The organism is Providencia sp. (assembly GCF_003533305.1).
Classification (GTDB): domain Bacteria; phylum Pseudomonadota; class Gammaproteobacteria; order Enterobacterales; family Enterobacteriaceae; genus Providencia.
In genome coordinates this window covers 57,672-115,342 of sequence record NZ_DOEH01000004.1, presented here as the reverse complement: position 1 = coordinate 115,342, position 57,671 = coordinate 57,672, and the positions used below count along the sequence as shown (strand labels likewise).

Annotated in this window: 54 protein-coding genes (2 of these 54 cut by a window edge); 26 read left to right on the top strand and 28 right to left on the bottom strand. The window is 40.1% G+C overall.

Annotated elements, in window-relative coordinates:
• A protein-coding gene (locus tag DD649_RS01250; protein ID WP_294102573.1) for a FadR/GntR family transcriptional regulator crosses the window boundary here: on the top strand, positions 1–612 show its 3' portion. The gene continues 81 nt to the left of window position 1, outside the view; only the last 612 of its 693 coding nucleotides appear in the window; the start codon falls outside the window, past its left edge; its stop codon occupies positions 610–612.
• Positions 613–666: 54 nt separating this feature from the next.
• Entirely contained in the window at positions 667–2,070 is a 1,404-nt protein-coding gene (gene mdtD, locus DD649_RS01245; RefSeq protein WP_294102571.1) for a multidrug transporter subunit MdtD, read from the top strand.
• Here the strand turns inward: mdtD and rbsR are convergent.
• The 6 genes from rbsR to rbsD form a co-directional block, all read right to left on the bottom strand.
• The gene (gene rbsR, locus DD649_RS01240; RefSeq protein ID WP_294102577.1) at positions 2,067–3,059 is read right to left on the bottom strand and encodes a ribose operon transcriptional repressor RbsR; all 993 of its coding nucleotides are present in this window, start codon (positions 3,057–3,059) and stop codon (positions 2,067–2,069) included. The two genes, mdtD and rbsR, sit on opposite strands and share 4 nt — an antisense overlap.
• A gap of 17 nt (positions 3,060–3,076) precedes the next feature.
• A complete protein-coding gene (rbsK, locus tag DD649_RS01235) occupies positions 3,077–4,000 on the bottom strand; it encodes a ribokinase (protein WP_294102570.1) in 924 nt (307 codons plus the stop codon).
• A gap of 102 nt (positions 4,001–4,102) precedes the next feature.
• Positions 4,103–4,993, bottom strand: coding sequence for a ribose ABC transporter substrate-binding protein RbsB (gene rbsB / locus DD649_RS01230; protein ID WP_294102569.1), 891 nt, complete (start codon positions 4,991–4,993; stop codon positions 4,103–4,105).
• 39 nt (positions 4,994–5,032) lie between these two features.
• Positions 5,033–5,995: a ribose ABC transporter permease gene (rbsC, locus tag DD649_RS01225; protein ID WP_294102568.1), complete on the bottom strand. Its 963-nt coding sequence runs from the start codon at positions 5,993–5,995 to the stop codon at positions 5,033–5,035.
• Positions 5,992–7,506 carry a ribose ABC transporter ATP-binding protein RbsA gene (rbsA, locus tag DD649_RS01220; RefSeq protein ID WP_336428682.1) on the bottom strand — a complete coding sequence of 505 codons (1,515 nt, stop codon included), beginning with the start codon at positions 7,504–7,506 and terminating at the stop codon, positions 5,992–5,994. The genes rbsC and rbsA overlap by 4 nt, the downstream gene beginning before the upstream one ends.
• Before the next feature lie 7 nt (positions 7,507–7,513).
• Positions 7,514–7,933, bottom strand: a complete 420-nt coding sequence (gene rbsD, locus DD649_RS01215; protein ID WP_336428680.1) for a D-ribose pyranase — start codon at positions 7,931–7,933, stop codon at positions 7,514–7,516.
• Positions 7,934–8,282: 349 nt separating this feature from the next.
• Between rbsD and ravA the strand changes: the two genes are divergently transcribed.
• Both ravA and viaA read left to right on the top strand, forming a co-directional pair.
• Positions 8,283–9,791, top strand: coding sequence for an ATPase RavA (gene ravA, locus DD649_RS01210; RefSeq protein WP_294102566.1), 1,509 nt, complete (start codon positions 8,283–8,285; stop codon positions 9,789–9,791).
• Between the two features lie 2 nt (positions 9,792–9,793).
• Positions 9,794–11,251 carry an ATPase RavA stimulator ViaA gene (gene viaA, locus DD649_RS01205; protein WP_294102565.1) on the top strand — a complete coding sequence of 486 codons (1,458 nt, stop codon included), beginning with the start codon at positions 9,794–9,796 and terminating at the stop codon, positions 11,249–11,251.
• A gap of 33 nt (positions 11,252–11,284) precedes the next feature.
• On the opposite strand, the gene asnA is transcribed toward viaA, so the two are convergent.
• Positions 11,285–12,277, bottom strand: coding sequence for an aspartate--ammonia ligase (asnA, locus tag DD649_RS01200; RefSeq protein ID WP_294102564.1), 993 nt, complete (start codon positions 12,275–12,277; stop codon positions 11,285–11,287).
• A 160-nt stretch (positions 12,278–12,437) separates the two neighbouring features.
• Between asnA and asnC the strand changes: the two genes are divergently transcribed.
• The 15 genes from asnC (at position 12,438) to glmS (ending at position 27,444) form a co-directional block, all read left to right on the top strand.
• Positions 12,438–12,899: a transcriptional regulator AsnC gene (asnC, locus tag DD649_RS01195; protein WP_294102563.1), complete on the top strand. Its 462-nt coding sequence runs from the start codon at positions 12,438–12,440 to the stop codon at positions 12,897–12,899.
• Positions 12,900–12,990: 91 nt separating this feature from the next.
• Complete coding sequence (mioC, locus tag DD649_RS01190) at positions 12,991–13,431, top strand: FMN-binding protein MioC (RefSeq protein WP_294102562.1); 441 nt, start codon at positions 12,991–12,993, stop codon at positions 13,429–13,431.
• A 376-nt stretch (positions 13,432–13,807) separates the two neighbouring features.
• On the top strand, positions 13,808–15,697 hold the full coding sequence (gene mnmG / locus DD649_RS01185) for a tRNA uridine-5-carboxymethylaminomethyl(34) synthesis enzyme MnmG (protein ID WP_294102561.1): 1,890 nt from the start codon (positions 13,808–13,810) through the stop codon (positions 15,695–15,697).
• 1 nt (position 15,698) lies between these two features.
• Positions 15,699–16,322: a 16S rRNA (guanine(527)-N(7))-methyltransferase RsmG gene (gene rsmG, locus DD649_RS01180; RefSeq protein ID WP_294102560.1), complete on the top strand. Its 624-nt coding sequence runs from the start codon at positions 15,699–15,701 to the stop codon at positions 16,320–16,322.
• Positions 16,323–16,921: 599 nt separating this feature from the next.
• Positions 16,922–17,299 carry a F0F1 ATP synthase subunit I gene (atpI, locus tag DD649_RS01175; RefSeq protein ID WP_294102559.1) on the top strand — a complete coding sequence of 126 codons (378 nt, stop codon included), beginning with the start codon at positions 16,922–16,924 and terminating at the stop codon, positions 17,297–17,299.
• Positions 17,300–17,332: 33 nt separating this feature from the next.
• Positions 17,333–18,151 carry a F0F1 ATP synthase subunit A gene (gene atpB, locus DD649_RS01170; RefSeq protein ID WP_294102558.1) on the top strand — a complete coding sequence of 273 codons (819 nt, stop codon included), beginning with the start codon at positions 17,333–17,335 and terminating at the stop codon, positions 18,149–18,151.
• A 46-nt stretch (positions 18,152–18,197) separates the two neighbouring features.
• Positions 18,198–18,437: a F0F1 ATP synthase subunit C gene (atpE, locus tag DD649_RS01165; RefSeq protein WP_004393045.1), complete on the top strand. Its 240-nt coding sequence runs from the start codon at positions 18,198–18,200 to the stop codon at positions 18,435–18,437.
• Positions 18,438–18,495: 58 nt separating this feature from the next.
• Complete coding sequence (atpF, locus tag DD649_RS01160; protein WP_294102575.1) at positions 18,496–18,966, top strand: F0F1 ATP synthase subunit B; 471 nt, start codon at positions 18,496–18,498, stop codon at positions 18,964–18,966.
• Between the two features lie 11 nt (positions 18,967–18,977).
• Positions 18,978–19,511: a F0F1 ATP synthase subunit delta gene (gene atpH, locus DD649_RS01155; protein ID WP_294101678.1), complete on the top strand. Its 534-nt coding sequence runs from the start codon at positions 18,978–18,980 to the stop codon at positions 19,509–19,511.
• 14 nt (positions 19,512–19,525) lie between these two features.
• Complete coding sequence (gene atpA / locus DD649_RS01150) at positions 19,526–21,067, top strand: F0F1 ATP synthase subunit alpha (protein ID WP_294101675.1); 1,542 nt, start codon at positions 19,526–19,528, stop codon at positions 21,065–21,067.
• A 55-nt stretch (positions 21,068–21,122) separates the two neighbouring features.
• Positions 21,123–21,986 (top strand): F0F1 ATP synthase subunit gamma, encoded by an 864-nt coding sequence (gene atpG / locus DD649_RS01145; protein WP_294101672.1) that lies wholly within the window; start codon positions 21,123–21,125, stop codon positions 21,984–21,986.
• Between the two features lie 34 nt (positions 21,987–22,020).
• Positions 22,021–23,403, top strand: a complete 1,383-nt coding sequence (gene atpD, locus DD649_RS01140; protein WP_294101669.1) for a F0F1 ATP synthase subunit beta — start codon at positions 22,021–22,023, stop codon at positions 23,401–23,403.
• Positions 23,404–23,424: 21 nt separating this feature from the next.
• Positions 23,425–23,850, top strand: coding sequence for a F0F1 ATP synthase subunit epsilon (locus DD649_RS01135; protein ID WP_294101666.1), 426 nt, complete (start codon positions 23,425–23,427; stop codon positions 23,848–23,850).
• 182 nt (positions 23,851–24,032) lie between these two features.
• Entirely contained in the window at positions 24,033–25,406 is a 1,374-nt protein-coding gene (glmU, locus tag DD649_RS01130) for a bifunctional UDP-N-acetylglucosamine diphosphorylase/glucosamine-1-phosphate N-acetyltransferase GlmU (protein ID WP_294101663.1), read from the top strand.
• Positions 25,407–25,611: 205 nt separating this feature from the next.
• On the top strand, positions 25,612–27,444 hold the full coding sequence (glmS, locus tag DD649_RS01125; RefSeq protein ID WP_294101660.1) for a glutamine--fructose-6-phosphate transaminase (isomerizing): 1,833 nt from the start codon (positions 25,612–25,614) through the stop codon (positions 27,442–27,444).
• Between the two features lie 94 nt (positions 27,445–27,538).
• Here glmS and ulaG read toward each other — a convergent pair whose 3' ends face one another.
• Positions 27,539–28,606 carry an L-ascorbate 6-phosphate lactonase gene (gene ulaG / locus DD649_RS01120; RefSeq protein WP_294101657.1) on the bottom strand — a complete coding sequence of 356 codons (1,068 nt, stop codon included), beginning with the start codon at positions 28,604–28,606 and terminating at the stop codon, positions 27,539–27,541.
• Positions 28,607–28,721: 115 nt separating this feature from the next.
• On the bottom strand, positions 28,722–29,477 hold the full coding sequence (gene ulaR, locus DD649_RS01115; RefSeq protein ID WP_294101654.1) for an HTH-type transcriptional regulator UlaR: 756 nt from the start codon (positions 29,475–29,477) through the stop codon (positions 28,722–28,724).
• 402 nt (positions 29,478–29,879) lie between these two features.
• Between ulaR and DD649_RS01110 the strand changes: the two genes are divergently transcribed.
• From DD649_RS01110 to DD649_RS01095, 4 genes are all read left to right on the top strand, one after another.
• Positions 29,880–31,640 carry a PTS ascorbate-specific subunit IIBC gene (locus DD649_RS01110; RefSeq protein WP_294101651.1) on the top strand — a complete coding sequence of 587 codons (1,761 nt, stop codon included), beginning with the start codon at positions 29,880–29,882 and terminating at the stop codon, positions 31,638–31,640.
• A 62-nt stretch (positions 31,641–31,702) separates the two neighbouring features.
• Positions 31,703–32,173, top strand: coding sequence for a PTS sugar transporter subunit IIA (locus DD649_RS01105; RefSeq protein WP_294101648.1), 471 nt, complete (start codon positions 31,703–31,705; stop codon positions 32,171–32,173).
• A gap of 247 nt (positions 32,174–32,420) precedes the next feature.
• Positions 32,421–33,242: a Cof-type HAD-IIB family hydrolase gene (locus tag DD649_RS01100; RefSeq protein WP_294101646.1), complete on the top strand. Its 822-nt coding sequence runs from the start codon at positions 32,421–32,423 to the stop codon at positions 33,240–33,242.
• A 5-nt stretch (positions 33,243–33,247) separates the two neighbouring features.
• Positions 33,248–33,895, top strand: coding sequence for a 3-keto-L-gulonate-6-phosphate decarboxylase UlaD (locus DD649_RS01095; protein ID WP_294101643.1), 648 nt, complete (start codon positions 33,248–33,250; stop codon positions 33,893–33,895).
• Between the two features lie 59 nt (positions 33,896–33,954).
• Here DD649_RS01095 and DD649_RS01090 read toward each other — a convergent pair whose 3' ends face one another.
• The 3 genes from DD649_RS01090 to DD649_RS01080 all read right to left on the bottom strand — a co-directional run bounded on the left by DD649_RS01090 (position 33,955) and on the right by DD649_RS01080 (position 37,472).
• The gene (locus DD649_RS01090) at positions 33,955–35,265 is read right to left on the bottom strand and encodes an MFS transporter (RefSeq protein ID WP_294101640.1); all 1,311 of its coding nucleotides are present in this window, start codon (positions 35,263–35,265) and stop codon (positions 33,955–33,957) included.
• Positions 35,266–35,469: 204 nt separating this feature from the next.
• Positions 35,470–36,264 (bottom strand): enoyl-CoA hydratase/isomerase family protein, encoded by a 795-nt coding sequence (locus tag DD649_RS01085; RefSeq protein ID WP_294101637.1) that lies wholly within the window; start codon positions 36,262–36,264, stop codon positions 35,470–35,472.
• A 2-nt stretch (positions 36,265–36,266) separates the two neighbouring features.
• Positions 36,267–37,472, bottom strand: a complete 1,206-nt coding sequence (locus tag DD649_RS01080) for a CoA transferase (protein ID WP_294101633.1) — start codon at positions 37,470–37,472, stop codon at positions 36,267–36,269.
• 190 nt (positions 37,473–37,662) lie between these two features.
• On the opposite strand from DD649_RS01080, the gene DD649_RS01075 reads away from it, so the two are divergent.
• Entirely contained in the window at positions 37,663–38,769 is a 1,107-nt protein-coding gene (locus tag DD649_RS01075) for a hypothetical protein (protein ID WP_294101630.1), read from the top strand.
• A 26-nt stretch (positions 38,770–38,795) separates the two neighbouring features.
• Here DD649_RS01075 and DD649_RS01070 read toward each other — a convergent pair whose 3' ends face one another.
• The 6 genes from DD649_RS01070 to DD649_RS01045 form a co-directional block, all read right to left on the bottom strand.
• On the bottom strand, positions 38,796–39,455 hold the full coding sequence (locus DD649_RS01070) for a GntR family transcriptional regulator (RefSeq protein WP_294101627.1): 660 nt from the start codon (positions 39,453–39,455) through the stop codon (positions 38,796–38,798).
• A 204-nt stretch (positions 39,456–39,659) separates the two neighbouring features.
• Positions 39,660–40,775 (bottom strand): ABC transporter substrate-binding protein, encoded by a 1,116-nt coding sequence (locus DD649_RS01065; RefSeq protein ID WP_294101624.1) that lies wholly within the window; start codon positions 40,773–40,775, stop codon positions 39,660–39,662.
• Entirely contained in the window at positions 40,775–41,662 is an 888-nt protein-coding gene (locus DD649_RS01060; RefSeq protein WP_294101619.1) for a PepSY-associated TM helix domain-containing protein, read from the bottom strand. The genes DD649_RS01065 and DD649_RS01060 overlap by 1 nt, the downstream gene beginning before the upstream one ends.
• Before the next feature lie 5 nt (positions 41,663–41,667).
• Entirely contained in the window at positions 41,668–43,812 is a 2,145-nt protein-coding gene (locus DD649_RS01055) for a TonB-dependent siderophore receptor (protein ID WP_294101617.1), read from the bottom strand.
• A gap of 150 nt (positions 43,813–43,962) precedes the next feature.
• Positions 43,963–44,805: an AraC family transcriptional regulator gene (locus DD649_RS01050; RefSeq protein WP_294101614.1), complete on the bottom strand. Its 843-nt coding sequence runs from the start codon at positions 44,803–44,805 to the stop codon at positions 43,963–43,965.
• 108 nt (positions 44,806–44,913) lie between these two features.
• Positions 44,914–45,453 (bottom strand): TetR/AcrR family transcriptional regulator, encoded by a 540-nt coding sequence (locus tag DD649_RS01045; RefSeq protein ID WP_294101609.1) that lies wholly within the window; start codon positions 45,451–45,453, stop codon positions 44,914–44,916.
• Positions 45,454–45,547: 94 nt separating this feature from the next.
• Here DD649_RS01045 and DD649_RS01040 point away from each other — a divergent pair, with 94 nt between their 5' ends.
• The gene (locus DD649_RS01040) at positions 45,548–47,047 is read left to right on the top strand and encodes an MFS transporter (RefSeq protein ID WP_294101604.1); all 1,500 of its coding nucleotides are present in this window, start codon (positions 45,548–45,550) and stop codon (positions 47,045–47,047) included.
• A 39-nt stretch (positions 47,048–47,086) separates the two neighbouring features.
• On the opposite strand, the gene DD649_RS01035 is transcribed toward DD649_RS01040, so the two are convergent.
• From DD649_RS01035 to DD649_RS01000, 8 genes are all read right to left on the bottom strand, one after another.
• The gene (locus tag DD649_RS01035) at positions 47,087–47,872 is read right to left on the bottom strand and encodes a heme ABC transporter ATP-binding protein (protein ID WP_294101601.1); all 786 of its coding nucleotides are present in this window, start codon (positions 47,870–47,872) and stop codon (positions 47,087–47,089) included.
• A complete protein-coding gene (locus tag DD649_RS01030; RefSeq protein ID WP_294101598.1) occupies positions 47,872–48,858 on the bottom strand; it encodes an iron ABC transporter permease in 987 nt (328 codons plus the stop codon). The genes DD649_RS01035 and DD649_RS01030 overlap by 1 nt, the downstream gene beginning before the upstream one ends.
• A gap of 56 nt (positions 48,859–48,914) precedes the next feature.
• On the bottom strand, positions 48,915–49,538 hold the full coding sequence (locus tag DD649_RS01025; RefSeq protein WP_294101595.1) for an SDR family oxidoreductase: 624 nt from the start codon (positions 49,536–49,538) through the stop codon (positions 48,915–48,917).
• Positions 49,535–50,050, bottom strand: coding sequence for a heme utilization cystosolic carrier protein HutX (gene hutX / locus DD649_RS01020; RefSeq protein WP_336428657.1), 516 nt, complete (start codon positions 50,048–50,050; stop codon positions 49,535–49,537). Before hutX ends, DD649_RS01025 begins: the two co-directional genes overlap by 4 nt.
• An 11-nt stretch (positions 50,051–50,061) precedes the next feature.
• Positions 50,062–51,396 carry a heme anaerobic degradation radical SAM methyltransferase ChuW/HutW gene (gene hutW / locus DD649_RS01015; RefSeq protein WP_294101592.1) on the bottom strand — a complete coding sequence of 445 codons (1,335 nt, stop codon included), beginning with the start codon at positions 51,394–51,396 and terminating at the stop codon, positions 50,062–50,064.
• Positions 51,397–51,408: 12 nt separating this feature from the next.
• Entirely contained in the window at positions 51,409–52,242 is an 834-nt protein-coding gene (locus tag DD649_RS01010) for an ABC transporter substrate-binding protein (protein ID WP_336428686.1), read from the bottom strand.
• 2 nt (positions 52,243–52,244) lie between these two features.
• Positions 52,245–54,395, bottom strand: coding sequence for a TonB-dependent receptor (locus DD649_RS01005; RefSeq protein ID WP_294101587.1), 2,151 nt, complete (start codon positions 54,393–54,395; stop codon positions 52,245–52,247).
• Positions 54,396–54,629: 234 nt separating this feature from the next.
• Positions 54,630–56,039 carry an MFS transporter gene (locus tag DD649_RS01000; protein WP_294101584.1) on the bottom strand — a complete coding sequence of 470 codons (1,410 nt, stop codon included), beginning with the start codon at positions 56,037–56,039 and terminating at the stop codon, positions 54,630–54,632.
• 73 nt (positions 56,040–56,112) lie between these two features.
• Here DD649_RS01000 and DD649_RS00995 point away from each other — a divergent pair, with 73 nt between their 5' ends.
• Entirely contained in the window at positions 56,113–56,775 is a 663-nt protein-coding gene (locus DD649_RS00995; protein WP_294101581.1) for a metalloregulator ArsR/SmtB family transcription factor, read from the top strand.
• Here the strand turns inward: DD649_RS00995 and DD649_RS00990 are convergent.
• Together DD649_RS00990 and DD649_RS00985 are read right to left on the bottom strand one after the other, a co-directional pair.
• A complete protein-coding gene (locus tag DD649_RS00990) occupies positions 56,759–57,325 on the bottom strand; it encodes a rhomboid family intramembrane serine protease (protein ID WP_294101578.1) in 567 nt (188 codons plus the stop codon). The genes DD649_RS00995 and DD649_RS00990 overlap by 17 nt on opposite strands.
• A gap of 14 nt (positions 57,326–57,339) precedes the next feature.
• Positions 57,340–57,671, bottom strand: the final stretch of a protein-coding gene (locus tag DD649_RS00985; protein WP_294101576.1) for a DNA repair ATPase. The gene runs 4,609 nt beyond the window's last position; only the last 332 of its 4,941 coding nucleotides appear in the window; the start codon falls outside the window, past its right edge; its stop codon occupies positions 57,340–57,342.

Sequence of the window (57,671 nt, the reverse complement as noted above, 5' to 3'; positions counted from 1 at the left end):
ACAGGTAGCTATTTACCGGATTCAATTCTTCCAAGTGAATTTGAGTTGTCCGAAAAATTTCAAGCCAGCCGAACAGCAATAAGAGAAGCAATTAAAATTTTAGCCGCAAAAGGTATGTTGTTAGCGCGCCCACGAATTGGAACTCGCGTGATGCCGTCGGCAAATTGGAATTTTCTCGATCAAGAGTTGTTAAATTGGTGGATTAATAGCGAAGAGCAGTCAGTCGTCATTACACATTTTCAAATTGTGCGTCTCGCAATCGAACCGCAAGCTTGTTATCTTGCAGCCATGCATGCCAGCGAAGAACAAAAACAATCTTTACAGCTTTTCGCTAATGAAATGCTCTTACTTGCAAAAAATTTTGATAGGCAGCGTTGGGTAAAAGTGGATTATCTTTTTCATTTAACTATCTATGAAGCCTGTGCGAATCCTTTTTTAATTTCTTTTGCCAATTTGTTCCGGTCTGTTTATCAACGTTACTTCGATGCTATTACCATAAATGAAGTCATTAAAGTTGATATCCACCAACAACTCGCGAATGCCATAATTAATGGTAATAGTACTAACGCACTTGATTTCTGTTATAAGTTATTAAACATTACCCAAAAATAAACCTAACAAGATAACTACCCTCTATTGGGCTTTAACTTTTTAGATAGGTAACAAATGCTCAAAACAGCTAAGAATATGTCTGGCCTCCCGTGGATTGCTGCAATGGCTTTTTTTATGCAAGCGCTTGATGCCACCATTTTAAATACGGCTTTACCTGATATAGCCAAAAGTCTTAATCACTCGCCACTCGCCATGCAATCTGCAATTGTAAGTTATACATTAACTGTTGCATTGTTAATTCCGCTGAGTGGTTGGTTTGCCGATAGATTTGGTACTCGCCGTGTTTTTATTTTAGCTGTCTCATTATTCTCGTTAGGATCTTTACTTTGTGCTCTGTCACCTACACTTGATTTTTTAGTCGCCTCTCGCGTTATTCAAGGTGTGGGTGGTGCAATGATGATGCCCGTTGCACGACTCGCGTTAATTAGGGCCTACCCTAGAAGTGAATTACTGCCTATTTTGAATTTCGTCACGATACCCGGTTTAATTGGCCCTATATTAGGCCCACTCTTAGGGGGCGTATTAGTGACCTATGCTACTTGGCATTGGATATTTATTATTAATATTCCTATTGGTGTTTTAGGTATTTTTTATGCTTTAAAACATATGCCTGATTTTAAAATGCCAAAACGCAAATTTGATACACTTGGATTTATTCTTTTCGGCTTTGGATTAGTCATGTTATCCATTAGCCTAGATTTGTTCAGTGACAAATCACTTTCCAACTATATTCCTATATCAATCGTCCTAGGTGGTTTTCTTTTCTTACTACTTTATATTGTTCATGCAAAACGAACTAAGCATGCCATTATTCCACTAAACCTATTTAAGACACGTACGTTTTCGATTGGTATCAGTGGTAACCTCGCAACACGTTTAGGAACAGGCAGTATTCCTTTCTTGATTCCCTTAATGTTACAAGTTGGTTTTGGGTACGAAGCTGTTGTTGCGGGTATGATGATGGCACCACTAGCAATTGGTTCGATCGTGGCTAAATCAGGTGTGACAAAAATTTTAACTAACTTTGGTTATAGAAAAACACTATTTCTTATCACCCTAATTATTGGCATTATGATTACACAGTTCGCTTTGCAATCACCTAATATGTCTATCTATTTACTTGTCATTCCTTTATTTATTTTAGGTATGGCAATGTCGATTCAATTTACTGCGATGAATACTATCTGCTTAGCTGACTTAACGGATAACAATGCAAGCTCCGGTAACAGTATGCTTGCCGTCACTCAACAATTATCGATAAGTTTTGCAATTGCAGTAAGTGCAGCAATATTAAGTTATTACGATGCGCAGCCTAGTGGCAATACAGTAGATAATTTCCATTACACCTTTATCACTATTGGTGTGATTACCTTAGTTTCTGCTTTTGTATTTTTGCTGTTAAGTAAAACGGATGGCGATAACCTTATTAAAAGCAAAGTTAAAGCCTCCACAGATTAACTTTTTTTAACAGACTGGCGCTCAATCAACTTGGGCGTTAAGACTAATACTGTTGCATCAGCTTCAGGATTATCCATCCTATAAATAAGTTGATTCACAGCCTGTTGGCCTAATTTATCTTTTGGCTGATGAATAGTCGTTAAGGGCGGGATCATATAAGGTGACAAATCTATATCGTCATATCCAATAATTGATATATCTTCAGGTACTTTCATTCCCTTACGGAAAATAGCTTGATAGGCACCTACCGCCATCGCATCATTACCTGCAAAAATAGCTTGTGGTGGGTTGGGTAGTTCAAGCAATTTATTCATGGATTCAAACCCGCCAGCAAATTCAAAATCACTGAAAATAATATACTCTTCATTTATAGTTAAAGAAGCCTGCTTCATAGCTTCAATAAAACCTAAGTGGCGAGCGCGTGCTGGCGATTTATCTTGAGGTCCTGCAATGCAAGCAATCTGAGTAAAACCCGCATCAATTAAATAACGAGTCGCAATTTCACCACCGAGAAAAGAATTATCCTGGATCACATCGCCACCAAACTCAAACGGCGACCAATCCATCATTACCGTAGGCACTGAGGGATAACGAGAGAATATGTTCTTTGATGGACCTTGAACTTCAGTACACATAATCAGTAGGCCATCGACACGCTTTTGCAGCAAGGTTTCTAAACTATGATTCATACGCTGAAGATCGCCTTCAGTATTACATAGAATTAAACTATATCCACGCTCATAACAACTACGTTCCACACCTCGTACAACTTCGGCATAAAAAGGGTTATTACTTGTTGTTAGCAGCATGCCAATAGTGTTGGTGCGATTCATTTTCAGGCTTCTGGCCAACGCAGAAGGGGCGTAGTTTAGCTCTTCAATCGCATTATTAACTCGCAATGTAATACTTTCGCTCACATAACGATTTTGGTTAATAACATGAGAAACAGTGGATGTTGACACGCCAGCAAGGCGAGCAACATCTTTCATTGTTGCCACAATTAGTCCTATTGAGTTAAAAATTCATCAATTTCATTGCGCCACGGTACAGAGGGCTGAGCACCAGAGCGAGTGACAGCAATAGCTGCCGCAGCATGAGCAAAAATAATCGCCTCTTCATCAGCCTTACCTTCAAGTAGCGCAGTCACATAGGCCCCATTAAATGTATCACCCGCGGCAATGGTGTCTACGGCTTTTACTTTAAATCCAGGGATTATTTTTCCTTTAGCCCCTTGCTCGCTATACCAAACACCCCGAGCACCTAATGTAATCATCACTTTACTAATACCTTTTTGATGTAAAACTTCAGCGGCAGCTTGGGCTCCCTGCTCATCATTAACTGCAATCCCCGTTAAATATTCAGCTTCAGTTTCATTTGGCGTAATAATATCAACCAATGCTAATAATGAATCAGGTAATGATTGGGCCGGAGCAGGATTAAGAATAACTTTTGTATTATTTTTTTGTGCAATTTCAGCGGCCATTTGTACAGCTTCTAGTGGTGATTCTAGTTGCATGAGTACCGCATCAGCATCAATAATTTTTTGTTGATAATTAACGAGTCGATTGATGGTGAGATGCCCATTTGCGCCAGAGTGGATGCCGATAACATTTTCACCCTGTTGATTGACATAAATGAGCGCAACACCGGTTGTTTCATCTTTAATTGCATCGATACATTCAATATTAATATTATCTGATTGAAGCTGTTTTTTAACGTTAGCACCGATATCATCATCACCGACACAAGCAATAAATGTTATGTCAGCACCACTTCGACCTGCGGCAACTGCTTGGTTAGCACCTTTACCGCCAAATGCGACTTGGTAATGGCTGCCCCTCACTGTTTCACCGGGTTGAGGAAAATGTTGAACATTCAAAATATGATCAGCATTAATGCTACCTAAAACCACCAGCTTAGCTGTACCCATAACATTTATTTCCTTTTGGCACTTTTGAACCACAAATCGATTATTAACAATTAAGTAAACCGCCGCTATTAATAACAGCGTAGTAACGGCGGTAAACTCATCTTATTTTTTGATGACCAGCTCTAACTCTACAGGCACTGTTGGTTCAACTTTTTCGCCTTTTAGGACTTTATCAGCAATTTGGATACCAACAATACCAATTTGATCAGGTCGTTGGGCAATCGTTGCGCCTAATTTTCCAAGCTCAACAGCTTTAATACCATCATTTGTTCCGTCAAATCCTACTACCAACACATCATCACGACCTGCTGTTTGTAATGCTCTTAATGCGCCTAATGCCATTTCATCATTTTGAGCAAATACCGCTTGAACAGCAGGATGAGCCGTTAATAAGTTTTGCATTACATTCAGCCCTTTTGTTCTATCAAAATCGGCAGGCTGACTAGCTAATACATTAAATTTATGCTCTTTAGCACCAGTATTAAAACCTTCACCACGTTCACGCGCAGCTGAAGTCCCCGAAATACCTTCTAGTTGAATAACTTTTGCATCATTACCATTTTTTTGGGCAATGTAATCAGCGGCCATTTTTCCGCCCATACGGTTGTCGGAAGCAACATGACTGATAACATCGCCTTTATTTGCAGCGCGGTCGAGGGTAATAACCGGGATTTTTGCTTTGTTTGCCATAAGAATGGCATTTCCTACAGCGTCAGAATCTGTTGGATTAATTAGCATCAATTTTGTACCGCGCACAGTTAAATCCTGAACGTTTGCTAATTCTTTCGCTGGGTTATCTTGAGAATCTAAAATAATTAATTCATAACCCAGTTTATCCGCTTCTTTTTGAGCACTGTCTTTCATCGTCACAAAGAATGGATTATTTAAAGTAGAAATAACCAATGCAATATTATCTTTCGCCATTGCATTCACACTCACTGTCGCACAAAGTGCCACAGCAGATAACAATGTTGCTAATTTATTTAGTTTCATAATAATTTTCCTGAAATATGTAGGGTATATCGGATTACATTACTTTTTATTATCAACAAGTACCGCAAGTAAAATCACAACTGCTTTAACAATCATCTGATAGTTTGATGAAATACCGAGTAAATTTAACCCATTGTTTAAGAAGCCAAGAATAAGCGCACCGATTAACGTTCCAACAATGCGCCCTTTACCACCAGCAAGACTGGTTCCACCGAGCACTACAGCTGCAATAGCATCAAGTTCATATCCATTACCTGCCATTGGTTGAGCAGAAGAAAGTCGAGCAACTTCAATCACACTGGCTAATGCCGCTAATAAACCACACAGTGCATAAACCATGATTTTAATACGATCAACATTAATTCCTGATAACCGTGTTGCTGATTCATTACCCCCTAACGCATAGATATAGCGTCCTAAACGGGTGTGATGCAGTAAATACCATGCCGCAGCAAAAACAATGATCATTAACCAAATGGGTGTCGGGATACCAAATGGACGACCAATACCAAACCAACCAAATAATTCAGCATTATCAGTAAATCCAGTATTAATTGGGCTACCATCGGTATACACACGAGTCACACCGCGTAATAACAACATCATGACCAATGTGGCAATAAAAGCTTGAACCTTTCCTTTTGCGACAATAACGCCAGTACAGGCACCAATTGCAGCACCAAGAACAAGTGCACCCGCGACAGCGACAAAAGCATTAACATCAGCGCCAACCATTGATGCAGCAACCGCACCAGTTAATGCCAAAAGTGAACCAACAGAAAGATCAATCCCTGATGTCAGAATGACTAGCGTCATTCCTACGGCCATAATGGCATTCACGGATGTTTGTTGAAGAATATTAAAGAAATTATTAACGGTAAAAAAATTAGGACTAAGTGTTGATACAATAGCAATTAAGACTAATAAAGCGATTAATGATTTTTGTTCCATCAGCCATGCTTTGCTAAACCAACGTTTTGATGATGCGGTAGTTGAACTCATACTGATAACTCCTGAACTGAGCCATAATTTTTACCCACTGCAGCAGCCATTAAGGCTTCCTGAGTTGCTTCTTTGCCTGTAAATTCACCACTAATATGGCCTTCATGCATAACCAAAATACGGTCACTCATTCCGATAACTTCAGGCATTTCTGATGAAACTAAAATGATGCTCAGCCCTTCTTTTTTGAATTGATTAATTAATTGGTAGATTTCTTTTTTAGCGCCCACATCAACGCCACGAGTAGGTTCATCAAGGATCAAAACCTTTGGTCTTGTCATCAATCCTCGAGCAATCGCGACTTTTTGTTGATTACCACCGGATAAATTACCGATAATTTGATCCATTGATGGGGTTTTAATATTAAATAAACGAATAAAGTCACCGACCGTTTGCTGTTCTTCGCCATGTTTAAGGCTACCGCCTGCTCGACTAAAATAACGAAGCGCGGTTAATGACATATTTTCTTTAACCGACATTCCAAGCACTAATCCATCACGCTTACGATCTTCTGAAATATAAACAATACCGTTGTTGAGCCCATCTTGTGGTGTTTTTAAGTTAACAGATTTACCTTCAAGATGAATTTCACCTGTTTTTTTGGTTGCTGCACCATAAACAATTTTCATTAATTCTGTGCGACCCGCTCCCATCAATCCAGAGATACCCAAAATCTCACCGCTTTTTAGTGAAAAACTTGCGTGAGTGACGCCAGGCCCTGACACATTATCAACCTGCAAACGAACCGCTCCCATAGGAACTTGGACTCTTGGATATTGGTCTTCAAGCTTACGGCCGACCATCATTTCGATTAAGTTTTCTTCTTTTAATTCGCTAACAGGTTTTTCACCAATGAATTGGCCATCACGAAAAACAGTAACGTCATCGCATATTTCAAAAATTTCTTTTAAACGATGAGAAATATAAACAATACCGCACCCTTGAGCCTTTAAGTCTTCAATCACACGAAATAAGGAAGCCGTTTCTGTATCCGTCAACGCATCTGTAGGTTCATCCATAATGATGACTTGCGATTGGAAGCTTAATACTTTTGCTATTTCAACCATTTGTTGTTCACCGATAGATAATTCGGCAATAATTTGGTGGCTGTCATAATCAAGGTTGAGGCGTTTGAGTAATTTGTCTGATTCACTAAACATCTTTTTCCAATCAATTTTGCCAAATTTTCCGACAAACTCGCGACCTAAAAAAATATTCTCAGCAATCGTCAATTCAGGAATGAGGTTTAATTCTTGATGGATGATACCAATGCCAGCTTCTTGTGAACTTTTAGGACCATTAAAAATAATCTCTTTTCCAAGGTAACGGATCACCCCAGCATCTTTGTTGTAGATACCGGTTAAGACTTTCATCATAGTTGACTTACCCGCTCCATTTTCCCCCACCAGAGCCATCACTTTTCCTGGGTAAACTTTCAAAGCAGCACCAGAAAGCGCTTTTACACCGGGGAATGATTTATCAATTCCAATAAGTTCTAATAAAGGTTGCATAATCACCTCAGAAAGTTACACCTGAACAAAGGATAACGTTGGCAAAAGGTGAACACTCCCCTGTTCTCACCACAGCTTTGCTACCATGAGTCATTTGTTTAAAGCTTTCATGGCTGCAATAAACAATTTCAATACTATTCCCTTGAGCTAATTCAAGTGCTTGTAGATGGACTAAAATGGCTTTTTCCATTTGTGGATTAATAGTTGTTATTTCGCCAGCAAGAATAGCTTTTTCTACCTGCATTTCTTGGGTTATCACACTCAGTACTGACATAAAGTCAGGTAAACCTTGTGTAATCGCCAAATCAATACGTTCAGGCCCTTGTGGGATAGGTAATCCCGCATCTGCCAATGTGATATGGTCGGTATGACCTAATTTCGCAATGACCGATACAATATTCGCATTCAGCAAAATACCCTTTTTCATTATTTCCTGCCATTTTTGTTAGCGAAACGTTTCGCTCATCTAATAATAGTAAAGAATAACCACAACTCAATATTCTTATATGATATTTGTGATCGTCATCGAAACGTTTCGTTCACAAGAAAAAGAAACGAAAAACTAACATATTGAATTAATTAAGCTGAATCGTTTTAACTAAAACCATGATATAAAAAATCATATTTATAAAGTTCAATAAAACGACATTTAACTTGGTGTATGCTGTAACCACATCAAAGAAAAACCGCAAAGCAGATTGCACAATAAATAAAAAAGAATTGATGAAATGAATCTATCAGTGTTAAGTAAGTGACATAACGATAAAGGAATAAATATGCAAATAGCGGAACGAATCGCGCAACTAAGTAACTACCTTGAAAGCGGTTTGTATGAACGTCAGCAAGCTATCCGTTTGTGTCTACTCGCCACACTGTGTGGGGAAAGCGTTTTTCTATTGGGGCCACCCGGTATTGCTAAAAGTTTGATCGCTAGACGAATGAAATTTGCCTTTCGTCATGCAAATGCCTTTGAATATTTAATGACGCGTTTTTCTACACCAGAAGAAATTTTTGGGCCACTTTCAATACAAGCGTTAAAAGATGAAGGCCGCTATGAGCGACTAACCAAAGGTTATTTACCTGATTCAGAAGTCGTTTTTCTAGATGAAATTTGGAAAGCGGGCCCTGCCATTTTGAATACGTTATTAACCGCAGTTAATGAACGTAAATTTCGTAATGGTGACGAAGAAAAATCAATTCCGATGCGCTTATTAGTCACCGCATCAAATGAGCTTCCCGATGCAGATAATAGCCTTGAAGCTTTGTTTGACCGCATGTTAATACGAATTTGGCTTGATAAAGTGCAAGAAAAACAAAATTTTCGAGCACTACTTACTAGCAAATCTTCGTTTAATGAAGCATTGATGCCTGATCACCTTAAAATTAGTGATGATGAATACCATCAATGGCAAAAAGATATCCCTAAAATTACGCTACCCGATCATTGTTTTGAACTCATTTATCAACTGCGTGAACAGCTCGACTCAACAGATAAAAATCTTTATGTCTCTGATAGACGTTGGAAAAAAGCCGTTTACCTATTGCAAGCAAGTGCCTTTTTTAATGGACGAAATGCAGTTTCCCCACTTGATATAGTCTTACTCAAAGATTGTTTGTGGCATGACATGAAATCGATGAATACCTTACCTAATCTACTCAAATCAATATTACAAGAAGACGGTTGGCAGCAAAGAAAACTTGAACGAGAGATTGAACAAGTTTATTTACAATGGATGTCCTCCACTCAAGATCAAAATAATCAAGATGCTTTTAAAGTGAATAAAAACAATGCAATGTTTGCACGTAAAGCGTCTTATTTACTACCTGAAAATATTCGTGAAGGAAAAGTAACACTCTTTTTGCATCGACCATTGCAACTGCATAATATGAAGGTCACTTTTGTCACTACAGATACAAAAGCACTTTCAACCTTCCTAAATAAAGGGGCAACGTTGTCCGTTCACCTCAATGGAATTGGTTTCGCATTAGAAATTACCGCTGAGGTCAATAATTTAAATCAAATTCAGCTATTGGATATTAGCCACCAATCATCAACTCTTTATTTACAAGAAAAAACAACAGCGGTTACTGATCTCACTGAGTGGTTAGATAAACTCGATAAAATTCAAAATGAAGTTCAATCAGCTCGCTACCAATTTGAAAAACAACAACCTAATTTATTTATAGAGACACATTGGCTAGCAGATATTGAAGAAAGTTTTATTAAGTTATCAGATAAACTCATTCAGTTGCGTAACAAAATTTCAGGTAAAGTGGCCGAATAATCATGTTAAGCCTAGCCACCCTAGATTTATTACTTTCAGTTAATGAAGGTCAATTAATAGAAGAGATAATTATTTCACTTCTTGCAACTCCTACATTAGCCGCTTTCTTTGAAAAACATCCCCGATTAAAAAAAGCACTATTAAAAGATTTATCAAGTTGGAAAAAAGATCTTAAACAAAAATTACAAGATGCAATGGTTCCCCAACAGCTGACTGAAGAGTTTTTACTTTACCAACAATGTCTTGGACTCGCCACAGATGCCTTTTTCTCTCAATTGCCCTCAGTAATAGATAAACTAAAACAAATTGATTCGCCTTTTTATACTGAAGCCAATCAATTACACAGTGGAAAAATTGAAAATAAAAGCGCTCGTCAGTCATTGTTTATCCAACGTTGGCGAGTCAATCTCATTTTACAAGTCACCACTTTACATAAAGAACTACTGGAACAAGAAAAAGAGCAATTATTAGCGGAACTACAACGAAGGCTAGCACTCAGTGGTAATTTAGAAGAAGTACTGGGGGAAAATGAACGAGCAGCAGGACGTTTATGGGATTTAAGCAAAGGGGTAAATGCCACATCTGCTTATAATGACCAATTATTAAATCGCTATAGTGATTTTTTACGTCAGCAACCAGAACTAGAAAAAATCGCGCAATTGTTAGGTCGAAGCCAATCAGCTCGGGCAATTCTTGATGATAATGTTGTACTTGAACCAATGACTATTATGGAAAAAGTACCCGAAACGGTACCTGAACAAGTTAATGGTTTAGGTTTAAGTGATGATATTTTACGCTTATTACCCGCAGAATTAGCTATGTTAGGGCTCGAAGATATTGAATTTGAGTTTTACCGTAAATTATTAGAAAAACAATTGCTGACTTATCGCTTACAAGGGGAAAGCTGGCAAGAGCGGAAAGTATTGCGCCCTGTAGTTCACCATCAAGATGAAGAGCAGCCTCGGGGGCCTTTTATTGTCTGTATAGATACATCAGGATCAATGGGTGGACTCAATGAACGCTGCGCAAAAGCATTTTGCCTTGCGTTAATGAAAATTGCGCTGGCGGATAATCGATCATGCCACATTATGTTATTTTCAACACAAATTGTGCATTATGATCTGCTTAGTGCCGATGGGTTAGAGCAATGCATTCAATTTTTACATCAAACCTTTCGTGGCGGAACAGATCTCGCTGGCTGCTTACAAGAAACTGTCATTAAATTAGAGTCAAAGCAATGGATTGATGCAGATGCAGTAGTAATTTCTGATTTTGTTGCCCAACGTTTACCTGATGATTTAATCCAAAAAATAAAATCTCTTCAAAAAGTTGGGAAATACCGCTTCCATGCGGTATCAGTATCAAATTATGGGAAGCCCGGCATCATGAAGATATTTGATCATATCTGGCGCTTTGATACCGGGTTAAAAAGCAGACTGCTACGCCGTTTTAGTCGCTAATATACTTAATTCTACAGTTTAATCAGTCTATTATTAAAGCATGCCTTCAACAGACTCTTCCATATCTGGCGCCCAAACACCGCATTGTACTTGGCCGATGTGCTGGCGTTGCAGAAGTAGCATTACTAAGCGTGATTGACCAATACCACCACCAATAGTTTGTGGCATTTCACCTTTAACTAATGCTTGGTGCCATTCTAGCTCCATGCGTTTTTCATCATGCGTTAGACCTAATTGGCGCGTTAAGCACTCAGGACTAACACGAATTCCCATTGAAGATAATTCAAATGCATCTTGTAAAACAGGGTTCCAAACAAGGATGTCACCGTTTAGACCACAAAAACCGTCTTCATTTTTAGTTGTCCAGTCATCATAGTCTGGTGCACGTACGTCATGTGACTCCCCGCTAGATAGTTTTCCACCTATACCGATAAGGAATACAGCACCTAATTCTTTCGCAATAGCACGTTCACGGCCTTTAGCGTCTAAATCAGGGTAACGTTGTAATAGCTCTTCACTGTGGATAAAGTGAATTTGGTCTGGCAGGAACGGTGCCAGTCCAAACTCTTTACTTACGGCAGCTTCTGTTTCTTTTATTGCCTTGTATATTTTACCCACTGTCTGTTTCAGATAAGGAAGCGTACGTTCCTCATCTGCCATCACTTTTTCCCAATCCCACTGATCAACATAGACAGAATGGATTGGTGTTAAGCGATCCTCGTCCGGGCGCAACGCTTTCATATGAGTGTAAAGTCCTTGGCCTTCGCTAAAACCAAAACGACCTAAGGTTTTGCGTTTCCATTTAGCCAAAGAGTGAACAACTTCAAAGGTTGCGCCTGGAATTGATTTCACTTTTACTTGAACGGCTTTTTCGCTGCCTGATAAGTTATCTTGAGTACCATCACCTAAACGACTTAGGATAGGACCTTGAACTTCAATCAGACCAAGTTCTTTTTCAAGTAAACGTGAGAAATAAGATTTAACAAAACTAATTTGCTGCTGATGTTCGATAAATGACTTGTCCATAATATTACCCATAATTTGTTTGCTGTATTAGCTGATGTATAGATTAAGCAACAAAATGAGGTATAAATTCAATATCCATCGGTAAAAAAAGCCATTGTTGTTTATTTTAGATAATAAAAAGGGTATAAAAATGAATATTCATCAAAATGGAGGGTAAATAATGCCTGAAAATTATCAAATCGATAATCTCGATCGTGACATACTTCACGAATTAATGAGAAATGCACGTATGCCTTATGCTGAATTGGCCAAAAAATTCGCTGTCAGTCCAGGAACTATTCATGTACGTGTTGAGAAAATGAAGCAATCGGGGATCATTAAAGGGACTCGTATTGATATTAGTGAAAAACAACTTGGTTTTGATGTCTGTTGCTTTATTGGCATTATTTTGAAAAGTGCAAAAGATTATCATACTGCATTAAAAAAATTAGATGCCTTAGAAGAAGTGGTTGAGGTTTATTACACAACAGGTCAATACAGTATTTTTATCAAGGTCATGTGTCGATCTATTGATTCCCTTCAAGATGTACTTATCAACAAAATTCAAACCATAGATGAAATTCAATCTACAGAAACGCTGATCTCCTTGCAGAACCCCATTATGCGCACGATATGCCCTTAGAAAAAAAATACTATAACCACATTATCCACAGGTAGATCCCAGCTCATTCACAGCGTACAATGGCGGCTTATTATTGTGAAAGAGAACCATCATGACGAAAATAACCCTTATAAGTGGTAGCACAATGGGTAGTGCTGAGTATGTAGCAGAGCATATGGCTGAAATTTTAGAAGAACTCGACTTTGAGACTGAAATTCAACATGGTCCTGCACTTGATGATCTACCACTTGAAGGCTTATGGCTGGTGGTGTGTTCTACACATGGTGCAGGGGATCTTCCTGAAAATATCCAACCACTAGCAGATGAAATAAATACGTTATCCCCTGATCTCAGTAATGTCAGTTTTGGATCCGTTGGTATTGGCAGCTCAGAATATGACACTTTCTGTGGTGCGATCCATTCCCTTAATGCCTTATTAACCAATAAAGGTGCTAAAAGGATCGGCGACTGTTTGGAAATTGATGTGCAAAAACACGAAATCCCTGAAGATCCCGCAGGTGAATGGGTTAAAAAATGGGCAAACGAACTCTAAATTGCTCAAAAAAGAAACGGTTGAATGTGGATAACTTAGGGGAAACAGTGGTATTAACCCGTAGTTATCCATAGTATAACTTTTAGGTCGACCAGAGCCTGTGTATAAGTCCCTTTTTTGATCCCAGCTTATACGTAAAGAGATCACGGATCATTCACAGTATATGATCCTTTACACTGTAATGATCTTTATAGTGAAAAATCACTTATCCACAGAAACCTTCGATCCTAATAATAGATCTAATAAAGAGATCTTAAAGAAAAAAGATCTTAATACTATAAGGCTGATGCTTACAGGGGTTGGTCTATTCTTAAAACTTGAGTAGAATTCATTTCTCAAATGCACAGTTAGCATTTTCTAACGTTAAGGCTCACACATGTTTTATCCAGAACAATTTGACGTCATCGTAATTGGTGGTGGTCATGCCGGTACTGAAGCAGCAATGGCAGCTGCACGTATGGGGCGTCAAACCCTATTGCTGACTCACAATATTGATACATTGGGTCAGATGTCTTGCAACCCAGCCATCGGTGGGATCGGTAAGGGACATCTGGTAAGAGAAATTGATGCTCTCGGTGGATTAATGGCTACAGCCACTGATAAGGCCGGTATCCAATTTAGAACTCTTAATGCAAGCAAAGGTCCTGCTGTTCGAGCTACTCGTGCACAAGCAGACCGTGTCTTGTATCGACAAGCTGTGAGAACTGCATTAGAAAATCAACCTAATCTAATGATATTTCAACAACCTGTAGAAGATTTAATTGTTGAAAATAATATCGTAACGGGTGCTGTAACCCGTATGGGACTTAAGTTTAAAGCTAAATCTGTGGTACTAACTGTAGGAACTTTTCTAGATGGAAAAATTCATATTGGTTTAGAAAATTATAGTGGTGGTAGAGCAGGTGATCCTCCTTCAATTTCACTTTCACAACGTTTGAGAGAACTGCCTTTTCGCGTTAATCGCTTAAAAACAGGAACACCACCAAGAATTGATGCAAGAACTATCGATTTTAGTCAACTAGCGCAACAACTAGGTGACGACCCAATGCCTGTATTTTCATTTTTAGGTAGACAAGATCAACATCCACAACAGATGCCTTGCTATATCACCTATACCAATGAAAAAACACATGAAGTGATCAGAAATAATTTAGATCGTAGCCCAATGTATGCAGGGATCATCGAAGGGATCGGACCTCGTTATTGTCCTTCGATCGAAGATAAAGTCATGCGTTTTGCTGATAAAAATTCACATCAGATCTTTTTAGAACCAGAAGGCTTAACAAGCAACGAAATTTATCCAAATGGTATCTCCACCAGCTTACCGTTTGATGTACAAATGCAAATTGTTCATTCAATGAAAGGAATGGAAAACGCAAGGATCATTCGTCCTGGTTATGCGATTGAATATGATTTCTTTGACCCAAGGGATCTTAAACAAACACTAGAAAGTAAATTTATTGAAGGCCTTTTCTTTGCTGGTCAAATTAATGGCACAACTGGATATGAAGAAGCAGGTGCTCAAGGCTTACTTGCTGGCCTAAATGCTGCTCAATATGCCAATGGATTAGAAGGTTGGTTCCCACGCCGTGACCAAGCTTATATGGGCGTTCTAGTTGATGACCTATGTACCTTAGGAACAAAAGAACCCTACCGTATGTTTACTTCTCGCGCTGAATACCGATTGATGCTGCGAGAGGATAATGCAGATTTACGTTTAACCGAAAAAGGTCGCGAATTAGGTCTAGTTGATGACGTTCGTTGGGAACACTTCAACCGAAAAGTTGAACTGATTGAAAAAGAACGTCAACGCTTAAAAGATATCTGGGTTCACCCTAAATCTGAAGGTCATGATGAAGTTAATCAAATTTTAGCAGCTCCGCTGTCTAAAGAAGCGAGCGGTGAAGATTTATTACGTCGTCCAGAAATAAGTTATCGATTACTAACATCATTAAATCTTTTTGCCCCAGGGATCGAAGATCCACAAGCTGCGGATCAAGTTGAAGTTCAAGTTAAGTATGAAGGTTATATCTCTCGTCAAAAAGAAGAGATCGAACGACAACTACGTAATGAAACCGCTTTATTACCTATCGATCTTGATTACAAACAAGTTAAAGGTTTATCGAACGAAGTTATGGCTAAATTGAATGATCATAAACCAACATCAATTGGCCAAGCTTCCCGTATTTCAGGAATTACCCCAGCGGCAATTTCAATCTTACTCGTTTGGTTAAAAAAACAAGGCATACTGCGTCGGAGTGCATAAAATGGATTTACTATCAAAACTGACTCAGTTGTTAGCCAAAGCGGATATCAGCTTAACAGATAAACAAAAACAACAATTAGTAGGGTATGTCGAGTTATTGGTTAAATGGAATAAAGCCTATAACTTGACGTCAGTTCGAGATCCTCAACAAATGCTTATTCGTCATATTATGGATAGCATAGTGGTGAACGGTCATCTAACAGGCTCCACGTTTATTGATGTAGGAACAGGCCCTGGTCTACCTGGCGTTCCTTTAGCAATAGTTCGACCAGATTCCCATTTCGTGCTGTTAGACAGCTTAGGAAAGCGTATACGCTTCTTAAAACAAGTTCAGCATGAGTTAGGTCTCAATAATATTGAACCTGTTCAATCGCGTGTTGAAGAGTATCAATCTAAAGATGGATTTGATGGTGTAATCAGTCGTGCATTTGCTTCTTTGAATGATATGTTAAGTTGGTGTCATCATCTGCCTTCTCCTGAAGGGCAATTTTATGCCTTAAAAGGCGTGATACGTGATGAAGAAATTACTGAGCTTCCTGAAGGTTTTGTAGTGCAATCAATTATCGAACTTGAAATTCCTGAACTTGATGAACAGCGCCATTTAGTTAAGTTATCTATAAAATAAAGTTGCTTGTTATCAAATAAATTTATCTTTTTGAGCCATAGCCGTGCATTTACAATGTTACGGCTATTTCATTTTAGTTTGAATATATATTATTCGTATTTTACGTAAAATTTACATGCTAATAACGAAAAAATGGCATAAATAATGATTTGAAAGGAAAAAGTCATCCTAACGGGATATTTTAAGTTAATCGTTTTAGCACTACAGATAGTTAATAATTAAATATTTGAGTTATTACATCATTATTTTGATTAAAAATTGTATCAGTTAATTATTTGATTTACCGATCAAAACCTTATTTATCCGGCTAGGGATGTGATGGAATAAATAAAGTCATTAATATTTAGTGTGATGTAAATCACATAAAAGATTTTTTAGTTGTCAGATTGTTAATCAATTATTAATTATTACAGTGACAATTCTGCGCTATCTCGAAAAAATTAAATATTTATTCACCTTTTCGCTACTTACTGATTGAATTCATTTCGCCTGCCCGTATAATTTGCTCGTTTTTGTCTCTTGACACATTTAAGCAAAGGCAGTTTTATACAACACTTAGCGTTTCTGAGCTGAGAAGAGCTGGGAGAACATCAAAAGTTATGTCTGTATCCCTTTACGACAACACCAATGCTGTAAAACAGTTGTCTGTTCAGTTAATAACTTTTGTTATCCTCAGTGGGGCTTTCTGTGCAAATAGTATAGAATGGGGAGCCTCTGCTCTTGCGGGTGGGTTAGCATGCTGGTTACCTAATATTGTATTCATGCTGCTATCACGTATCCAAAAAGCAAAAGAAGAGGATGAACCTGTCCGCATTGCCTGGTTCTTTGCGTTAGGAGCAGGGCTAAAGGTTGTTACAACTATAATTGTCTTAGTTGTTGCTTTTGGTGTGTTTAAAGCGTCACTGACACCACTGGGTTTGACCTATTTAGCGGTGCTAATTGTTCAGATTGTTGCACCAGCCGTTTTTAAACGGTAAGTATTTTTAAACTACAAAAGGGTAAGAGGCATCATGTCTGCATCAGGAGAAGTGATGACTACAAATGAGTACATAAGTCACCATCTGAATAACCTTCAGTTAGACTTACGTACCTTTGAGTTGGTCAATCCCCAAGCTAGTCCAACATTTTGGACGTTGAACATTGACTCGCTTTTTTTCTCGGTAGTTCTCGGGGCTCTGTTCCTGTGGCTATTTAGAAGAGTTGCCGTTAATGCGACTAGTGGCGTACCCGGTAAGTTACAGACTGCAATAGAACTGATCATTGGTTTCGTTGATAACTCAGTCCGTGATATGTATCACGGTAAGAGCAAAGTTATTGCCCCGTTGGCATTAACCGTGTTCATCTGGGTATTTTTAATGAACCTCATGGATTTACTACCAATCGATTTCCTTCCATATATTGGTGAGCATTATTTAGGGCTACCTGCTCTGCGTGCAGTTCCGACAGCAGATGTGAGTGTGACTTTATCTATGGCGATCGGCGTGTTTATCCTAATAATCTTTTATAGCATTAAGATGAAAGGAATTGGTGGATTTACGAAAGAGTTGACTCTTCAACCTTTTAATCATCCTATCTTTATTCCGGTAAACTTAATTCTTGAAGGAGTAAGCCTGCTATCAAAACCTGTATCACTCGGTCTACGACTGTTTGGTAACATGTATGCAGGTGAATTGATCTTTATTCTTATCGCGGCATTACTACCGTGGTGGTCACAGTGGTTGCTAAGCCTGCCTTGGGCTATCTTCCACATATTGATTATTACGCTACAAGCCTTTATTTTTATGGTTCTGACTGTTGTCTATCTCTCGATGGCATCTGAAGAGCACTAATTTTTCTATCAATAATTGAATTAACTGAAACAAACTGGAGACTGTCATGGAAAACCTGAATATGGATCTGCTGTACATGGCTGCCGCTATAATGATGGGTTTAGCGGCGATCGGTGCTGCGATCGGTATCGGCATCCTAGGTGGTAAATTTTTAGAAGGCGCTGCTCGTCAGCCAGATTTAATACCTCTACTGCGTACACAGTTTTTTATCGTAATGGGTCTAGTAGATGCTATTCCGATGATTGCTGTTGGTCTGGGCTTGTATGTAATGTTCGCTGTTGCCTAATTAGCATTACGGAACACATTAAGAACATTAACTCACTAATAAATAAGAGGTATTGTCTGTGAATCTGAATGCAACAATCCTCGGCCAGGCTATCGCGTTTGTCCTGTTTGTTTTGTTCTGTATGAAGTATGTATGGCCACCGATTATGGCGGCCATAGAAAAACGTCAAAAAGAAATTGCTGACGGTTTATCTTCCGCAGAACGTGCTAAAAAGAACCTGGAACTAGCGCAAACCGACGCAACCGACCGACTGAAGAAAGCAAAAGCAGAAGCGCAAGTGATCATCGAACAAGCGAATAAACAACGCAGTATGATGATTGAAGAAGCAAAAGCAGAAGCTGAAACAGAACGTGCAAAAATCGTAGCACAAGCGCAAGCGGAAATTGATGCTGAGCGTAAACGTGCACGTGAAGAGTTACGTAAACAGGTTGCGATGCTTGCTATCGCAGGTGCCGAGAAGATCATAGAACGTTCCGTGGATGAAGCTGCTAACAGCGACATCGTTGATAAACTAGTCGCTGAACTGTAGGAGGGAGGGGCATGTCTGAAATTGCTACTGTAGCTCGCCCCTACGCCAAAGCAGCTTTTGACTTTGCTGTAGATAATCAATCCGTTGATAAATGGCAGAATATGCTGAGCTTCACCTCTTTGGTGTCGCAAAATGAACAGGTTGGTGAGCTACTTTCTGGTTCTATTGCACCAGAAACATTAGCCAAAACGTTTATCTCTGTTTGCGGAGATGAAATTGACGAGCATGTTCAAAATCTGATTCGTATCATGGCTGAAAACGGGCGTTTAACCACGCTTCCAGAAGTTCTCGTACAATTTATTCAATTGCGCGATTCGCTGGAGTCAACGATTGAAGTTGATGTGATTTCTGCTACCGAACTGAATGAACAGCAGTCAGCTAAAATTTCTGCAGCGATGGAAAAACGTCTGTCACGCAAAGTTAAGCTGAATTGCAAAATTGACAAGTCTGTTATTGCTGGAGTGATCATTCGTGCTGGAGACCTCGTCATAGACGGAAGTGTCCGCGGTCGCTTAGAGCGTTTAACTGACGTCTTGCAGTCTTAAGGGGACTGGAGCATATGCAACTGAATTCCACCGAAATCAGCGAACTGATCAAACAGCGTATTGCTCAGTTTGATGTTGTGAGTGAAGCTCACAATGAAGGTACGATTGTGTCCGTTAATGACGGTATCATTCGTATTCACGGTTTAGCCGAAGTCATGCAGGGTGAGATGATCGCACTGCCTGGCAGCCGTTATGCAATTGCATTGAACTTAGAGCGTGACTCTGTTGGTGCGGTTGTAATGGGTCCTTATGCCGATTTGGCTGAAGGCATGAAAGTAAAATGTACTGGTCGTATTCTTGAAGTTCCAGTAGGCCGTGGTCTACTTGGACGTATCGTGAATACACTGGGCCAACCAATTGATGGTAAAGGCCCTGTTGAGCATGATGGCTTCTCTCCAATTGAAGTTATCGCTCCAGGTGTTATCGAACGTCAATCGGTTGATCAACCTGTACAAACTGGTTATAAATCAGTTGATGCAATGATCCCAATCGGCCGTGGCCAGCGTGAGCTTGTCATCGGTGACCGCCAGACAGGTAAAACTGCGCTAGCGATCGATGCGATTATTAATCAACGTGATTCTGGCATCAAATGTGTTTACGTTGCTATCGGTCAGAAAGCTTCAACAATTTCTAACGTAGTACGTAAACTCGAAGAACACGGCGCTCTGGAAAATACCATTGTTGTTGTTGCAACGGCATCTGAATCAGCTGCACTGCAATACCTGTCCGCATACTCCGGTTGCGCAATGGGTGAATATTTCCGTGACCGTGGTGAAGATGCTCTGATTGTTTATGATGACCTGTCTAAACAGGCTGTTGCATACCGTCAGATTTCACTGCTACTGCGTCGTCCACCAGGACGTGAAGCTTACCCAGGTGATGTTTTCTATTTGCATTCACGTTTACTTGAGCGTGCTGCTCGTGTTAATGCTGAATACGTTGAAAACTTTACTAAAGGTGAAGTTAAAGGCAAAACAGGTTCATTGACGGCTCTGCCTATCATTGAAACTCAAGGCGGTGACGTTTCTGCATTCGTACCGACTAACGTAATTTCGATTACAGATGGTCAGATCTTCCTGGAATCTAACCTGTTTAACTCTGGTATTCGTCCAGCGGTTAACCCAGGTATTTCCGTATCTCGTGTTGGTGGTGCTGCTCAGACTAAAATTATCAAGAAATTGTCTGGTGGTATCCGTACTGCACTTGCTCAATATCGTGAACTGGCGGCGTTTGCTCAGTTTGCTTCTGACCTCGATGACGCAACTCGTAAACAGTTGAGCCATGGTCAGAAAGTAACTGAATTGCTGAAACAGAAACAATATGCACCGATGTCAGTAGCAGAACAGTCTCTGTCTCTGTTTGCTGCAGAACGTGGATATTTGGATGATGTTGAGTTAGCGAAAATTGGTGCATTTGAAGCTGCATTAGTTTCTTTTGCACTGCGCGAGCATGCTGACCTTATGAACGAAATCGGCCAGGCGGGTAACTATAACGATGATATCGAAGGCAAGTTGAAAAAACTGCTCGAGTCATTTAAAGCAACTCAGTCCTGGTAATACTATTCGGCCCGTGAATTTTTATGGGCCGTCTGGTTAATAAGGAGAAGCAGTAATGGCCGGCGCAAAAGAGATACGTTCCAAGATTGCTAGCGTGCAAAACACGCAAAAAATCACTAAAGCGATGGAAATGGTTGCTGCGTCTAAAATGCGTAAATCGCAGGAACGCATGGCGGCTAGCCGTCCTTATGCGGAGACTATGCGCAGTGTGATTGGTCACCTAGCTTTAGGTAATCTGGAATATAAACATCCATATCTCGAAGAGCGTGAAGTTAAACGCGTTGGGTATTTGGTTGTTTCAACAGACCGTGGTCTGTGCGGTGGTTTGAATATTAACTTGTTCAAAAAACTGTTAACAGACATGAAGCTATGGTCTGAGAAAAATGTTCAGGTTGATTTGGCTTTAATCGGTTCTAAAGCAGTTTCATTCTTTGGGTCTGTTGGCGGCAATGTCGTTACACAGGTTACAGGAATGGGGGATAACCCTACGCTTTCAGATTTGATTGGTCCAGTTAACTCTATGCTACAAGCCTATGATGAAGGGCGTTTAGATAAACTGTATGTGGTGACTAATAAGTTCATCAATACAATGTCTCAGGAGCCAACTATTCTTCAAGTATTGCCATTGCCTCCAAGCAATGATGAAACTTTGAAGAAGAAGTCTTGGGATTATATATATGAACCCGATCCTAAGGCGTTGCTGGATACCCTGCTACGTCGTTATATCGAGTCTCAGGTTTATCAGGGCGTCGTTGAAAACCTGGCTAGTGAGCAGGCCGCACGAATGGTAGCGATGAAAGCCGCTACTGATAATGGTGGAAACCTGATCAAAGAGTTGCAGTTGGTTTACAACAAAGCTCGTCAGGCCAGCATTACTCAGGAGCTTACCGAAATTGTTTCGGGTGCTTCCGCGGTTTAACAGCTAGGTTTACGAATTACGTAGAGGATTCAAGATGGCTACTGGAAAGATTATCCAGGTAATCGGCGCCGTTGTGGACGTCGAGTTCCCTCAAGATAACGTACCGAAAGTGTACGATGCTCTTGAGGTAATGAACGGTAAAGATAAACTGGTGCTGGAAGTTCAGCAACAGCTAGGCGGTGGTGTTGTTCGTTGTATCGCAATGGGTACATCAGATGGCCTAAGCCGTGGTTTAGAAGTTCTAAACCTAGAACACCCAATTGAAGTACCAGTAGGTAAAGCAACTCTAGGACGTATCATGAACGTTCTGGGTGACCCTATTGATATGAAAGGTGATATCGGCGAAGAAGAACGCTGGTCAATTCACCGTGCAGCACCAAGCTATGAAGAATTAGCTAACTCAACAGAATTGCTTGAAACCGGTATCAAAGTAATGGACTTAATCTGTCCATTCGCGAAAGGTGGTAAAGTAGGTCTGTTTGGTGGTGCGGGTGTTGGTAAAACAGTAAATATGATGGAACTTATCCGTAACATCGCGATTGAACACTCAGGTTACTCAGTGTTTGCCGGTGTTGGTGAGCGTACTCGTGAAGGGAACGACTTCTATCATGAAATGAATGACTCTAACGTTCTGGATAAAGTATCACTGGTTTATGGCCAGATGAACGAGCCACCAGGAAACCGTCTGCGCGTAGCGTTAACGGGTCTGACTATGGCTGAAAAATTCCGTGACGAAGGTCGTGACGTACTGCTGTTCGTTGACAACATTTATCGTTATACACTAGCAGGTACTGAAGTATCAGCACTGTTAGGTCGTATGCCATCAGCGGTAGGTTACCAACCAACGCTGGCGGAAGAGATGGGTGTTCTACAAGAACGTATTACTTCAACCCAAACAGGTTCAATCACTTCCGTACAAGCGGTTTACGTTCCTGCGGATGACTTGACTGACCCATCACCAGCAACAACATTTGCTCACTTAGACGCAACTGTCGTTCTGAGCCGTCAAATCGCATCTTTGGGTATTTACCCTGCGGTTGACCCTCTGGACTCAACAAGTCGTCAACTTGACCCATTAGTTGTTGGTCAAGAGCATTATGATGTCGCTCGTGGCGTTCAGTCTATCCTGCAACGTTACCAAGAATTGAAAGACATTATTGCAATCTTGGGTATGGATGAATTGTCTGAAGAAGACAAACTGGTTGTTGCTCGTGCTCGTAAGATCCAGCGCTTCCTGTCTCAGCCATTCTTCGTTGCTGAAGTCTTTACGGGTTCACCTGGTAAGTTCGTTTCCCTGAAAGACACTATTCGTGGCTTCAGTGGCATTCTGAACGGTGATTACGACCATTTGCCAGAGCAGGCGTTCTATATGGTTGGTACCATTGACGAAGCAGTGGAAAAAGCCAAAAAGCTTTAATCCGACTGACAGGAGGTTGATATGGTATCTGCAATGACATACTACCTGAATGTGGTTAGTGCCGAAAAACGTTTGTTTGAAGGCCTAGTACAGAAAATTCAGGTAACAGGTAGTGAAGGTGAGCTAGGGATTTATCCACAGCATACCCCGCTGCTGACTGCCATAAAACCGGGCATGGTACGTATTACTAAGCAGTTTGGTGAAGAAGAGCTAATTTACCTCTCAGGCGGTATTTTAGAAGTACAGCCAACAGGTGTTATCGTACTTGCTGATACAGCTATCCGTGGTAAAGACTTAGATGAAGCTCGCGCAGTGGAATCTAAACGCAAAGCGGAAGAACATATTCGCAAAGCACACGGTGATGTTGATTATGCTCAGGCATCGGCAGAACTTGCAAAAGCAATAGCCAAACTTCGAGTAATCGAATTGACTAAAAAGCTTATGTAATTATAGCTATACCCAAAATAATTTGAGCTACAGTCAATATGGTTGTAGCTTGAAAAACAAAGGGTATATAGTGAGAAGCCAGTTGGTTTATGCTAACTGGCTTTTTTATTTATGCGAAATATGTAGTAATTTAGACAGGAAATAGGTTTACTTTCACCCCAAAGTTGGAGTTTCAGGAAAATATGACTGTGCAAAGAAAAAGTGTCGTGATTTTAGCTGCCGGTAAAGGCACACGGATGTATTCAGAGCTGCCTAAGGTTTTGCATTTACTTGCAGGTAAACCAATGGTTCAGCATGTTATTGATACAGCAAAATCTATCGGTGCATCAGATATCCATCTGGTATACGGGCATGGCGGTGATTTACTGAAAAATAAATTGGGTGACCAAAATTTAAATTGGGTTTTACAAGCTGAGCAGCTTGGAACGGGTCATGCAATGCAGCAAGCTGCACCTAACTTTCAAGACGATGAAGATATCATTATGTTATATGGTGATGTGCCTTTAATTGCGCAGGACACCTTACAGCGTCTTATTGAAGTGAAACCTGAAGGCGGTATTGGTTTACTGACTGTTATTTTAGATAACCCAACAGGTTATGGCCGTATCATTCGTGAAAATAATGAAGTCATTGGTATTATAGAGCAAAAAGATGCCACTGAAGCGCAACGTAAAATCCAAGAAATTAATACAGGAATTATGGTTGCAAGCGGTAAAGACTTCAAACGTTGGTTGGCTCAACTGAATAATGATAATGCGCAAGGCGAATATTATATTACTGATATTATTGCACTTGCTCATAAAGAAGGAAATAAGGTTGCGACTGTTCATCCAAGTCGTCTTAGTGAAATGGAAGGCGTGAATAATAGACTGCAACTTGCTGCTCTTGAACGTATTTACCAAAAAGAGCAAGCCGAAAAATTATTATTAGCGGGCGTGATGTTAATTGATCCTGACCGTTTTGATATTCGCGGAACTTTAACACATGGGCGCGACATTGTTATTGATACCAATGTGATTATTGAAGGTCACGTAACTCTTGGTAATAACGTCCAAATTCAATCAGGCTGTATTTTAAAAGATTGTGTGATAGGCGATAACTCAATAATTAGTCCTTATTCAGTTATAGAAAATTCTGAATTATCCACTGATTGCACAGTTGGACCTTTTGCTCGTTTACGTCCAGGTGCTAAATTGGCAGCTAAAGCGCATGTAGGCAATTTTGTTGAAATAAAAAATGCCTCACTGGGACTTGGTTCCAAAGCCGGTCACTTATCTTATTTAGGTGATGCTCAAATTGGCGATAATGTGAATATTGGTGCCGGAACAATTACTTGTAACTATGATGGTGCGAATAAATATAAGACTGTGATTGGTAATGATGTTTTTGTTGGTTCAGATACTCAATTAATTGCCCCTGTTTCGATTGCTAACGGTGCAACCATTGGTGCTGGAACTACGGTAACTCGAGATGTAAATGAAGACGAATTAGTCGTGAGTCGTGTTAAACAAATACATATTAAAAACTGGCAACGACCAGTAAAAAAAAATAAATAAATTTTAAGGGGAAATAATGTATTTCCCCTATTTTGAAATGCAGTATTAGAAAATATTTAAAATAGTTACACATAAAATAGCTACCTAAGGTAGCAATATAAAAATAGTTAGATAAAAAATACCCCATTTTCTACAAGGCTGGGGAACAGTGAAAACTGTAAAATAATCAGGTTGCGACAAAATATTATTTAGGAATTAATCAATTATGTGTGGAATTGTAGGTGCAGTCGCACAACGTGATATCGCAGAAATTCTATTAGAAGGTCTTCGTCGCCTTGAATATCGTGGTTATGACTCAGCCGGTATGGCGGTTGTTGACCATGAAGGTCATCTTCAACGCTTACGTGAAGTCGGTAAAGTTAAAATGCTGGCGGATGAAGTTGAAAAGAACCCAGTATCTGGTGGAATGGGTATAGCACATACACGTTGGGCTACTCATGGTGCGCCAAGTGAGCGAAATGCTCACCCGCATACATCTGGTTATATTGCTGTTGTTCACAACGGTATCATTGAAAATTATTTAGAGCTTAAAGAGCATCTAAAGCAACTCGGCTATGTATTTAGTTCTGAGACAGACACCGAAGTTATTGCTCATCTTGTTCATCACGAGCAAGAAAAAGGCGGTTCATTACTCGAAGTTGTTCAGCGTGTTATCCCGCAATTACGAGGCGCGTATGGCACAGTGGTTATGGATAGCCGTATTCCAGAATTATTAGTTGCAGCTCGTTCTGGTAGCCCGTTAGTTATTGGGCTGGGTGTGGGCGAAAATTTCTTAGCATCAGATCAACTAGCGCTTTTACCTGTTACTCGTCGTTTTATCTACCTTGAAGAAGGGGATATTGCTGAAGTGACACGCCGTTCTGTACGTATTTTTGATAACCAAGGTGCTGCGGTTGAACGTGAACAAATCGAATCTAGCGTTCAATATGATGCAGGTGATAAAGGTATTTATCGCCACTATATGCAAAAAGAGATTTATGAGCAGCCAATGGCGATTAAAAACACCTTAGAAGGGCGTTTTAGTCAAGATAATGGCATTAATCTTAGCGAGCTAGGACCTAAAGCGAGCGAAATTCTTTCTAATGTAGAGCATATTCAAATCGTTGCTTGTGGTACATCTTTTAATGCAGGTATGGTTGCACGATATTGGTTTGAGTCTCTAGCGGGAATTCCTTGTGATGTCGAAATAGCCTCTGAATATCGTTATCGTAAACCTGCTTTTCGTAAAGGTAGTTTGATGATAACACTGTCTCAGTCAGGCGAAACTGCGGATACGCTCGCAGCTTTGCGTCTGTCTAAAGAGTTGGGTTATTTAACGTCTTTAGCCATCTGTAACGTCGCTGGCTCTTCATTAGTCCGTGAATCTGAATTTGCCTTGATGACAAAAGCGGGCGCTGAAATCGGTGTTGCATCAACTAAAGCCTTTACCACTCAGCTGACAGTATTGTTGATGTTAGTGGCATATATGGGCCGTTTAAAAGGTGCTAATCCTGAATTAGAGCAAAATATTTCGAACGCACTACATGCTTTACCTGCGCGTATTGAAAGTATGTTGTCTCAAGATAAAGTGATTGAAGCGCTGGCGGAAGATTTCTCTGATAAAAGTCATGCACTATTCTTAGGTCGTGGTGAACAGTTCCCTATCGCGGTTGAAGGGGCTTTGAAATTAAAAGAGATTTCCTACATTCATGCGGAAGCATACGCCGCTGGTGAGCTAAAACATGGTCCATTAGCACTGATTGATGCTGATATGCCTGTGATTATTATCGCGCCGAATAATGAATTGTTAGAAAAGTTGAAATCAAACATTGAAGAAGTGCGTGCTCGTGGCGGCTTATTATATGTTTTCGCTGATCAAGATGCAGGTTTTGAGGCGAGTGAAAATATGAAAATTATTTCACTGCCACATGTAGAAGAGCTGATCGCGCCTATTTTCTATACTGTTCCACTGCAATTATTGTCATATCACGTGGCTTTAATTAAAGGTACAGATGTCGACCAACCTCGTAATTTGGCGAAGTCTGTAACTGTAGAGTAATGAATTAAGCGATATATTGAATTTATCGTATAAAATAAATCCGGTGTCACTGTAAAAAGTGTACCGGATTTTTTTATGGTTAAATTCTTAGAAATTAAAGGAATGCTTTATATGGCAATTCAGGTTCATTTTTAAAGATATCCTGGAAGCCTCTGAAATGTTGGTAATGTATGCGGCCTTTATCGGTTGGATAAGTATATTTGCCGCCAACTTGCCAGAAGAATGGTGCAAAATTATATTGTAAACGCTCTTTTTTCATATTCCATAGAACTTCAATTTCTCTCGGGTCGTTTTGGAAATTAGCCCAAATATCATGGTGGAATGGAATGACGGTGGTGCAATCTAATGATTCAGCTGCGCGCAGGATATCAGAGGAGGTCATTTTATCGGTGACACCGCGTGGGTTTTCACCAAATGAAAGTAGTGCAACATCGATATCATAGCGATTACCGTGAGCGGCATAGTAATTTGAATAATGTGAGTCACCTGAGTGATAGATAGAGCCGCCGGTGGTTTCAATTAGGTAGTTAACCGCGCGTTCATCCATTGCATCAAGGATGTCTTTGTCATAAGAAGATACGCCTTTTGGTAGCGTGACTAATGCTGTGCGGTCGAAAGAGTCTAAAACGCGGATTTTCATGTCACCAATTTCAATCACATCACCGACTTTAGCAACAATACAGCGCTCAGCAGGTACGCCCCAACCTAGCCAAAGATTAACACAGGCTTGTGGTCCGATGAATTTCACATGGTCACCGCAATTTTGTAGTACAGCCGCTGCGACGTTAACGTCTATATGATCAGCGTGGTCATGGGACGCTAAAATGGCATCGACATCTTTGATGGCAAAAGGGTCTAATGGGAAAATTGCAGTACGTAGATTAGGTTGCAGAGCTTCGACTCCGCCCATTCTCATCATTTGATGTTGTTGATTCATAAAGGCATTTTTCTGGGTTTTTTTACCTGTTCCACACCAAAAATCGATTGAAATATTCGTATTGCCTGCACTTTTCAACCAAATACCCGTACATCCTAACCACCACATAGAGAAAGTATTGGGTTCGATGACTGTTTTTTCAATCTCTTCATTGAGCCAGGTTCCCCATTCAGGGAAAGTGCTTAATATCCAAGATTCACGGGTGATTTCATTTACTTTACTCATAGTAATACCTTCTCTTTCATGAATTTAAAATGTAAGGGATTAGCGCCTTATTTAAAATAATAAGGCGGTATGCAAAATAAATTTTTAATTAGTTGAATAAGCTGGCAAAAACTAATTAAACCAGTATAACGTGAGTGCCTTGCGCTTTGATTGCTTTAATAATTTTTGGATCGGCATTTTTCCCAGTAATTAAATAATCAATTTTATTGGTTGGGCAAAATAACATACCCGTTCGGCTTCCCACTTTTGAACTATCAACAGCAACAACTAATTTATCAATTTGGTCTAACATCTGTTGCTCAGCAACAGCAGTTAGCATGTCAGACTTGTACAACCCAGCTTCGGTTAAACCTTTTCCTGAGGTGAACATCCAGTTACCTGCGTATCCCATTAGTGTATGGAGCGCTGGATTAAGAAATATGTTCTGCTCTTTGTTATATTGGCCGCCAATTAACACGACATCATCGTGTTCTTGCTCAATTAAATAACTGGCAAGAGGAAAGTAGTTAGTGACGATTTGTACATCTTTCCTACATAATTTTTGCCCAAGAAGAAAAGCGGTAGAGCCGCAGTTAATAACAACGCTATCGCCAGGTTGGCAAAGCTCTGCTGCTTTGATTGCTATTTGCGATTTTTCTTCATAGTGGTCAGTTCTATTTATATTTAGTGGTGACCATTTATTTTTTTTATTTTCTAATCGCTCCGCACCATTACGTACTTTTTTCAGTTTGCCTTGCTCATCCAATTTAGCCACATCACGACGTGCGGTTGCCGGTGATATATTAAAATGTTTAGTAATTAGTGATATGCTAATTACTTGATTTTCTTTAAGTAAAGACAGTATTTCAAAATGTCTTTGTGTTTCATTCATGTCCATAGCCTTATGTGTATAAATCATATTCTTGCTTAGCCATGATAACTTAATGATTCAAAATGATTGTATTTGATTCTATTTATCATGGGTGAGAATGTCAATAACTCAAACAATAAAAATACATATTAGATGTTAATTATTTTAACTATTTGTATTTTATTGGTTTTTATATATTAACTGTGATCAGCTCTACAATTGTGTGGTTTTCTACTAGTCAAACAAGCCTAAACTAAATAATCATAAATGAACAAATGGTGATTACTTTTGATTGTTGTGTGTTCTTGAGTGACTGGATTGGTTAATTATTTGATTATAACGTGAGAATGCTGTCTGTGATCAGGGTAATGTGTTTTTAATCTAGATAATAATTCAAATACAATTTGATTTAAGGGTAAAAATATGGATTTTTTGTACAATTCTTTCTATATTTTTTATAGCCAAGTAATGACTAAAGCCCCGCTTTTGCTGGGCTTAGTAACTCTTATTGGTTATTGGTTGCTCAGAAGAGATGGTACTACCATTCTCAAAGGTACAATTAAAACAATCGTTGGCTTTATGTTAGTACAAGTCGGCGCTGATTCGCTTGTTTCCAGTTTTAAGCCCGTTATTGCGAAAATGGCTGAGTACCACCATCTTACTGGTTCTGTGATTGACCCTTATACTTCGATGATGGCCACTATGGAAACCATGGGTGATGACTATTCATGGGTTGGGTATATCGTTTTACTCGCATTGGCGATTAACATTTTACTGGTGTTATTTCGTCGTGTTACAGGTATACGAACCATTATGCTTACGGGACATATTATGTTCCAGCAAGCCGGGTTAGTAGCGGTATTTTATTTTGTTATGGGCTCGAGTATGTGGGAGACCATTATTTACTCGGCAATAATCATCGCATTATATTGGGGTATATTCTCTAATATCATGTTTAAACCCACAGAAGCGGTTACAGGTGGCGCTGGTTTTTCAATTGGTCATCAACAGCAGGCTGCATCATGGATTGCAGTGAAAGTTGCACCAAAATTAGGGGATAAAAATGATAGTGTTGATAATCTAAAACTCCCTAAATGGTTACATATTTTTCATGATAGTATCGCCGCGACAGCTATTGTGATGACAGTTTTCTTTGGCATTATTTTGCTTTCTTTCGGTTTAACTAATCTGCAAGAGATGGCAGGAAAAACCCATTGGACTATCTATATTCTTGAAACTGGCCTTAAATTTGCGGTTGCGATTCAAATTATCGTCACGGGTGTGCGAATGTTTGTTGCTGAACTTTCCGAGGCTTTTAAAGGAATTTCAGAACGCGTTATTCCAAATGCGGTATTAGCTATCGACTGTGCGGCTATTTATGCATTTTCGCCAAATGCGATGGTATTTGGTTTTATGTGGGGTGCATTAGGACAATTTACAGCAGTATTGATCATGTTAGCGTTCAGCTCTCCCATCATGATTATTCCCGGTTTTATTCCTATGTTTTTCTCAAATGCCACAATTGGGGTATTCGCTAATCACTTTGGTGGTTGGAAAGCGGTGATGAAAATTTGTTTCATCATGGGAATTATTGAAGTTGTTGGTTCGGCTTGGGCAATTGATTTGATTAGCCAGCAAGGAACACAATTTAGTGGTTGGATGGGTATGGCTGACTGGGCTCTGGTGTTCCCGCCTATTATGCAAGGCCTCTCAATTTCTAAATATTTCTTCTTTGTCTTAATCGCACTCGCATTGGTCTATATGTATTTTGCATCAAAAAAATTACGTGCAGAAGAAGATGCAGCTGCTTTGGTTAATGAGATTGAAGAAATTGAAGTTGCTGAAATAGCCGAACAAGTCTCTGAACAATTAAGTCGAGTTAGGCCTGTTAGTATTCTTGCTGTGTGCGGTAATGGTCAAGGTTCATCCATGATGATGAAAATGAAAATTGCTAAGTATCTCGAAGCGAAAGGTATTCCTCATGTTATGGACTCTTGCGCAGTTTCAGATTACAAATCAAAACTTAGCGCCACAGATATCATTGTTTCGTCAAAACACCTTTCAGCAGAGATGGATCCAGGTGAAGGTAAATTTGTTTTAGGGGTGCAAAATATGCTGAATCCAAATTCATTTGGTGATGAACTTCTCGATATTATTAAGACTAATTTTAGTGAATCTCAATAAATAATATAAAAATATTTATAGATACTAATTAGTTAGTATCTATTTCAATAGGAGAGCGTGTCATGGGTTTTAAGCAATCGTTAATTGATAACAATTCTATTAAGTTACAAGCTTCTGCCAAAAACTGGCAAGAAGCTATTAAGATTGGTACTGATATGTTAATTGCCTCAGGGGCAATATTACCAACCTATCACGAAGCTATTATTAGTAGTATCAATGAGCTAGGGCCTTATATTTGTATCGCACCTAGCCTCGCATTACCTCACGCCAGACCAGAAAATGGCGTTCTAAAAACAGCTTTTGCTTTAGTCACATTAAAAGAACCTATTTTATTTGAAGGAGAAGATGAACCTGTTGATGTATTGATAACTTTAGCGGGAAGTTCTTCTGATGAACATATGGAAGGTTTAATGGAAGTTACCCAAGTATTGGATGATGAAAATAGTGAAACGGGAATTGATCTCCATAAAATACGACGTTGTCGCAGCATTGAAGAGGTCTATAAAGTGATCGATGAGGCGTTATCTCAATAATATTTAGCAAACGATAATCGCTAACAGTATGAAATTCCATTGAGTTCGTGATTTTAAAATGAGTTGCTTTGCGCTAGCTCGTACGGTGAGGTGTACCAAATGTTAGAATTGCAGTTTGCAGCTGTATTTTTATTAGTCTCTGCTATGGTACCCGTTTAACAGCGAAATTTAATTAGGGGAAGGGCTACTCCATTAGTATTTAGTTATAAATGGGGTAATAGCGCTTACTACGAGCAAAGGTGAAAAAATGTATAAGATATTGGCTTTAGATCTCGATGGAACTGTATTAAATAGCGATCATGAAATTAACCCAGCGGTTAAACAAGCGATACAAGAAGCAAAAGATAAGTGCCATGTCATGATAGTCACTGGTCGTCATCATACCGCCGCCCGTCCTTATTATGATGAACTTGGTTTAGACACCCCAATTATTTGTTGTAATGGAACTTATCTTTATGATTTTAAAAATGAAAAAGTGCTTAAGCACAATGCACTCTCTAAAGAGAATGCGCTGACTTTTATTGATTTAGCCAGCCAGTACCAATTTAAATTGGTGATGTATATCACCGATGCCATGGTTTATTCCAATAGCAATCCTATTGATTACATGACTGCGATGGAAATGTGGGCAAAAAATTTGAATACCCCACATAAACCAAAAATTTATCGAATCGACTCTTTTAATGAACAAGTGAAAAACGCCGAATTTATCTGGAAATTTGTTGTGGAAGGTGAGCCAAGCGATATCGCTAAAATGTCGAATCTTCCTTGGGTGCAAGACAATTTTAACGGTGAGATATCGTGGTCAAACCGAATTGATTTTGCTGCAAAAGGCAATAATAAAGGTAAACGGTTGGCGGAGTATGTTGCTGAATTAGGTTATCAGCCAGAGCAAGTTATAGCGGTGGGTGATAATCATAATGATATTTCAATGCTTACATACGCAGGTTTGGGCATTGCGATGGGAAATGCCGATGACACTGTTAAAGCGAATGCGGATATCACTTGTTCAACTAATAACAATCAAGATGGGCTCGCCTATCTTATCCGTGAAAAAATATTAGGATAATCATCATGACAAAGCCACTGATTCAAATTGCTTTAGACCAAACTAATCTCAACGATGCAATTACTGTCGCCAATAATGTCTGTTCTTTTGTCGATATTATTGAAATCGGTACGATTTTAGCTTTTGCTGAAGGGATGAGCGCAGTTTCTACACTGCGTAAAAGTCATCCTTCACATATTATTGTCTGTGATATGAAAACGACAGATGGTGGGGCAATTTTGTCTCGTATGGCATTTGAAGCAGGTGCAGATTGGATTACGGTGTCAGCAGCAGCGCATATTGCGACTATTGCTGCCTGTAAGAAAGTGGCTGATGAATTTAACCGAGAGATTCAAATCGAGTTATATGGTAATTGGACTTTAGATGATGCCCAAAAATGGGTTGATTTAGGCATAAAACAAGCGATTTATCACCGTTCAAGAGATGCGGAATTAGCCGGTATTGGTTGGGCTGATGATGATTTAATTAAAATGCGTCAGCTTTCTGATTTAGGCTTAGCGCTATCTATTACCGGTGGTATTGTGCCAGAAGACATTCATCTGTTTGAAGGAATTAAAGCCAAAGCCTTTATTGCAGGCCGTGCGCTGGTGGGTGACAAAGGAAAATTAACCGCAGAAGCATTGCGCACGCAGATAGATCGTTTTTGGAAATAATCAGTTGCATTAAAGCGCCCATTGAATGGGCGCTGCGGTTAATTAAGTAGCTAAAAATATTATGAATGATCAGCTTTATTTTTAATTAAATCGGTGAGGTTATTTTTGTGTGTTTCTGGTGCGTGCCAAATCGCGTACATAGTAATTAAGCTCATACCCATCGCAAGACAAGCTACTGGCCATGATGCTCCACCAGCTAAACCAGATAGCAGTACTGCTAGAAGAGGTGCAATACCACCGGATGCAGCAGCACTGATTTCTCGCCCAAGAGCTAAGCCACTAAAGCGAACTTTTGAAGGAAATATTTCTGAGAAAAATGCACCTTGGGTTCCTAACATTGCAGCAACGCCAACACCAACACCTAATGTCATTGCAGTGATAACCCCCCATGCAGTCCCTGTATTTACGAGTAAAAAGAATGGGAAAGCAAATGCGGCGGAGAACGAAGCACCAAACATATAGATTTTTTTACGACCAAATTTATCTGATAATGCTCCAAACATTGGTGTCGTAAACATGGCAACAGCAGCGGCAATCGCAACAGCTACTGGACCGATTGATGGCGCCATATGTAATGTCCCTACCACATAAGCAATAACAAAGGTTTGGTAGACATAACTTACACCACTTTGTGCTACTTGAGAGCCGGCAACAACATATAGATTTTTTCGTTCTGTTTTAATTAATTCTTTTAGTGGACTTTTACTAATTTCATTTGATTCTGCTAATTTTTCAAAGGCTTCAGTTTCTGATAGTTTCATTCGAATTATTAGTGCGACAGCAACAAGCAACATACTAAATAAGAATGGAATTCTCCAAGCCCATCCGAGAAAAACTTCTTTTGGTAATTGCGTTAAAATGGCAAATGTTGCTGATGATAGTAATAATCCAATATAAACACCAACTCCTGGGAATGATGAATAAAATCCCCGTTTATTTGCTGGCGCACTTTCTGCTGTTAGGATAGCGGCCCCGCCAAATTCGGCACCAGCACCAAATCCTTGAAGAAGACGTAAACAAACTAATGAAATAGGAGCCCAAACACCAATTGTTTCATAGGTTGGCACGACACCAATTAGAGTTGTTGCTGTGCCCATTAATAATAAGGTAATAACTAATACTTTTTTACGACCTATTTTATCGCCGAGTTGTCCAAAATATACGGCGCCAAATGGACGTACAACAAAACCAAGTGCAAGCGTTGAGAATGCTAGAAGTGTTGAAATAAAAGGGTCTCCCTTTGGAAACATTATTTCATTAAATACTAATGCGGCCGCTGTGCCATAGAGAAAATAGTCAAACCATTCTAGTGCAGAACCAACCAGTGATGCTGCTGCAACACCTTTCATTGATTTTTTTTTCGTACTCATAGGGTCTCCCCCGTTATTAGAATTGTAGGGACGCCTTTTATAAATTCAATAACAGAATTCTGGCGTTAAATAAATACAAAGTTGTTATGTTCTATCTTTTAATTAACTATTTATTAGTGAGTTAACATTATTTAAAATTCATGTTTTGATATGAAATTATGTTATTTTTATTTCGTACGTAATTTCCATTACTGCATTTTTAAATTATTCACCGCGAAAATAAGGCGCTCTTTTTTCTTTAAAAGCTGCTTTCCCTTCTCTCGCATCATCGGTATAAAAACAAATTGTTCGTAAATCACGCTCATAGCGAACAGCTTGGTCTAATGGCATATTGACCGCAGCATGCATATTTAATTTAGCAGTTTGGATAGCGATAGGGGGACGTTCTTCTATCGTTTTGGCAAGATGTAAAACGGATATCATCATGGCCTCTTGTGAGTCAAAAACCTCATCTACAATACCCCAAGATAAACCTGTATTTGCATCAATAGAATCTCCTGTATAAAGCAGACGAGAAGCTCTAGAGGCACCAACAGTTTTATTTAAGTAGACAGCCATTCCGCCGCCGCCAACCCAGCCCAATTTTATTTCTGGTGCACCGAACAATGCATTTTGAGTACTCACACGGATATCACAACATAGTGCTAGCTCAAGCCCTCCACCGAGTGCATAACCATTGATAGCGCATAAGGTTGGTTTATGTATTTGAGCGATAGCATCACAATGGTCATGTTTCATTCTATGTGCCCATGGTGATTGATAAGTATCTAGCTCTTTAATGTCGCTTCCGCAGCAAAAAGCTTTAGGTCCTAATCCTGTAAGAATAACAACTCTGACATCATTAGATTCATTACAAAAATTCGCCAAATTAATGATAGAAACTGACATTGATGGTGTTATTGCATTTAATTTTTCGGGTCTATTCAATGCAATAGTTGCGATTGAGCCATCTAATGAAAATTGAATATTTGGGTCAATTTCGAAATTTAATTTCACCATGGCTATTTTTCCCCCTGTGTTGTCGCAACTGTGCCGCTACTTTTTAAAGCGCTAATTTGCTCAGAGGAGCAACCAAGTTCTTGTAATATATCGTCGGTGTGTTGCCCAATAAAAGGTGTAGGTAATCGAATAGAAGAAGGTGTTTTTGAAAATTTAATAGCAAAACCAGGCGTTTTTACCAAGCCTTCACTTGGATGCTCATATTCAATAAATGTTTGATTATGAATGACCTGAGGGTCAGCAATGACATCTTCATAACCATATACATCACTGCTCCAGAGTTGGTGTTCATCAAAAATATCTCGCCACTCTTGAGTGGTGCGTTCTAACAATTTCTCCTTTGTAATACGAAAAATAAAATCACGCTCAGGTAATGAATGTCCTGCGATTTCATCATCCATTGCTTTGAGTTCAGGTACATCGAAAATTTCGCCAAGAGTGGGCAGGTGTGGAGTAACTAAAGTAATAAAACTATCTTTAGTACGAAAAACACCATAAGGAGCACGGATATAGCAGTGACCATGTGCCTCTTCACTGCGGCGTTGAGGTTTTAGCCCTTGAGTAAATACGGTCATTTCTTGCATTTGATTAGCAATAATTGCGTCGAGCATGTTGATTTGGACTAGTTGCCCTTCACCTGTGCGTTCGCGATGTAGCAATGCAGCAAGAGCGCCTTCAAATGCGGTATAAGCGGTAATCGCATCTACCAAGTATTGTCCTGCTGGCTGAGGTGGTGTGCCTTCTGCTCCTGTACTCAGCATTGCACCACTCATTGATTGTAATAGTAAATCTTGCCCTGGACGTTTTGCATAAGGCCCGCTTTCTCCATATCCAGACATTGAAATATAAATTAAATCAGGTTTGATTTTTTTCAGTGTTTCATAATCAACACCGAGTCGTTCAGCAACGCCTGGACGATAGTTTTGTAAAAAAACATCCGCAGTTTCAACAAGTTTATACAGTAATGCTTTACCTTCCTCGTCTTTTAAATTAACGGCAAAACTGCGTTTATTACGGTTAAGTGATAAAAATGACGTATTAATAACATTACCATAAGCACCACCAGCAGATGTATGCCGCTGCCATTCTCCTGTTGTTGGTTCAACTTTAATTACATCAGCCCCCATATCGCCCATTCGTAATGCGGCAAAAGGGCCAGCCATTGCAATAGAACAGTCTAAAACTCGATATCCCTTAAGAATTGACATATTTCCACTCCATTTCGTTAACTCAGTTATTTTTGGTTTGATGTTATTCGTGCTATTACCATAAACTGCAAATTCTCAATATTATATATAATATTTAATGTTGCGTGAGATTGATCACGATTTATGTTCTTGTTGATCGTTATGATTGGCTAGGTAAATGATGATAAAGATAAAATAGAAGAGGAAATATATGAATTTTTTCAAAGGGTTGACTTGGGATCATCCTAGAGGGTATAAACCGTTGCAAGCTTGGGCACAACTTGATGACTTAGTTAATGTGCAATGGGATATTCAAAAACTAGAAGGGTTTGAATCGCATCCTATTGATGAGCTGGCTGAAAAATATGATCTTTTGATTGTTGATAATCCAGGTATTGGAGAAGCGGTAGAGAAAAATTGTTTATTACCTTTGGAAAGCTTTTTGTCATTGGAACAATTAGATTTTTTGAAAAAAAATAGTATTGGGAATAGTTACGAAAGTTATCGATATGGTGGGCAACATTGGGCGATACCTATTGATGCAGCATCTCAAGTTTGTGCATTAGCGGGGGATATAGCAAAAACACCACCGATTACATGGGATGATGTTATTTTACTTAGCAAGAAAAGTAATCAACGAATTGTTCTATCGTTGGGGGGGCCTCATGCCCTTTTAACTTTTTATTCAATATGTTTATCTTTTGGTGATTTATTATTTAAAGATAATCGATTGATTATTAAGCAAGAAATAGCTATTCATGCACTTTCTATAATGCAAAACATTTATCAACAGCAAGATAAATCATTAATTGATTTAAATCCTATTGGCTTATTAGATGCGATGGCTAAAGGAAAAATTGATATTTGTCCTGCTATATTTGGCTATATTAATTATGCCGATCCATCACATTCGTTGCCGATTACTTTTTGTGATATTCCACATGCAGGCCAATCTATATTGAGAGGCTCTATTTTGGGGGGGACAGGCTTAGCATTATCATCAAGGTGTACTCCAACCCCTGAACTTATTCAGCATATCATGGGTTATGTTTCTGAATCAGTACAAAAAAACTTAGTTGTGGATAATGAAGGACAGCCTGCGAATATTGCTGCTTGGCGTGATGAGTATACTAATAAACAGACGGGAAACTTTTTAAGTTCAACATTCAATACAGTTTCTTCGGCATATGTTCGGCCTAAATATCAAGGCTATATTCATCGTCAGGATGCAGGTTCAAAAGTGATTCGTGAGGGATTAAAGCTAGGAAGTCATCCTGAAGTTATTTTCGCAAAAATAGAACAAGTATTTTCGTTATAACAAAATAAAAAAAGGAATATGCGCAGCTAGCCTGCGCTACCAAATGATATTTGTCGATCAAAACCTAGAATAATATGTTCTGTTGTTTTTTCTCGGTATATATCGGCATTTCTTGCTTCTATGGCATCAATAATTTCATCATGTTCATTACACAATAATTGCAAATCTGGTACTCCACGGTTTTCATGAAATCTTCCAACTTGTGGACCATAATTGAGAGTGTTATACATTTCGATAATTAGCTCATTACGAGATGCCATTACAATTTGCTTATGAAATTCAGCATTTAGATTAATAAAATAGACATACTGCTCGTAGTGAGGCCCATATTCGTGAGTACGCATATCGATATTTAATTGTCGGAGGTATGCAATTTCAGATGCTGTGATATTTTCTAAGACAATATCGGCAATCGCGGGTTCTATTAATAAGCGTGCTTGCTGCCATTTATAGATATCTTGTGCGTCAGGTTTTTCGGCAACTCTAAATCCTTTATTGTGTTCTAAAATGATTAATTTTTCTGCTTCTAAACGAAATAGCGCTTCGCGTACTGGTATTCCACTAACACCAAAACGTTTGCTTATATTGCTTACAATTAGGCGGGCTCCAGGCTCTAATTGATTAGAAACTATCTCTTGTTTGAGTAATTCATACACTTTAAAACTGATACTTTCATGCTGCAACATAGGTTGCCTCTACGAAATTAAATAAAATATATAATATCACTGTTCCTGAGCATCATCAATTTAGCTATTAAACTAAATACGTGATGTATCGATGCTAAAATGATTGATAATTTAATTAGTTACCATGATTAACTATTTACTAATAGTGGTAATGACTACCACAGCGTAAAACTGATTACACCGTGGTAGATATTGATAAATTTACTATTTTTCCAAAGTTAAAGAAAATACCCCAGTTGCTGGAATTGGCATAAATCGTTCATACATCTCTTTTCTGGTTGCTTCTGGGTCTAGATCTGTAAATAAATCAGGGTGGAGCCATTTTGCTAAAGATTGCAATGCAATAATATTTTCAGGTGAATCATAGAAAATATGCCATAAACCATGCACTCGGCCTTGTTTAACGGCATTTAGCTGACCAATAGGATTACGTTCTGAAATTAATTTTAAGCTGGATTGTGCAGCTTGTTTGGTCGCTGAATAACCGACAGTAACACCCGGTTTTCCTTCAGGAAAAACGCCTGTTGCAACATAAACATCGGGTTCGCTACCTAAAATATATTCAGGATTTAATTTCCCTATTGCACCGGGTAGGATTTTTTCGCCAATACCAATGCCGCCCGCAAGATTAATCATATCTGTCATACTGCCTTTTCCAGGAGAGCCACAGCATTCTTGTAATCCGGGAAGGTAATCAACAAATATTGTTGGTTTTTTGTTCATCGGTACATTGGTCGGGATGCGTGATATGACATCATCCATTTTTTGCTGATAATAATCGTTAAATTGTTTGGCTTGTTGCTCTCGCCCAATAGCTTGCCCTAAAATTTTCATACTTAATTGCGTATTTTTGATGGGATGTTGGCTAAAATCGACATGAATAACCGCAATACCCGCTGACTCTAACAAGCGAGCCGCTTCGCTCCCCGCTCCCGGTCCATGGCCACCTGTTAATGGCAGAATAACTAAATCAGGTTGTAGTGCTAATGCTTTTTCGATACTAAAAGTATCCTCTGACCCACCGCCAACGGCTGGGATTGCATCTATTTGTTTAAAAATCGCTTTATAGGCGGCATAACCTTGGACATCTAAATCACGAAAATCGCCCTGCCAGCCAACAATACGGTCGAAAGGCGCGTCTTTTTCTAAAATAGATAACGGGTAAATCATTCGACCTTCGCCCAATAAGATACGTTTTACATGTTCAGGCACTTCAACTTGTCGACCGGTTATGTCAGTGACAGTAACGGCTTGAGACGTAAAAGAAATAAATGCCATAACGGCTAAAAAAAGACATTTTAGGTTATTAAATTGCATCATTATGCGTTCCTATTTACTGATGAGATTGTTTTTGAGCGTTGAGATGGTCTTTTTTTCCACCAAATTACGACACCACTCACGTAGAGGAGCGGCAAAATAATACCAGACAAAAATGCGACAATTACTCCGCTCAGCCCAAGACCTAATTCACTGTGAAGTTGGGAAATAAATCGTTTTATTTCTTGAGATGGAATTATTGAGGTGAATAAATCAGGGCGAGAAAGCATCATTCCGCTTAGGGTGATTAATAGCAGCGGGAGGGTAAAATAAATAGCTAAAAAGTAGTGCCATTGACGCCATTTTGCCCCATTTTTTAATCCTCGACGCCAATTAGTAAGAGCAAAGAAGAGCTGTTTAAACCCTTTTTTAGGCCACCATAAAACAACGCCCGTGATGATAGATAGAGCCAATACCACGCCGCAACCGAAGACTAGCCAACTGCCTATATTCGGTGGCAGCAACAGTAATCGATGTAAAGAAACAAGATTAGAAAAAATCAAATCATCAAAAACAACAAAGCCTTTGGCGCTTGCATCAATAGGGTCAATAAATGCAATGCCGAGTTTTTCTGAATGTGAGACATGACCAAATACCATGGCATTTGTTGCAGGGATAAAACCTGTGCTTGGAGGCGCTACCCCCATGATTTGAGTCAGTTCAGGGTAAGCGCTTTTGGCACTTTGTCGCCAATTATCTGGCGACAAAGGGGTATTTTGCTGGTGGTGCTCGGCATACAGAACCGAAGTGCCAATTTCCCATTCTAAAATGGGCTTTTTCAGTAATAACAACGATCCTGAAATACCCAAAATGGCAATAAAGAAACCGACCACTAAACCTAACCATAAATGCAGCTTCAGCCAGTATTGACGTGCTAAAAATAACGCCATTTTGATTACCAGCGATAACGTAGCGAGGCAATGACGCTTCTATCATAGCCAACAGAACAACCGCCCATTGAACAACTGGTATAGTACTGTTTATTCGTCACATTATTAACGTTGATCCCTAAGCGCCAGTTATTCAAACTTGAATTTAATCCACCAAGATCATAATGTGCCGCAGCATCAAAGAGCGTATTGGATGGGTTAGAAATACTATTATCATTATTGACAGGAGAAGAGCCGGTATAGCGTACACCTGCTGCAAAGCCCAAGCCCTGTAGCTGACCATTTAAAAACGTATAATCGGCCCATGCAGAAGCGGTATGTTCTGGTAGCCCTGTTGGACGCTGACCTTTTTCTTCAGGGTTATTGGTCTTGGTATTTTCAAGTTTATTATAGGTGTAGGCGGCGGTAAGATTAAGTTCATCAATAGGAGAATAAATACCTTGTAATTCAACACCTCGCGAACGTACCTCACCAATTTGTAAGCTATTTAAATTATTATTGGGATCGGTTGTTAACATGTTTTGCTGTTTCAACTCAAACACTGTTAAGGTGAGATTGGTTTTTCCATCTTCAGGCTGATATTTAACGCCTGCTTCTATTTGTTTGGCAGTGATAGGTTTATAAGAATTACCATAAAAATTGACGCCAAGCTGCGGGTTAAATGAAGTTGAATAACTGAGATAAGGCGCTAAGCCGAAATCGGTTAAATACATTGCAGCAGTACGATAGGTAAACTTACTATCTCGTTGCTCACTTGATGTTTCATTTTTACGATTATTGGTCTTACTGTTTGACCAATCTTCACGACCGCTCACAACAAAAATCAGCCCATTATCCAGTTTTGCTTGTTGCTGTACGTAGGCACCAAACTGATCACTGGTTTGCAGGGTGTTTGACATCATATTATTAACCGGACCGTAGGAGCCACCATAGCTTGGGTTAAAAATATCAATAGAACTGGCTTTACCGGACATCAAAATATAATCTTCGCGAGTATGGCGATAATCCAACCCTGCAAGGGAGGTCATTTCGATACTATCTATCCACCAATTTGCTTGCAAATTGTTATCTAAGCTTAAAACATCGCCTTTTATTCGAAAATAATAAGCGGCTCGATTTAGCGTTTTCATATCGGGGGAAAGGTAAAGACCTTGGGCAATATTGGTATTTAAATCGGTATGGCTAAAACGTGCGCCTGAATGTCCTGATAGTACATCATTAAAGTCAGTATCTAATTGATAACCTAAGGATGCTTGAGTTCTATCGTTGGTTAATCCGGGTTCATCAAGGAACACATTAGGGTCAACTTTGCCATTCGGATTAGGTAATAGTGTGCCATTTAACGGTAAGAATGGTCGCGGAGCGCCGAATTCATCGTGGCTATAGTCAGCGAGTAACGTAAATGTGGTGCTATCATTGGGTAACCAAGTGAATGCAGGGGCAATATAGACCTTATCGTCTTTAATATGTTTTATTTGAGTATCACTTTTACGAACAAGTCCGGTTAGACGATAAAAATATTTATCACTGCCATCAATTGGGCCACTGAAATCGCCTTGTAATTGTTTCCTATCAAAATTTCCTCCCTGAACTTCTATTTCATGCAGCGGTTGATATAGCGGTCGTTTTGTGACTTGATTAACGATACCGCCGGGTGAGTTTTGCCCATATAACACAGAGGAAGGACCACGTATAACATCAACACGTTCAAGGCCATAAGGTTCGACTTTAGGCCATGCTTGAGCGGTTGTACTGCGTAAGCCATCTCGCAACATTCCTGTGCTGGAGACATTAAAACCGCGAATACTGAGACTATCGAAACGCGATGAGGCTGCGCCGCTTGTTTGTAAAACACCGGAGGTATATCGCAGTGCTTCGCCAACCGATTGGGCATTATGAGCTGTAATTTCATCTCGCGTGATGACGCTAATTGCTTGAGGCGTTTCAATAAGAGCAGTATCGGTTTTTGTCGCACTGGTACTGCGTGTTGCGATGTATCCGTCGACTTTTCCGGTTGGTGATTGCGTGGGTTTAGCGGTCACAATCATTTTTTCAGTTTTTGCCTCTGTATTTTGGTTTGAATAGGCAAAAGGCGAGAAAATTAATGGAATAATCGCAATATAAATAGGTGAGTAAGAGGGTTTTTTCATCGTTGTGCAAACCTATAGGCAATAAACATAAAACGAGAATGTATCTCATTTACATTTTTACTTTATAAGCGTTACTTTTTACATCATGACTATTTATTTATTGAAATGAATATCTCATTGATTCTATTTAATAATTAATAAAGGTAGCGATTAGCAAAGTGTCTTAGGTGAAAAACCAAAGCGCTTACGAAATGCGGTTGAGAGGTGAGCAGGGGAATAACCGACTTTCCATGCGATGGTGGAAACTTGTTCTGCGCCTGTAGATAGTAGTCGATAAGCAAGTTGTAACCGTTGTTCTTGAATAAAAGGGGTGATTGATGTGCCAAAAAGTTGTTTAAAACCAAAATTAAGTTTACGGATATTTAAACCTGATTCACGGCTGAGCTGGTATAAGCTGGGGGGTTGCGCTAAATTAGTTAAAATAAATGCTTTGATTTCATTTAGGCGATTAATATCGTGGCTTGTTAACTTAGGGTGATGAGTTAATTGGCTATTTTGTTGAATATGTTCGAAAGAATAAGCGCACAGTTCAAGTACCTTACCTGTTAGGTACATATCACCGAGAGCTCCACTGAGGGGACAATTTAGAATTTGATTACCAAGGGCTGTTAAAACTGTCCCTGCATTTTTTGCCAGTAGTTGTGGACCTTTTATACTCGCCGTTGCTAAAAGTTCGGGTTGATTGATATTAAAGGAATCGAGTAAATTTTCTGATAAGCAAACGGAAACATAGCGAATATCCTCAGCATGTAAAAATCGTTGCTGACTTTCTTGATCATGTTTATTGGCAATCACACATAATGATGCTCCTGAAAGCGAAACTGTTTTTTTATTGTCAGGTTGGCATTCCAGTTCGCCATTCATCATTAGAATAAGTTTTACACCTTTCCATAAGGGTTCACTACTCCACTTTCCTGCTTCCGGTGTCATTTTCCCCCTTAAAAAGAAAGAACCCATATCAGGTAAGAGTGTTGTCATTTGGCCGTTATGCATTAGATGTCGCCTTTTCTCCTTTAGTGAATGATTTATATTAACTGATAATCATTATCATTATAAGTAAATTAAAATGTAGCTTTTTTGATATCATAAAAAATAATAATTTTATTTTTTTAATAAACTAGCCATATCATTAAACATTGATTGCCATTCACTTTCATTAATGTCCATTAAACCAAAATAACGCAGCATAAAGGCACCTTCGGTGGCAAGAAACATTAGTCTTGCTCGCTTACCTTTTTCTGTGGAGGTGTCTAAATTAGCAATGCGTTCACGATACCATTGACGGGTACTTTCAAGGTATTCAGGGATTTGTAGTAAGCCTGCCATCAAGGCGGCACCTTTGGCTATGGCAATTTGATCATGTTGATAAATGGCTAATCGATGGGCATTCACTCTATTTTCTGGCGAGTTATCTTGCGAGGTTTCACGGTTAAATATTTCATCATAAGACTGCCCCCAACGTTCGAACATGGCATCAATCAAAGCTTCTTTGTTGCCAAAACAATATTGGACGCCACCTTTAGATATTTCCATCGCTTTAGCAACGGCATCGATAGTCAGTGCGGCTGCGCCTTGAGTGATAACTATCTCCTCTGCCGCATCTAATAACTTTTCTCTGTCGATAGTTCGTTGACGTCCCATTTAGAAAAACCTCTTTTCAATACGCTCGTATGGATTTATATTGTAGCACGATCACCACTAAATGGCGGTCGAAAAAACTTACTGAGATGATTGTATGTTAGCAGATTATAAACGTTGGATTGTTTTACTTTTAATTTCAAGTGTCCTATTTCTTATTGTTATTGATGTCACGGTGCTATACACCGCGCTACCTAAATTAACGCATGATTTAGGCGCAACCTCATCAGAAAAATTATGGATCATGAATGCTTATCCACTGGTGGTAGCAGGGCTATTACCTGCTGCGGGTATGTTAAGCGATAAAATTGGCCATAAGCGAATGTTTTTAATGGGATTGCCTCTTTTTGCACTGGCCTCACTGTGCGCGGCATTTTCACCAACAGCGATGAGCCTAATTTTATCTAGAGGATTTTTGGCTGTCGGTGCGGCAGTCAGTATGCCGGCAACATTGGCGATTGTTCGCCACGTTTTTTTAGATCCGAAAGAAAGAGCATTGGCGATAGGTATTTGGTCTGCGGTAGCATCGGGTGGCGCTGCAATCGGGCCGTTAGTGGGCGGTGCATTACTGAGTCATTTTTGGTGGGGTTCGGTATTTTTAATTAATGTCCCCGTGGTTTTGCTGGTGCTACCATTTGCTTATTACTTAATCCCTAAGTGTGGAGAAGCTAGCCAGAAAAAAGTTGATTATATTGGCTCGATACTTGTACTGATCGGTTTAATCAGCTCTATCTATGCATTAAAAGAGCTAGGTAAACCTTATACAGATTGGTTAACGGTGATAGTTTCTGGTGTTGTCGGTGTCTTCTTTTTGGCTATTTTTAGTCGTCGGCAAATGATGTCTGAATCACCCATGATTGATTTTGCTCTTTTGGGAAACCCAAGATTTAGTGCGGGGATTATCATGGCGATACTATCTGTGGTGATTATTGTTGGTGTTGAATTATTACTAAGCCAGAGATTACAGCTAGTTTTAGGGTATTCACCGCTTGAAGCTGCCTTATATATTATTCCAATTCCAATTGCATCCGTACTCGCATCACCCTTGGCTGGCGTGTTTTTACATAAAATCGGCGAACGTTGGCTGACTATTTTAGGCTTCTCTTTAACCCTACTGGGTGTGATTGGCTTAGCTTTTGTTTATCAAAACACCACCGGTATTTTGTTAATAATATTCTTGTTTTTCATTGGTTTTGGATTAGGCATGATTTTTACAACAGCATCAACGACAGTGATGTTAAGTGCGCCCGATGAAAAAACAGGTATGGCTGCATCGATTGAAGGCGTTGCCTATGAATTAGGTAGTGTGCTCGGAGTGACCTTTATGGGTGGCGTGATGAGTGCGATTTACACACTAAAACTTTCGCTACCCGAAAGCCTAAATGTTTCTGATAAAGTTTATGACAGTATTGACGAAGCTTTAATTGTTGCGGAGAAATTACCTAAAGATAGTTCTAGCATATTGATTAATCAGGCTAATATTGCATTTGATCAGGCCTTTGGGGGCGTTATGGTGGCAACTGCGGTCGTTATCATTGTCAGTTTAATTTTCATTCCGACACTTTTTCGTCAAAAATCAGCCTCTACAGTCCGTTAATTTATTTGGGGGGATAATTTAGCTCCCCCTATTTAAAAATTACGGATTGAGTGTGATAAGAGGAACTGCATGGTTAGGATCAGGTAACACTGATATATCGGCTTGATAAATGTCGCTTAGCATGGGTTTTGTTAGGATGTCGCAGGGTAATCCATTTGCCACAATTGCCCCTTTTTCCATGAGTATTATTCTATTGGCAAAACGTGCAGCAAGATTCAAATCATGTAATACACAACAAACATTTAATTCACGGGTCTCGACTAGATGTCGCAATAGTCTAAAAAGATGTTGTTGGTGATGAATATCAAGGGCAGAAGTCGGCTCATCAAGAAATAGCCATTTTGGTGAAGGGACTGGTTCCCAGAGTTGGGCGAGTAAACGCGCAAGCTGAACACGTTGCTGCTCCCCACCTGACAGACTCATATAATCTCGTTGGGCTAAGTCTTCGCAATCACAAAGTGCCATAATATGTTGTGTATCGTCAGCATTGTTTAACGATAGATGACCTGATGATGCATAAGGATGGCACCCCATTCGCACAATTTCATGAACCCGAAATGAAAAAGCCATATGGCTATTTTGCTGCATGACGGCTCGAACACGAGCGAGTGCATCGGGTTTCCATTCTCCGAGTTGTTTTCCTAATAAAGAACAACTCCCTGAATCCGAAGGTAGATAACCCGTTAGCTGACGCAGTAACGTGGATTTCCCCGCACCATTAGGACCCAGTATTGCGACAATTTCATTTCCCGGTAACGTGAGCGAGACATTATTGGTGATTAACCGGCCGCCTGCACGGTAGTTTAAGTTTTTTGCCTCAATCATTATTTTTTCCGTATGCGTAAAATTAACCACAGAAAATAAGGACCACCAATAAGGCTGGTGAGTAAGCCAACAGGCATTTCTGCGGGTTGCACTAATGTTCTTGCGAGAGTATCCGCACCTAATAATAAACAAGCGCCTGCGAGGGTAGAACAAGGCAGTAGCCAGCGATGATCGGCACCGATGGTCATCCGCACTAGATGAGGAATCACTAAACCAACAAAGCCAATCACTCCACTCACGGCAACTGAAGCGCCAACAAGTAGTGAGCTTATTAATAATAATTGCTGACGAGTTCGACGGACGTTTACGCCAAGGTAATGCGCTTCCTCATCACCCAATTGCAGTAAATTAAGAGATTTGCTCAGATAGTTTGCTGCAATAATGGCAGGAAAAATAAATGAGGCACAAACGAGTAATGTTGGCCATTGGGCTTGCCCCAAATTGCCCATCATCCAAAGAGTGAGCTGACGCAATTGTTGTTCATCACCAATATAACTGAGTACGCCAATCGCTGCGCCACACAGTGCATTGATGGCGATACCTGCAAGTAATAATTGCATCACTCCGCCTGATGAATGGCGACGACTGATGAGATAAATAATAGTACAAATGACTAAGCTACCTGCGATGGCATAAATCATTTGTTCATATAGCAGCAAAATAGCAGGAAAAGAAAACGGAAATACGATTGCAATGCCAACCATTAAAGCGGAACCACTACTGACTCCAAGTAGCGCAGGGTCGGCCATTGGGTTTCTAAATAAACCCTGCATGATGACACCAGACGTTGCGAGTGCGCCACCCACTAAAACCGCGAGCAATACGCGGGGCAGTCGAATATTTAACCATATATCAAGATATTGCTCATCTTGTAATGATGAAAAGGTAAGCTTGATAGCGCCTTGTCCTGAAGCAAAAAATGTTAAAATAGCCAAAGCAACAAGAAGGGTTATTAGTACATGTGGTGACGACCGTAAATCGCGCATATTCCATTATCTCAATCAAAATAATGCGGGCACTTTTTAGGGTGACCGCAATGTTTTTAAGCTGGAGTTAACCCCGGCTGGATCAGGCTGTAAATTTGTTGTTTAAGGGATGGTTCTAAATCTAATTGATTAATATGTGCAGCAACATCTTCTCGCATCACAAAGCCGTGCGCTTCCTTGTCTTGTTCGCGTATTGCTTGACCTGTGGCTTTGCCGTTGAGCAGTCCACCTGGACGCAAAATGGCGAAATCAAGTAAACTGGTTTGTAGCCATGATTCAGCTAATGATTTTTCTCGAACGGCTTGACCAAATGCAGCGCGAGCGCGCGGTGACAAATATTGCCATGAATCACCGCATCCTAATGAAGTGACTAAGATCATACGCGATATATTAGCCTGTTGAGCGCAGTCAATTACCGTGCGATGAGCTAAGTAATCTTGTGAGCCTCCCATGGTGGAAATAATGGTGGCGTTTGTTCCTGCTGCTTCACAAGCGGCTGCGACAATTGAAGCATCGCAAGCGTCACCGATAAATACTGTAGCCCCCAGAGCTGTTAGTCTATCTGCGGCTTGTTGATTTCGGACTAGAGCAATAACAGGGCGTTGTTGCGATAAGGCCAGATTGGCTGTCATTGCACCAATACCTTTTCCTCCAGCCCCAAAAATGAGCCATGGGTTCATTCCGTCGCCTCAGTGAGTTGTGTTTTTTCAATAAATCTTTGTGCTAGAGAGCGAAAAGCATTTAGTTGTTCTGGGAGTAGTTGGCGATGATCATCACGGCCTAAAAATATTTTGAACATAGCGTTGCCTGATTGGTTAAAAAACAAGATTGAGGCAGTATCCATCCCCATAAACTTACGTTCAACCAGCGCGATATGTGTGCAATTTTCAGCTTTGATATGACCTGTCATGCCCTTTTTACCGCGTAAGTTAAAGTAGCCATGGCGATGAAAACCAGAAGGGAGTTCACCTGAGAACTCTAAAATCACATCATTAGTATGCACTAAGGTCGTGACATTTCCCCATTCTTGTACACTATCCCAAACCAAATCAAAAGACTCACCCTCGGTTAATGCATGGGTCGGAAGGTTTTTAACGACTTCAAATAACGTTGTATCATACTGTTTTGCGATAGCTTCTAACGTACCATCCGGTTCAGTTTTCAAAAAGTCAGACAAAGAAACATTGCTCATTAAAGGCTCCTTTAAATTATTTGCTCAGCAGTAGGTTGCGGTAAATTAAGTTCGGTAATCAGCTCTTGGAGAGACTGTAAAATATTGCTCGCCCAGAAACGCCCTTCATTGGTTAGTCGAAGGCAGCTAGAGGCATCTAAGGTCAGCCCTGCTTGGTACCATTGTTGTAATAACGGGGCGAGTTGTTGTGCATGGGGGGTAAATTTATCAAGAGTGACACGCGCCGTTTCAATTCCGGCCTGCAACTGATGACGCCATTGATATTGTGGGTCTGTCGTTTGCATCATCATCATTAACGGCTTTTTGCCTGCATCAATGGCGTTATAGTAAGCTTCTAAGCTACGTTCCCCCATCCATGAATAGCCGTCGACTGAGCCGCCAGCTCCTGAGCCAAAAGCCAGACAATCAGCGCCTTGTTTAATCAATAAGTTATACAGATTTCGTTCTCGGGTTGTGCGCGCCCAATGGCTATTGCTGATGCAATGCCAACCTTCTTTATCCATAAAATCACAACCTTGTAGATAGAGATCGCGACGTTCAGCGGGGGATGGAATGGTTGTTCGGCCATTTTCAACGGCTTTACCCAGTGGTGTATTGGGAATAAGGTTCAATGCGTATAAATCGACACCATCTAGGCCGATATCTCGAGCAATTTCCAGATCTTCCCCCCAAAGTTTGGCATCTTGTTCTGGTAAACCAAATAATAAATCGCATACAACGGCGGCATTGTCACGGCGGCACAATTTTTCCATAAAGATTCTGGCTTCTTCACCTGTTGAGGTGCGCGCCATTTTTTTACGAATTCTACTGTTAAAAGATTGAATTCCAATTGAAAAACGATTGGCCCCAGCATCCAAACATGCGTCGATGCGCTGGTCGTCAAAATTTAAAACACGTCCCTCGATAGTAATTTCGCAGTCAGGAGCAAGGGGTAAGCGGCGTCTAAGCGTTGTAATAATACGCGAGAGATCATAGGCGCTCAGTGCTGATGGCGTACCACCACCAAAGTAAACTGCATGAATGGGTGCCGATTGATGTAACTGGCTATCGGCCTCGGCTTCAATTTCACGTAATAGCATATCGGTATAGTGATGGCTTTGGTCTGCGTCATCACGGTTTTGATAAAACCCACAAAAAGTACAGTGGGTGGCACAAAAAGGGATATGTAAATAGACTAATCGCTTACGAGCCGCTGTCGTTGAGGTGATTAATTTTTGCCATGTTTGTTCACGTTTATCGGGACTAATCGGCATCGCGCTGCGCCATGGCATAGTTGCGTGTCGGTCTTTAAAAGGTTGATGACCGTCTAGTGCGTAATGAGGGGCTAAATTGAGTTCAGGTTTCATAATAATTGCTCACTATTGGTCAGTATTAGGCCACATTTGTTGATGTAATTGTTCCACTGCATCGGCAATACGTGGTCCCATGCCTAAGATAAGGGCTTGATCAATGGCGATAATGCGTTTGTTTTTCCATGCCGCTGTTCGAGTGATCCCCGGAATATGGCTAAGTTTCTGGATATCCCCATCAACCATTTGTGTGGTAACAATTATGACGTCAGGATTTGCTGCAATAATTGCTTCGGCACTATAACTTTTGTACTGTTGATGCTTCGCGAGGTTATTTGCTCCTGCTAAGGTTAAAATAGTATCGGCAACGCTACCTTGCCCTGCGACTTGAGGTGCGCTACTTCCTGCGGATAAGATGAATAACACCTCGACAGGCTTAGCTTTGGTTGCGTTTTTTTGTGCGATGACAGCTAAGCGATCACGCAGGTTATTAACTAGTTTTTTACCGTTATCAGGGCGTTGCAGTGTTTGTGCGAGTGATTCTATATTGCTGTACATCTGTTCAACCGTTGCTGGAATTCGCGGTAATGTCAGAACTTGAAGCTTTTGTGGCTTTAATTGCTCAAAAATAATCTGTGGGCCAGCATCCTGCCAAGTGATAAACAGCGTTGGTTTTAGAGATAAAATGCCTTCTGCGCTCAGTTGTTTCCAATAGCCAATGTGCGGTAAATCTTTTGTTTCAGGGGGCCATGTTGTAGTTTCATCAACCGCAATAACTTGCTCACCAGCACCGAGCGCATAGACTAGTTCGCTAATTGAACCTCCTGCGATAACGATACGTTCTTTAGCTTGAATGAAGAATGAGCAGCTTAATGCTAACAGGCCGATTACGATTTTTTTCATCATTAAAATTTCCATACAAAGCCAGTTGCAGCATTAAAGCCCGCAGCAGGAATGGATTCATGGGCTGTTTGATACTTTTTATTGGTCAAATTATTGAGTGATAAATTGACTTGATATTGGTCTTCTTGACCAAATTCCGCATTGAAAGCCAGATTGAGTGTCGCCCATCCCGCTGAATTTAGTGGTTTATCGCCAGTGTTGTCTTTTGCCTGAGATGCTGCACGTACAAAGAGATCAGATGTTAGGTTCATTTGATTGAATAATAAGGTGTTTTTCGCACCGATACGTCCGTTTAAGGTCGGTTCGCCGGTATCCCATGTTTTAATCGTCGCACCATCGTATTGACGGCGAATATAGTTACCGATGACATATGGTCTGATTTCCCAACCTTGATACTCCCCTGATAGCTCAAGGCCATAGGTTTTAGCGCGGTCAACATTGTCATAGTAGTAATAACCGGTGCGAGAGGAATTGCTATTTCCGTTACAAATGGATTGCCCAGCACATGCGACGGAGGCTATATAATCTTTCGCTTCGGAATAATAGACAGCACTGTCGACGTACCATTGGTTGCCTTGGTAGCGGGCGCCAATTTCGTAGTTATTTGAACGTTCAGCCTTTAGGTCTGCATTGCCATAATTGATGCCACCACCCGCTGAGGTTTGCATAAATTGCTGGCTAAGTGTTGGGAATACATAGCCTTGAGCAAAAGCTAGGCGTAACTCTGTGTTTTCAAAACCCGAATAACGCAAGCTACTGGAGGTGATAAATTGATTATCATGAGTTTTGGCTTGGCCTAAATCACGATAGCTATCACCGGTTTTTGAGTGATGGGTATTTTCAGAGCCGCTTTTGAGTTCAGATGTTAGCCAATACTGGCGAGCGCCTAGGCTCCAAGTCCAGTTATCGGCAAAGGTAAATTCATTTTGGGCAAATAACGACCAATTTGATTGCTCGGTACGGTTATGGCTTTGAGTCTCTTTGGTATAGTTAACAGCCGATGGAAAACCCGTTGTACTGTTTGATGTTGTATTACTGTCGGATGTTTGTTTAACGCGATCTCGCTGATATTGTGCGCCTAACACGAGTTCATTGTTGGCGGGAAGCGTTAAGTTAGATTGTAAGATAATTCCTTGGGTATATTGCTTATCGTTGGATTGTGTTTGGTTAGCAACCCGCAAATTACCAATCATTGGACTGCCTGATGGAGTATTTACCGCGACTTTATTAGCAAAATCACGTTCGATAGTTTGCTCGTAGGCATCAAAATGAAAATTCTTTAGATACTGCCCATCAAGGTTATAATCATAAAACACCCCGATTTTTTCTCGAGTTAGATCAGGGATTTTAACGCTAAAGTGTTCATAAGATGGGTCATTGTGCCAAGTTTGGGTTGATAACTTATATCTGTCTAACGATAAACCGAATTTGTGTTTATCCAAGGTATAACCTAGCCACATACCTTGGCTGTTATTGCGGTAATTAGTGTTATTAAGGCGGCCGTCAGGGGTATCACGATTGCCTTGATCTGAATAGCTGCCATTGAGACGATAATCAAAATTTTCAATGCTTCCCCAAGCCGCGGCTGACTCTTGCCAACCCGCAGTTACCGAGCTATATACTGCTTTGAGTGTGCCGCCAAAGGGTTTATCTCCCCCTTTTTTGGTAATGAAATTGACTATACCGCCAATTGCTCGTGAGCCATAAAGTACCGAATAAGGGCCTTTGACCACTTCGATTCGTTCTAAAGAAGACTCATCAATTAGTAAACCTGCACCGTAGTCTTGCCCTGCACGCTGATAGGTGACTTCTTGTCCATCAATCAAGATTAATACACGAGAAGAGGCTTCCCCTCGAATACGAATTTGTTTGCGTCCTGCTAATGCGGAATCTGTGATCTCAACGCCTGGAATATCTTGTAAATCATCAGCTAAAGCGGGGCTTGTAGAGTTATCGAGTGTTTGTTTATCAATTACTTGGATAGTTGTAGGGCTATTCCATAAACTGGTTTCACCACGATTAGAGGTAACCACAATTGTGTCATTAGCATCACTATTAATTTTTGCTGGTGGTGCCTGTGCGGCAATAACCGTTTGGCTGACAAATAGCGCTAATGTTGAGAGTAACCATTTTCCTCTAATGACCGTTTGCATAACTATCCTTTATGAGAATGATAATTCGTATCATTCCGATTTATAATTAAAGGTTGGTTAATGGTCAATCATTAAAGTTGCAAATCATCTGCATCTTTGATTTGTATCAAGTAAGCTTTTAAAGTGGGCTTTTTTTTCGTGATGAGTGTCACTTATTAAAAATAAGCCTCACTATAGCTATGAAGTGGATGAAAAGTGGTTTTATATACTATTGGGCATCCTTGCCCAAGGGAATTATTTTACTTTTCGGATTAATATCGCACCAAATAATGGGAAAATTGCAAATAAGGCGAACAGCCAAATCGAGGCTTGTTGCGCACCTTCAATTCCACCGGGACTAATTAATCCACTGTTGTTTACAACGACACCGACCAGTGCGGCCGATAACGCAGTGGCATACAGTTGAATGGTAATGACTGATGAAGAAGCCAGATTTTCTTCACCTTTTGGGGCTGCATTGAATACACGCAGCACAAGGTGAGGCCAACAAATCCCGATACCAAAACCCACTCCGGTCATCGCAATTAAGTAAATAATGAATAATGGGATTGAACTAACGAGTGCTAAATTTGGCGTTAAAATCGCAAGAATAATTAGCGAAATAAATATGATGACCGGTCCTGCTCGTAGAATACGTAAAACAATATCACCTGTTTTATTGGCGCTAAATAGTGCCCCAATTGTCCAACCGGCTGCCATGACTGCGGTGAGGTAGCCTGCGATAAGCGGTGAAAATTGATGAATAGTTTGTAAGAAATAAGGTACATAAATTTCGGTTGTCATTCCACCAACGAGTAGTGTCATTGTTAGGAATAACACACCGAGAGTGCTTTTTAGAGAGTAAGATCCTGTCGGAAGTAGACGCTTTCCGTTTTTACCATCAATAAAAACAATGGTGATTAGAATGGCAATACCGATCAATAAACCAACAAGGTTATTGATAAGATTTTCGGACAAACTACCAATAGAAATCGCTAAAACAGAAGCTACTAGCAATGAGATAGCCAGAAATGGAATTTTGTTGTTTTGTTGCTGCTGTGATTTTTTTCCCGGTAATTGACCGAGTACGATAATAGCCAGTAAAACTGCGACTGGTAATAGTGCCCAAAAAGCCCAGCGCCAATGACCACCTTGAGCGAAAATGCCACCAATAGCAGGACCACATAAGGTGGCAATACCCCACATACCGGAAACAACTCCCATTGCTCGCGACCATAAATTAGGTGTGAAAACCACACGGATCAACGCATAACTTAGTGCGAATAGAATACCGCCACCAAATCCTTGAAGTGCTCGTCCACCGAGTAAAGTTAGCATTGAAGGTGATGCTGCGCACCAAATTGAGCCAAGTGAAAATAGAATTAATGCGGTTAAATACGCAAACTTAGGTCCTAGGCTATCAAGCACTTTACTCGAAAGTGCCGACCCAACAATCGAGGTAGCAACAAATACGGTGGTATTCCACGCATAATATTCGAGTCCACCAATATCATTGACAACACTGGGTAAGATTGTGGTGACGATGTAAATATTAATTGCATGTAGTGCAACACCACCGGTGAGAGCGATTGTCAGTAACGCATTGGTGCCGCTAAGTAAATCAGCCCATCTAGCTTGTGGTTGGGTAGAAGGATCATTGCTCATAGAAGACCTGCTGGACTATGTGGTTAGAAAAAAGGTAATATCCAAGTATCGACTTGGATATTAGAGTGACATAATGATTAATGCAAGTAATTACTTTGATAATCTAAATCTAACTCAGGCTGTTGATAAGGTACTTTTTTGCATAAAGACAAAAGGACCGATATCAACGGCAGTGATTGCGAAAGATTTAGACATGACGGGTGAGGCGGCAAGACAACATATTCAAAAGCTGACTTCATTGGGTTTGGTTGAGGGTGTTCAATGCGCATCACAAAGTGGAGCGGGTAGGCCAAGACAAAATTGGGTGTTGACTGAGCAAGGGCACCAACGTTTTCCAGATACACATGCACAATTAGCTCTACAGCTTATTGATTCTGTTCGTACTATTTTTGGTGACGAAGGGTTGGAGAAACTCATTAGCCAACGGGAAGAGGAAAGCCGAACTAAGTATTTAGCGCGTTGTGATAATTTGCCTTTTATTGAGCGATTGAATGCATTAGCGGATGTTCGTAGTGAAGAAGGCTATATGGTCAGAGTTGAAAAAGAAGACGATAGCTGGTTATTTATTGAGAACCATTGCCCGATTTGTGCAGCGGCAACAGCTTGTCAAAATTTTTGTCGTTCAGAATTGGCATTATTTCGTGATGTTTTAGGTCATGATGCAACTGTCGAGCGTGAGCAATATTTACTTGATGGCGCAGGGCGCTGTGTTTATCGGGTTAAATTGAAGAATTAATTTTCTGACGTTTTTTCAGTAGCCAGGCGTATAGCACACCAGATAGCGCGCCAGTAATGTGGGATTCTGTCGAAATATATTGATGAACGGGTAATAATCCAGCCGCCATCGCGCCAAAATAAAAAAGCACTAATAAGGCGATGATGATATCGGATAAACGGCGGCGGAAAAAACCTTGGGCGATTAATAATCCCCATAAGCCAAAAATCCAACCACTGGCACCAACGTGTATGGCATCCCGACCGATAAGCCAAACAGCAAGACCACAAGTGATAATGATAAATAATGAGGCTTGGATGTACTCTTTGATAGCACGATGAAGTAGCAATGTACTTAGTATGATTAAAGGGGGGAGATTACTGAGTAAATGCCCCCAACTACCATGAATAAAAGGGGCTAAGGGAATACCTATTAATCCATTAATGGTACGAGGAATAATACCTAAGTGAATTAATCCACCTCCCGTAAGACTATTAACTAACTGAATAACCATGAGTAAACCCACTAATATGATTAGTAACTTAATCCGTGGGTTTAGCCAAAGTTTCATTTTATTGCCCTGAATTAGTTTTGTCCTAAAGTCTGAACACTTTCCACTAAATTTGCCAGTTGTGCCACGACTCGATCGCCAATATCTGCATTATCGCCACCGAGGGCTTTATTACGCAGAAAATCTTTTTTGATTTGCTGCCAACGAGCGGCATCTTTTGCTGTTAACGTTCCCCTTAATTCGGCGAGTTTCAATAAATTCTCTTCCGCGCCTGTTGTGAGCAGTTGCGCTTCACCTAAATAGTGGTCATCTAACAGTCTTTCAAGTTCTTCATCATTCATCACTGAAGAGACTTTTTCGCTCAGTTTATTCATATTACGGTAGCTACCTTGCAAGCGGAATGCAG

Excerpts from the sequence above, each read along its gene's own strand:
- mdtD (WP_294102571.1), top strand. The coding sequence starts at position 667 with ATGCTCAAAACAGCTAAGAATATGTCTGGCCTCCCGTGGATTGCTGCA.
- rbsR (WP_294102577.1), bottom strand. The coding sequence starts at position 3,059 with ATGAAAGATGTTGCTCGCCTTGCTGGCGTGTCAACATCCACTGTTTCT.
- rbsK (WP_294102570.1), bottom strand. The coding sequence starts at position 4,000 with ATGGGTACAGCTAAGCTGGTGGTTTTAGGTAGCATTAATGCTGATCAT.
- rbsB (WP_294102569.1), bottom strand. The coding sequence starts at position 4,993 with ATGAAACTAAATAAATTAGCAACATTGTTATCTGCTGTGGCACTTTGT.
- rbsC (WP_294102568.1), bottom strand. The coding sequence starts at position 5,995 with ATGAGTTCAACTACCGCATCATCAAAACGTTGGTTTAGCAAAGCATGG.
- rbsA (WP_336428682.1), bottom strand. The coding sequence starts at position 7,506 with ATGCAACCTTTATTAGAACTTATTGGAATTGATAAATCATTCCCCGGT.
- rbsD (WP_336428680.1), bottom strand. The coding sequence starts at position 7,933 with ATGAAAAAGGGTATTTTGCTGAATGCGAATATTGTATCGGTCATTGCG.
- ravA (WP_294102566.1), top strand. The coding sequence starts at position 8,283 with ATGCAAATAGCGGAACGAATCGCGCAACTAAGTAACTACCTTGAAAGC.
- viaA (WP_294102565.1), top strand. The coding sequence starts at position 9,794 with ATGTTAAGCCTAGCCACCCTAGATTTATTACTTTCAGTTAATGAAGGT.
- asnA (WP_294102564.1), bottom strand. The coding sequence starts at position 12,277 with ATGGACAAGTCATTTATCGAACATCAGCAGCAAATTAGTTTTGTTAAA.
- asnC (WP_294102563.1), top strand. The coding sequence starts at position 12,438 with ATGCCTGAAAATTATCAAATCGATAATCTCGATCGTGACATACTTCAC.
- mioC (WP_294102562.1), top strand. The coding sequence starts at position 12,991 with ATGACGAAAATAACCCTTATAAGTGGTAGCACAATGGGTAGTGCTGAG.
- mnmG (WP_294102561.1), top strand. The coding sequence starts at position 13,808 with ATGTTTTATCCAGAACAATTTGACGTCATCGTAATTGGTGGTGGTCAT.
- rsmG (WP_294102560.1), top strand. The coding sequence starts at position 15,699 with ATGGATTTACTATCAAAACTGACTCAGTTGTTAGCCAAAGCGGATATC.
- atpI (WP_294102559.1), top strand. The coding sequence starts at position 16,922 with ATGTCTGTATCCCTTTACGACAACACCAATGCTGTAAAACAGTTGTCT.
- atpB (WP_294102558.1), top strand. The coding sequence starts at position 17,333 with ATGTCTGCATCAGGAGAAGTGATGACTACAAATGAGTACATAAGTCAC.
- atpE (WP_004393045.1), top strand. The coding sequence starts at position 18,198 with ATGGAAAACCTGAATATGGATCTGCTGTACATGGCTGCCGCTATAATG.
- atpH (WP_294101678.1), top strand. The coding sequence starts at position 18,978 with ATGTCTGAAATTGCTACTGTAGCTCGCCCCTACGCCAAAGCAGCTTTT.
- atpA (WP_294101675.1), top strand. The coding sequence starts at position 19,526 with ATGCAACTGAATTCCACCGAAATCAGCGAACTGATCAAACAGCGTATT.
- atpG (WP_294101672.1), top strand. The coding sequence starts at position 21,123 with ATGGCCGGCGCAAAAGAGATACGTTCCAAGATTGCTAGCGTGCAAAAC.
- atpD (WP_294101669.1), top strand. The coding sequence starts at position 22,021 with ATGGCTACTGGAAAGATTATCCAGGTAATCGGCGCCGTTGTGGACGTC.
- DD649_RS01135 (WP_294101666.1), top strand. The coding sequence starts at position 23,425 with ATGGTATCTGCAATGACATACTACCTGAATGTGGTTAGTGCCGAAAAA.
- glmU (WP_294101663.1), top strand. The coding sequence starts at position 24,033 with ATGACTGTGCAAAGAAAAAGTGTCGTGATTTTAGCTGCCGGTAAAGGC.
- glmS (WP_294101660.1), top strand. The coding sequence starts at position 25,612 with ATGTGTGGAATTGTAGGTGCAGTCGCACAACGTGATATCGCAGAAATT.
- ulaG (WP_294101657.1), bottom strand. The coding sequence starts at position 28,606 with ATGAGTAAAGTAAATGAAATCACCCGTGAATCTTGGATATTAAGCACT.
- ulaR (WP_294101654.1), bottom strand. The coding sequence starts at position 29,477 with ATGAATGAAACACAAAGACATTTTGAAATACTGTCTTTACTTAAAGAA.
- DD649_RS01110 (WP_294101651.1), top strand. The coding sequence starts at position 29,880 with ATGGATTTTTTGTACAATTCTTTCTATATTTTTTATAGCCAAGTAATG.
- DD649_RS01105 (WP_294101648.1), top strand. The coding sequence starts at position 31,703 with ATGGGTTTTAAGCAATCGTTAATTGATAACAATTCTATTAAGTTACAA.
- DD649_RS01100 (WP_294101646.1), top strand. The coding sequence starts at position 32,421 with ATGTATAAGATATTGGCTTTAGATCTCGATGGAACTGTATTAAATAGC.
- DD649_RS01095 (WP_294101643.1), top strand. The coding sequence starts at position 33,248 with ATGACAAAGCCACTGATTCAAATTGCTTTAGACCAAACTAATCTCAAC.
- DD649_RS01090 (WP_294101640.1), bottom strand. The coding sequence starts at position 35,265 with ATGAGTACGAAAAAAAAATCAATGAAAGGTGTTGCAGCAGCATCACTG.
- DD649_RS01085 (WP_294101637.1), bottom strand. The coding sequence starts at position 36,264 with ATGGTGAAATTAAATTTCGAAATTGACCCAAATATTCAATTTTCATTA.
- DD649_RS01080 (WP_294101633.1), bottom strand. The coding sequence starts at position 37,472 with ATGTCAATTCTTAAGGGATATCGAGTTTTAGACTGTTCTATTGCAATG.
- DD649_RS01075 (WP_294101630.1), top strand. The coding sequence starts at position 37,663 with ATGAATTTTTTCAAAGGGTTGACTTGGGATCATCCTAGAGGGTATAAA.
- DD649_RS01070 (WP_294101627.1), bottom strand. The coding sequence starts at position 39,455 with ATGTTGCAGCATGAAAGTATCAGTTTTAAAGTGTATGAATTACTCAAA.
- DD649_RS01065 (WP_294101624.1), bottom strand. The coding sequence starts at position 40,775 with ATGATGCAATTTAATAACCTAAAATGTCTTTTTTTAGCCGTTATGGCA.
- DD649_RS01060 (WP_294101619.1), bottom strand. The coding sequence starts at position 41,662 with ATGGCGTTATTTTTAGCACGTCAATACTGGCTGAAGCTGCATTTATGG.
- DD649_RS01055 (WP_294101617.1), bottom strand. The coding sequence starts at position 43,812 with ATGAAAAAACCCTCTTACTCACCTATTTATATTGCGATTATTCCATTA.
- DD649_RS01050 (WP_294101614.1), bottom strand. The coding sequence starts at position 44,805 with ATGCATAACGGCCAAATGACAACACTCTTACCTGATATGGGTTCTTTC.
- DD649_RS01045 (WP_294101609.1), bottom strand. The coding sequence starts at position 45,453 with ATGGGACGTCAACGAACTATCGACAGAGAAAAGTTATTAGATGCGGCA.
- DD649_RS01040 (WP_294101604.1), top strand. The coding sequence starts at position 45,548 with ATGTTAGCAGATTATAAACGTTGGATTGTTTTACTTTTAATTTCAAGT.
- DD649_RS01035 (WP_294101601.1), bottom strand. The coding sequence starts at position 47,872 with ATGATTGAGGCAAAAAACTTAAACTACCGTGCAGGCGGCCGGTTAATC.
- DD649_RS01030 (WP_294101598.1), bottom strand. The coding sequence starts at position 48,858 with ATGCGCGATTTACGGTCGTCACCACATGTACTAATAACCCTTCTTGTT.
- DD649_RS01025 (WP_294101595.1), bottom strand. The coding sequence starts at position 49,538 with ATGAACCCATGGCTCATTTTTGGGGCTGGAGGAAAAGGTATTGGTGCA.
- hutX (WP_336428657.1), bottom strand. The coding sequence starts at position 50,050 with ATGAGCAATGTTTCTTTGTCTGACTTTTTGAAAACTGAACCGGATGGT.
- hutW (WP_294101592.1), bottom strand. The coding sequence starts at position 51,396 with ATGAAACCTGAACTCAATTTAGCCCCTCATTACGCACTAGACGGTCAT.
- DD649_RS01010 (WP_336428686.1), bottom strand. The coding sequence starts at position 52,242 with ATGAAAAAAATCGTAATCGGCCTGTTAGCATTAAGCTGCTCATTCTTC.
- DD649_RS01005 (WP_294101587.1), bottom strand. The coding sequence starts at position 54,395 with ATGCAAACGGTCATTAGAGGAAAATGGTTACTCTCAACATTAGCGCTA.
- DD649_RS01000 (WP_294101584.1), bottom strand. The coding sequence starts at position 56,039 with ATGAGCAATGATCCTTCTACCCAACCACAAGCTAGATGGGCTGATTTA.
- DD649_RS00995 (WP_294101581.1), top strand. The coding sequence starts at position 56,113 with ATGATTAATGCAAGTAATTACTTTGATAATCTAAATCTAACTCAGGCT.
- DD649_RS00990 (WP_294101578.1), bottom strand. The coding sequence starts at position 57,325 with ATGAAACTTTGGCTAAACCCACGGATTAAGTTACTAATCATATTAGTG.